Source organism: Cohnella thailandensis (assembly GCF_014212135.1).
GTDB classification, from domain to species: Bacteria; Bacillota; Bacilli; order Paenibacillales; family Paenibacillaceae; genus Cohnella; species Cohnella thailandensis.
Genome location: NZ_JACJVQ010000007.1, coordinates 1 through 57,671, shown reverse-complemented (window position 1 = coordinate 57,671; position 57,671 = coordinate 1). Strand labels below are relative to the sequence as shown.

The following is a 57,671-nucleotide window of genomic DNA, read 5'->3' as shown; positions in this document are numbered from 1 at the left end:
AATCGAACCATAAGGACATGATGATGGTAATCAAGAGCTGCACGCTGGTCCAGAAATAAACCTTCCAGCCCTTGGAGATGAACGCGAGCCGATAACAGATAAAAAACAGAACCACCAGGATAATGCCGGTAACGACCTGGGGAGTGTGGGAAGAGCGGAAAATAAAATAGAACGGCAGGATGCAGAAAACGAGCCAAACGTAAGGGTTAAGGCCCGTATTCCTCTGGAAAATGTGGTACCACTTGTTCAACTTCGTCCTCCTGCGGCGCTCCGACTTCCTTCTATCATAGCATATCGGCCTAGCCGGCTCGAGCGTCCTTGAAGCGAACGAATCGCCGGTTTCTCTCGTCCCACAACTTGAAGCGAAGCGATTCCAGGCTCGTGCGAAGGGTAATCGTCGTTGCCCTCTGAAGCGGAGGAGTCGCGTTATGCGCTTCTTCGAGACGATAGTTCGGCACCTTGGGGCTCAGGTGATGGACGTGATGGAAGCCGATATTGCCCGTCAACCACTGCAGCAGCTTCGGAAGCTTGTAATAGGAACTGCCTTCTACGGCCGCTTGGACGTAGCTCCACTCGTCCTCCTTCTCGAAATACGATTCCTCGAATTGATGCTGCACGTAGAACAGCCAGATGCCCATCGCGCCGGACAACCAGAAGATCGGGACTTGGACCAGAAGGAAAGCCTGCCAGCCGACGAGCCAGATCAGCAAGGCGTACAAGGCGGCGATCAAGAGATTGGTGACGTGCGTATTGATTCTTTCTTTGCGCTTCGCCCCGCGGCGATTGAACCGATAGAGCAGCAAGAAAACATAAACGGGACCAAGGCCGAACATGACGAGGGGATTGCGATAGATGCGGTATTGAAGCTTCTTCCGGAAGGAAGCGGCGTTGTATTCTTCTACGGTAAGAATCCAAATGTCCCCTATGCCTCGTTTGTCGAGATTGCTGCTCGTGGCGTGATGGACGGAATGGCTGTATTTCCACTGTTCGTAGGGAGTAAGGGTGATAGCCCCGGCGATGGTTCCGATGATTTTGTTCGCTTTGCGATTCTTGAAGAACGATTGATGGCAGCAGTCGTGGAAAATGATAAAGGTACGGATCACGAAGCCGGCGGCGATCGCTCCTAGCGCCAAGGAGAGAACGTAAGAGACGGACAGGCTCAAGTAGGAGCCGTACCAGAGCAAAACCAGCGGCACAAAGGAGGTAAACAGCTGCTTGACGCTTTTTTTCGGATCGATATTTTCAAATGGGGTAACGTCCTTCTTCAATTGCATTTGCTTCGTAATGCTCATCCTTCGGACCCTCCAATGGCAACATGGCTAGCGTTTATACCATTGTAGGCAATGGAAGCGGAGGGATGTAGTCATAAGTGTCATGTGGGGATATGACAAATGTCATGTCCATTCTCGGTTGAACTGCTTGCGGTAACGGAGCGGGGACACCCCCAGCTTGCGCTTGAAGCACGCCGAGAAATAGGGAGCGTACCGGAATCCGACCTCGTCGGCGATTCGTTCGATCGGCCATTCGGTGGAGACGAGAAGCCTCTTCGCCCGTTCCAAGCGGAATTCGAGCAAGTAATGGCTGGGCGTCGCTCCGTATTTCTTCTTCATGCTGCGAACGATATAGTTCGGGTGGAAATGCAACGCTTCCGCCAGCGTCTCGTTCGTGATGTCCTCCCGGTAATGGTGCTGGATGTAAGCGGCGGCCCTCTCGGCCAGGCGGTTGCCCGGCTTGCCGTTGTCTCCCGATCTTGCCTTCTCCAGCAAGGCGAGGAGCTGCGCGAGCAGACTCTGCTCCTCCCAGAAAGAATCGCCGACGGGCAGCTCCAAGAGCTGCCGCATCAGATCGAACGCGATGTCGGGAGCGGGAAGCGCGATCTGCTTGGGGACTCGAACCGCATGCGGGTTGGCGAAGGGGGAATTCACGACGCTTCCTTCCGCCCTTGGGAAGCGCGCTCCCTGCTGCCAGGCGGAATGCTCGAAGTGAACCCAATAGAACGTCGTCTGGGTCTCGCAGGGCTTGACCGAATAATGCTCGCCGTCCGGCATCAGCAATAAGGCGTCTCCTAGGCCAAGCGTCCATTCCCGGCCGTTCTCCCCGATATGCAGCTCGCCCTCGGCCACGATCAACAGATCGAACAGGCCGAGGTTTCTCCGGTTCGGATGGCGGTCGCCGGCTTGGAAGTCCGAACGGCCGGATTCCCAATAGTAGGGAAGGGGTGGCGTCTGCAGTTCGATGATGGTATCCTCGCTCAAGATTTTCTCACGTCCAACTGTGTTGTTTTTTATAGAAAAAAGTTCAATCCGTTTCTGTCCGGCCTTGCAGAAAAAGCATATACTCGAACGTGATGAGAGTCAATTTTTATCGTTTCGAGGGGGATTATTATGCGGAATACGCAGATTCATATTCAAGACGACTTCTGGAACGAATACTCGGAGCTCGTCCGCCGAACGGTTATCCCTTATCAATGGGAAGCCCTGAACGACCGGATCGAGGATGCCGAGCCGAGCCATTCCATCAAGAACTTCCGGATTGCCGCCGGCTTGGAGGAAGGGGAATTCGGCGGTTGGATTTTCCAGGATAGCGATCTCTACAAGTGGTTGGAGGCGGTCGCTTATTCGCTGCGCCGGCATCCGGATCCGGGCCTCGAGAAAATCGCCGACGAAGCGATCGACCTGATCGGGCAAGCTCAGCATGAGAACGGGTATCTGAATACCTACTTCACGATCCGGGAGCCCGGCAAGGAGTGGACGAATCTCTACGAAGCCCATGAGCTCTATTGCGCCGGCCATTTGTTCGAGGCGGCCGTGGCCTATTACCAAGCGACGGGCAAGCGCAAGCTGCTCGATATCTCCTGCCGTTTCGCCGACCTGATCGACAGCTTGTTCGGAACGAAGCCCGGGCAGATGAAGGCGTATTGCGGCCATCCGGAGGTCGAATTGGCGCTGATCAAGCTGTACTCGGTCACCGGGGAAGAGCGTTATCTGAACCTGAGCCTGTACTTCATCGACGAGCGCGGAAGCCGGCCGAATTATTATTTCGAGGAATGGGAACGCCGCGGCCGGACGAACATCTGGGCTCAGGGAGAACCTAATCTCGAGGTTTACCAGAGCCATCTTCCCGTACGGGAGCAGCCGGTCGCCGTCGGGCATTCCGTTCGGGCCGTCTACCTGTACACGGCGATGGCCGACCTCGCCAGGCTGACCGGGGACGCCAAGCTGCGCGAAGCCTGCGAGCGGCTATGGGCGAATACGACCGGCAAGCAGATGTACATTACCGGGGGAATCGGCGCGACGCACTTGGGAGAAGCGTTCACCTTCGATTACGATCTTCCCAACGACACCGTTTATGCGGAGACGTGCGCCTCGATCGGCTTGATTTTCTGGGCGCGGCGGATGCTGCAGCTGGAAGCGAAGAGCGAATACGCGGACGTGATGGAGCGGGCCCTGTACAACAACGTGCTCGGAAGCATGGCGAAGGACGGGAAGCACTTCTTCTACGTGAACCCGCTCGAGGTGTGGCCGGAGGCCAGCGCCAAAAATCCGGACAGGTTCCACGTCAAGCCGGTCCGGCAGAAGTGGTTCGGCTGCTCCTGCTGCCCGCCGAACGTCGCTCGCTTGATCGGATCGCTGAACGACTACATTTACGACGTTTCCGAGGACGGCCGGACGGTGTACGCCCATCTGTTCATCGGGAGCGAACTTTCGTTCGAGGCGGCCGGCCGGGCGGTCAAGCTAAGCCAGAAGTCGGAGCTTCCGTGGAACGGCCGGGTGGAATTCTCCGTAGCGGTTCCCGAATGCGGCGATGGGGTCTCGTTCGAGCTGGCCCTGCGGGTGCCGAATTGGTTCCAAGAGGGACGCCCGGCGCTGAAGGTGAACGGAGAGGCCGTGGATTACAGAGTGGAAAAAGGGTATGCGAAGGTAGAACGCCTCTGGGGAGACGGCGATACGGTCGAATGGCTTCTGCCGATCGAGACGAAGCTGATCGCCGCCCATCCTCGGATCCGCGCGGACGCGGGCAGAGCCGCGATTCAGCGTGGGCCGCTCGTCTACTGCGTGGAGGAGGCCGATAACGGCAAGCCGCTCTCCTCGCTCTCCTTGGCGGAGGAGCCGCGCTTGGCCGAACGGGCGGTCTCCGATCTTCTCGGAGGCTGCGTCGTTATCGAAGGGAACGGAGTCGTCGCCGAGAATTCCGGATGGGAAGAAGATCGTCCGTACCGTCCTTTGAACAAGCGGAGCAAAGAGGTTCGCTTCAAGGCGATTCCGTATTACTTGTGGGGCAACCGCGAGCCTGGCGAAATGAGCGTTTGGCTAAGGTATTGATTCGAGGGGGGAGACTCAAGAGATGCTGGATTTCTCCGCCGAACGCGGAATCGTTCCGCAATCGAAGGGATCCGCGCCGATCAAGTCGATGAGCCTGTAATTTGCGCAAAAACGAATGAAATTTGCGGACAAGAATTGGCCGGTCAGCGAAAGCTGATCGGCTATTTTGCGTTCATTTTTATGGGAAGGGCGAATGTGGCGAATGTTGAGAAGAAATAGGGCTCGCTAAGGCATTATTTGGAACGGCGACTATGAAAAATCACTGAAATATTCAAGCCTCGTGTAGATATTTGGCGCAAATATTTGTTTGGATAACACAAGGTAAAGGCTTTCAAATTCAATGGATTTCCCATGTTACATGGCGTGTAAACTTCGAAACCCCTCTGTATTATTGCGGTTTTTAAAGGACAAATATTTGGCGCAAACAAATCGATATTTTTACCCAAATATATTGACTTGTATTAGGGCGTGGGTTATTATCAGAACGTAATAAGTGTTTGCTCTGTGTTAAATGTAAATATTTGGACTGATTTGGCGCAAAATTCAGATGGAGAGTGCAGAAATGAACAAACTTAGAATGGCATTCATCGGCGTAGGAGATATGGGTTCGCATCATTGCATCGGCTTCGATCTGTTGCCGGAATGCGAAGTGAAATACATTTGCGACATGAATCGGGCGAACGTGGACCGTACGCTAGCTGAGCTTACGAACGGCAAACCCGAGATCGTGACCGATTATAAGGAGCTTCTACATAAAGACGACATCGACGCCGTCGTCGTCAGCGTTCCGAATTTTCTCCACCGGGAAGTGGCGGTCTCCTTCCTCGAGGCCGGCAAGCACGTGTTCCTCGAGAAGCCAGTCGCCCATACGATCGAGGATTGCGATGCGATCATCGCCGCGGCGGAAGCGAACGACCGCATTCTCCAGATCGGGCTCGTCTATCGCTACTCGAACGTTTATCGCCGAATGGCGGAGGAGCTGGAAAGAGGCCGTCTCGGCGAGGTGAAGCTGATGTGGTGCAAGGAGTTCCGCGATCCTTTTCCTCCGGCCGATTGGTTCTACGACAAGAACAAGTCCGGCGGCGCGCTGGTCGAGAAGGACTGCCACCACTTCGACATCTTCAACTGGATGATCGGCTCGAAGCCGGTAAGGGTATTCGCGACGGGCGGACAGCATGTCATGAAGCAGGGGCAGCCGAACGTGATTACGAACTCTTACAGCCACTATCCGGCGAAGCCGATCGAAGACGTCTCCATCGTAGACCACGCATGGGTGACGATCGAATACGAGAACGGCAGCAAGGCGAATTTGGGCTTGTGCATGTACCTGAAGCCTCGCAACTTAACGGGAGACGGCTTGGAGATCGGATTGATCGGCGAGAACGGCGCGCAGATGGTCGCGAAGAACGACAAGACGATCGACATCGTCGGAGGCGGCGACTTCACCCGGGATCATCTGGATATCGACGTGACTTCCGACTCGATCATGGGCGGGCATACCGGCGGGCAGACGCAGAGAATCGAATTCGTCCGCAGCGTTCGGGAAGGCACGAAGCCGTTCGCTTCCGCGCAAATCGGTCGGGATGCGCTTCTTATCGCGCTGGCGGCCGAGAAATCGATCGTGGAAGAACGTTATGTGTACCTGCATGAATTCTCCAAGTAAGGGGTGTCCGAATGAAGAACCGTCTGAGGAGATATGACACATCCGTATTCTTTCTGTTCATCGCCCCTTGGATCATCGGCTTTACGCTCTTTTTTCTCATTCCTTTCGGCACCTCCGTGTTCTACGCCTTCACCGACGCGCGGCTGCCGGGAGCCGTCGATTACGACTTCATAGGCTTCTCCAATTTCCAAGAGATGCTGAACAATCCGACCTTCGGCAAAAGCTTGCTGAACACGCTCTACTTCGTCGGAGTCGGCGTTCCGGTCGTGACGGCGGGCATGCTGCTGCTAGGGCTGCTTCTGAACATGAACGTCAAGGGGATCGCTCTTTATCGCACGTTCTATTATTTGCCCACGCTCGTGCCGATCGTGGCGACGGTCATTATCTGGAGGCTCGTCTTCAACTCGGAGTTCGGCATCCTGAACGCGGGTTTGTCCGTCTTCGGCATCGGCAAGACCGACTGGCTCGGGAGCGAGGGGCTGATCAAGCCCGTCATCATTCTGCTTCAAGTCTGGATATCGGGAAGCGGCGTGCTGATCTTCCTGGCCGCGCTGAAGAACGTGCCGAAGCATCTGTACGAAGCGGTTCGCATCGATGGGGCGAGTCGACTTAGAGCCTTCTTCACCATCACGCTGCCGATGATCAGCCCGTCGATCCTGTTCGTCGTGATCATCCAGACGATGTACAACTTCCAGATGTTCACGGAAGCGCTTCTTCTCACGAAGGGCGGGCCGAACTATGCCGCTTACACGTTCGTCTACAACATTTACAAGTCGGCCTTTACGGATTTGCAGTTCAGCATGGCCATGGCGCAATCGATCTTCTTGTTCGCAATCATCTCGCTCGTTACCTTCGTTCTGATGAAGCTGTCCAACCGTTTCGTCTATTACGAAGGAGAGAAATAAGGGGGAAAAGGCATGAGCGCATCTACGAAACGATTGTTCTCGCAAACGGGCAAATACGCGTTGCTGACAGTCGTCCTGGCTCTATTCGCCGGACCTCTGGCCTGGATGCTGTCGACGATGCTGAAGACGAAGGCGGAGACGTACAAAGCTCCTCCCTCGCTGCTTCCGGAATCCTTGAATTTCGAATCTTTTAACCGGCTCTTCGAGGTCCAGCCGTTGATGTGGAGATGGATCGGGAACTCGTTTATCATCTCGATCCTCGTGGTCATCGGGGTGATCCTCTCCAGCTCCATCGTCGCGTACGGCTTCTCCCGGTTCTCGAACAAATACAAAAACCGGCTGTTTCCGATCGTTCTGATGACGATGATGATCCCGCCTTCCGTCATGATGATTCCGTCCTACGTGCTGTTCACGAAGCTGCATTGGGTCGATACCTGGCTGCCGCTTATCGTGCCGGCCTGGCTGGGAGGCGCCTACTACATCTTCCTGTTCCGGCAATTCTTCATGTCGATTCCCCATGAGCTGGACGAAGCGACGTACCTGGACGGCGGCAATCGCTGGACGGTATTCTCCAGGGTCATCCTGCCGTTGTCGAAGCCGATCGTCATGACGACCGTTATTTTCGCCTTCGTGAACACTTGGCTCGATTTTCTCGGACCGTTCCTTTATATCAAAAACAACGAGATGTTCACGCTGAGCGTCGGCTTGCAGCTGTTGATCGGACAGACGAGCCAGGACTTTCCGGCGCTTGCCGCCGGCGCGTTCATCAGCATCGTTCCAATCGGCCTCCTGTTCCTGTTCGCGCAGCGCTACATTGTCGAGGGGGTGATGCTGACAGGTTCGAAGGGGTAACCGGCAAGGCGTACGAATGATCCAAATCTGACGTTTTCAAAAAATTCCAAAGGGGAACTGAACATGGAGACAAACAGAAAGCGATTGTTGAGTTTGTTTACGCTGACCTTATCGATGGGGATTGTCTTGGCGGGCTGCGGAGGCGGCAACAATAATTCGGGCGAAGCGTCGAGCCCGGCTCCTAGCGGAAGCGGCCAAGCCGCTCAAGCGGGCGGTTCCGACGAGAAGGCGACCATTACGTATTCCCAATGGGGAACGGCCGAAGAGCTGCAGAGAACCCAAGAGCTTCTGAACAAATTCATGGAAGCCAACCCGAACATTACGGTCAAGCTGGAAGGCAAGGATTGGGGAAGCTACTGGGACGGCCTGACCGCCAACGCCGCGGGCGGAACCCTTCCGGACGTCTTCAAGACCAGCTACGCCTACATCGATAAGTACGCCGAGCTGGGGATCTTTAAGGAGCTGGACGGCCCGCTCGCGGACAACGGCTTCGACTTGACCAATATTGACGAGAGCTTGCTCGGATTACATAAATACGACGGCAAACAAGTGTCTCTTCCGATCGACGCCAACGTCATCGTCTGGTACTACAACAAAGCGATCTTCTCCGATCCGGCCAAGAATCCGAAGGGAGCGCAGGTTCCTTCCCTGGAACCGACGTGGGACGAGATTCTCGACATCGCGACGAAGATGACGCTGGACAAGAACGGGAAGAATCCGGGAGAGGACGGCTTTGACGGCAATAACATCGTGCAATGGGGGATGTCGGTGTCCCCGGGATCCACGATGGATTGGTTCCTGGAGCCGGAGCTCTGGTCCAACGGCGCGAAGCTCGTCAACGACGACGATTCGCTCGCGCTGGACACGCCGGAGGCGCGCGAGGTGCTTAACTTCTTCATCGACGCGACCAAGAAGCAGATCAACACGACCCCGGCTCAAATCGAAGGTCTCGGCGGTCAAGTCAACCTGGCTCTCACGACCGGCAAGGTCGCGATGAACCCGGGCGGCAACTGGAACACGACGAACTTCAAGGAAGCGAACATCGATTACGGCACCACTTATCTGCCGAAATTCAAGGAAACCAAGACGGTCGTGCAGCCGGCGGGTATCGCCATCTCGAGCAACACCAAGCATGAAGCCGCCGCTTACAAGCTGCTCTCGTGGCTGGCCGGCCCGGAAGGCCAAACGGAACTGGCCAAGCAAGGATATTCGATTCCGGCCAACAAGGCGGCATCCGCGGCCTACCTCGAGACGGCGGGCGAAGAAAACAAGATCTTCCTTGACGCGCAGCAGTTCGGCATCATCTCGCCGTTCACGGCGAAGAAGACCGATCTGGTCTGGACGTATGGCGAGCAATCGCTTAAGAACCCGCTCGCGGGCGACGGGGACCTGGATGCGGCCATCAAGGACTTGCAATCGAAGCTGCAGTAATTCGGCATGATTCGATAAGGGGGAAGGAGCGTTCGATCGCTTCTTTCCCCTTTATTTGCTTATGTTAGGGGGCCTGATGTGACGGGGTTTATTGACTATTGCGGGATAGAACTATACAATAAATTTGGCGCAATCAATCGATAGTTGCCGCAATTTTGTTTGATTTCATTCGAAACGGGAATAGAGAGGAATGTCACATGGCTAAGTTGAAGGACATTGCGGAGCAGGTGGGGGTCTCGATCTCGACGGTATCGAGAGTCATGAAGAACGATTCGACCCGATCCGTGAGCGAAGAAACCCGCAAGAGAATATGGGAGACCGCGGAGAAGCTCGGCTACAAGGCGAGCCGTTCGGACAAGGGCGGAAGATCCGAATCCAAGGCTGCGGCCCATATCGGCTGCGTCGTTGCCATTCCTCAGAACAAATACAACAATCCTTATTTCTCCGTCATCCTGGAAGGCATCGAGAAGGAATTGGGGGAGATCGGCCTGCGGCTGGAGTTCGTCTACAGCATCGAGAATCAGGGAGACATCCAGCAGCTGCAATCGCTCGTGAAGGAGCATCGGATCGACGGCATGATCATCGTCGAACGGATCGACTCGGACGCGTATCAATGGATTAAATCGAACGTAAAGGTCGTCGTCGGCGTCGATCTGTCGGACAAGAGCATCCCGGTCGTCTGCTACGACCGCGAAGGCGCGGCCAAGGAAGCCGTGGCCCATCTCATCAAGCAAGGTCATAAGCGGATCGGATATATCGGGGGGCCGGAGCTAAGCGATCCGTTCCGGCAGGAGAAGCGGTTCCTCGGTTACCAGAGCGCGATGCGGGAAGCCGGGCTCGAGACGGACGACAACTGGATCATCGACGTGAAGTGGGACGTGTCTCTAAGCTACGAATTGACCAAGCAAGCGTTCGAGAAGGAGGGCTACGCGCCGACGGCGATCTTCGCGGCGAGCGACATGATGGCCATCGCGGCTATGCGCGCGGCGACGGAACGGGGCTTGCGGATTCCGGAGGACATCGCCATCGTAGGCGTCGACAACATCGAGATCTCGGAATTCACGTCGCCGCCTCTGACGACGATCCATGTCCCGAAGATCGAGATGGGAATGTACGCCGTCAAGCTTCTGCTAGACTATATGAATAACCGCTATGCCTTGCCGGTTCGCATGACGATCCCCTACCGGATGGTCTATCGCCGTTCCTCGGAATCGCAGGCGGCCGCAGCCGTCCGGCATTCTTGACCGAAGCGCGCGGAAGGAAGAGCGGCAAGCAAGAAGGGTTGGCCCCCGGGACATTCGATGTCTTGGGGACCAACCCTTCTTGCGTAGATTTTTATATTCTCACGCGGGCTTTGGCGGATCGCGCGTAATCGGACGGCGGCATGCCGGTCGACTTCTTGAAGTCCCGGGAGAAGTAGTGAATGCTGCCGTACCCGAGCATAGCGGCGATCTCCGTGAAATTGTACTGCTGCTCGCGGATGAGCGTCTTGGCTTCCTCGATCTTCAATTGCTTGAAATACTCCATCGGGCCGGTTCCGGCTTGCGCGTGGAAGATTTCCTTCAGCCTGCTCTTGCCGAGATGAAGCTCCCGGCACAGCCGGTCGATCGTAAGCGCCTCGGAGAGGTGCGAACGCATGAACGCGATAATCCGTTGAACCGTCTGCTGCTCCGCTTTCTCGGTCTGGAAGGAAGCGGGTTTGCGCGCGGCCAGTCCTTCGGAATTTTTCGCATCGTCCAGCTGCCTGATCAATTGAATCAAGAGAGTCTCCAGATAATTGCGCATCGCCTGTTCGCTCGCGAACGGCGCGTCATGCCGGCTGATCAGTTCATGCGAATGCGAGCTGTCGTAAGGCGGTTCGAAGGAGTGAAATCCTTCTTGGAGAAGCTGAGACAACAAATTCCGCTCTCTGGTGCCGAGCCCGAGGATCAGGTTCTCGAATCGGGCCATATACGGAGAGGTACATTCGAAGGAGAGGACGAATAGGTTGGGCGGCTTATGCTGCTGGCCGACCTGAACCGTGTGGAATTCGCCCGGCTTATGGAATATAATCGTGCCCTGCTCGAGCTGGTGCGTGCGGTCGTCCGCCCGGACCTCCACGGAGCCCTTGTCCACGTACAGCAGCTCCCAGAAATCGTGCTGCTCGCCTTCGAACACGTACCCCTTCGCGAATTCGAAGTAATGGAACGAGATCAGCTTGCGCACCGCGATCATCTCTTTGAGCGTATGGCGAGCGAAATCCATCGGCCGACCTCTTCCTTTCCGTGCATAGTCTTCCTCTTTGTTCGACTCGAGCGAAATAAACATGATAATTCATGTACAATTCCTCGAAACGGGTCGGATGGAACGAATAAACATGATATTTCACGTACATTTCCTCGATTTGTTCGACGCGAGCGAAATAAACATGATAATTCATGTACAATTCCTCATCCGTGTCAAAGAGTCCGAATTAAGCATGATTTTTCACGTACATTTCCTCATCGAAACGAATGAGAAATCTAGGGCTCTAGCTTATACGATCTGCTTCTACGATCCTCTATTTGCATTCTATTATAATTCCTTTTCGCCTTGTGCAAAAGGTCCGGCTGATTTGATAAAGTCGGCGTGCGGGAGGGCTTCTATAATAGGTATAGACAATCGTAAAAGGAGGCTGCCGCCACGATGAAAAAGGGAATCAACATTTGGTCTTTTCCGGCAGGAATGAGCATTGAGGAGAGCATCGCGCTCGCCAAGGACGCCGGATTCGACGGCATCGAGCTGTCGCTGAACGAGACGGGTCCGCTGGGGCTCGATAGCACGGCTGAAGAGGTTCGCAACATCCGCCGATATGCGGACGATACCGGAATCGAGCTCTCCAGCCTCGCGAGCGGCCTTTATTGGGATTACCCTCCGACCAGCGAGAATAAGGAAGTTCGCGCCAAGGCATTTGACGTTGCGCAGAAGCAGCTGGAGTTCGCCGCGGAGCTTGGCGTCGATACCGTCTTGATCGTTCCCGGCGCCGTAGGAGTCGACTTCATTCCGGATGCCCCCGTCGTGCCTTACGACCGCGCATACGACAACGCTTTGTCTTTCTTCTCGGATCTCGCGAAGATAGCGGAAGCGCATAAGGTCTCGATCGGCATCGAGAACGTATGGAACAAGTTCCTTCTGTCTCCGCTCGAGATGCGCGGATTCATCGATACGATCGGCTCCGACTACGTCGGGTCGTACTTCGACGTCGGCAACGTCGTGTATTCCGGCTATCCGGAGCACTGGATCTCTATCCTGAACAAGCGGATCAAGAAAGTTCACTTCAAGGATTATCGCCGGCAAGCGGGCGGGCTGCACGGATTCGTCGATCTGCTGGCGGGCGACGTCGATTATCCGGAAGTCGTACGCGCGCTGGAAGCGATCGGCTATGACGATTACGTTACGGCGGAGATGATTCCTCCTTATACTCACCATACGAAGCAAATCGTTTACAATACATCCGCGTCGATGGACGCGATTCTGGGAAGGACGGTACGCTAATGCTGAACATCGCGCTGATCGGTCTTGGATTCATGGGGAAGACCCATCTGGAAAACTATCTTCGCCTCGAGAGGGAAGGGGCGCCCGTTCGCGTCGTGGCGCTGTGCGACGTCGATGAGGCGAAGCTGAACGGCGAAGGGGGCGCCGGCAACATCGAGACGTCCTCGGAGCATGCGATCGATTACGGCCGTTTCCGCAAATACACGTCGGTACAAGAGATGCTAGATAACGAGAAGCTGGATATCGTCGATATCACGCTGCCGACCTTCCTCCATCGCGACGTGACCGTTCAATGCCTGAACGCGGGCGCGAACGTCCTGTGCGAGAAGCCGATGGCGATGAACGCCGCCGAATGCGACGAGATGATCGCGGCGGCGGAAGCGAACGGCAAGCAGCTCATGATCGGGCAGTGCCTGCGTTTCTGGCCGGCCTACGTCTATCTGCAAGAGCTCGTGACGAGCGGCAAGTTCGGCGCGGTGACGAGCGGGTATTTCTACCGCGGAGGCGGAACGCCTTCCTGGGGGCCGTGGGTGCTTCGCAAAGAGCAAGGCGGCGGCGCGCTTCTCGACATGCACGTTCACGACACGGACATGGTCAACTGGCTGTTCGGCAAGCCGCAAGCGGTATCCACGACCGGCCGTAACGTTATTGCAGGAAGCGGGTACGACATCGTCTCGACGAATTACCGGTATGAAGACGATAAGATCATTACTTCTCACGTCGACTGGACGCTGAACGGCGACTTCGGCTTCGAGATGGGCTACAAGGTCAACTTCGAGCGCGGCAACGTGCAGTTCGACGGCAGCAGCGTCAAGGTGAATCCGAACGGCGAGCCTGGCTTCCACGCCGAGCTTCCTGCCGATCAAGGCTATTATTATCAGCAGAAGGAGTTCACCGAAGCGATTGCGAAGGGGCAGGCGGTCGAAGCCGCCACTCCGGCCAGCACCAAGGCGAGCATCGAGATCGTGACGGCGGAGAGGGAATCGGCGGACCAACGCGGAGCGTGGGTCTTGGTACCGTAACGGTTGCCTTCATGACGGAACGATATACGCTGCCTTATCGTCCGGAGACGGAGGAATTGTCCGAGGAGGATTGGAGCCGTATCCCGCCGCTGGCGATCGACCGGCAACAATGGCTGTTCCCGGACCATCCTCCGAAGACGGAGGTTAGAGCTTACTATGATAACGCGTTTATTCGCCTGCGATTTCGGGTGTTCGAGGAGTCGCCGACCATCCGGCATTTGGCCGACCACGCTCCCGTCTACGAGGACAGCTGCGTCGAGTTTTTCCTGCAGCCGCTGCCGGGGGAAGACGCTCGTTATCTCAATTTCGAGCTGAATGCCGCGGGAGCCTTGCTCCTCGAGATAGGCGGGGAGGGGGAGAAACGGCGGAAAGTCGACGCGGACCGAGGCGAATTCGCGATCCGTTCCGCGGTCGGCTTGTCCGATCCTGCGAGCGGCCGAACGTATTGGGAGCTTGCGCTCCGAATTCCGTTCGCGTTCTTGCGCCGATGGTACCCGGATTTCCGTCCGGACCCGGATGTCGTCATGCGGGGGAATTTCTACAAGTGCGGAGACCGAACTCCGGTTCCGCACTATCTGAGCTGGAATCCGGTCTCTTCCGAACGGCCGAACTTTCACCTCCTCGATAACTTCGGGGAACTCGTTCTCTCCAGCGCCGGTAAGGAGGAAGGGGATTTAGGATCCCGCGACGTATGAAGTTGAACAGCATTAAAGTCAAGCTGGCGGCAGCGTTTATCCTGCTGATCTTGATTCCTCTGTCTCTGCTCGGCTATATGAGCGTCCACCAAGCCTCCTCGATGATCGAGCGGGATTCGGCGTCGTCGCGAGAGACGATCGTCGAGAATAAAGCGTTGACCTTGGAAGAAATGATGAGAACCGTAGAGAGCTTGTCGACGGAGATCTTCACGAATCTGGATGCCATTAACATCACATCGGGCGAGGGCTTCGTGAACGCCAACGATCGGGACGAAGCGAGGAACAGCTTCCAGCAAAGGGCGACGAGCACGACGACCGGATTCTCCTATGTGTCCCGGGTGGCGATCTTCGCCGAGGACGGGAAGATCCACGGAGATGCCGGCGTGGTGAACAAGTCGAGAGACTCCACGCCGTTCCGGGAGCGGACCTGGTATAAGACGGCTATGTCCGCGCCCGGCCAAGTATTCTGGCTGGGCGCGAACCCGGCCGACTTCAGCCAGACGGCGACGGAAGGCGAAGAGGTCATCAGCCTCGTGCGCACCATCAATAAGAAAGCGACCTTGACGCCGGTCGGCGTCATCAAGATCGACTTGGACATCGGCGAGCTGATCGAACGCGCCGGCTTAGCCGGTTCGGAGCTGGACTCCTATTCGTTGGTGGATGCCGAAGGTAGCAACGTGCTGGGGGCGCTGCTGCCAAGTCGCGAGGATTGGCGGCTGCCGGATGGCAGCCCTGCGAATTCGAGCGAAGGGGACGAGCCGACGGCCGACGCGGCGAGCATGATCTCGGATGTCGACGGGGAGAAGCGCGTCGTTGCCTACCGCCCTATCGAAGGGACGGAATGGACTTTGATTTCTTCCACGCCGTTGTCCGCTCTGACCAAGGAGCTGCAATCGATCAAGCGTCAGACCCTGCTGCAGATCGCGATCTTCGCCGTGATCGCCCTCGCTGCCGCCCTGCTATTCTCGCAGCGGATGACAGGAGCGATCGCGCGACTGTCGGGCGCGATGAAGAAGGTGGAGAACGGCGATTTGAACGTCCGCCTGTCCTCTTCCTCCAAGGACGAGATCGGCGCGCTGACGCAGAGCTTCAACGAGATGGCGGGACGCCTCGCGACCCTCGCGTCGGGCGTCGGCAAGTCCAACGACGTGCTGAACCGGACGGTCGCATCGATGATGACCAGCGCGGAATCGGTGCGCGCGTCCTGGGAAGAGACGACGAAGTCGGTGCATGAGATCGCCATCGGCGCGAACGAGCAATCCGAGTCGGTGCAGCGCGGCGCGGATATGACCGACGAATTGGCAGCCGCGATCGAACGCTCCGTCGGCCGGATCGGCCATGCCGCGGAATTGGCCGAGGTAGCGAACCGGTACGGCGAAGAAGGCAAGCAATCGATCGCCGAGCTGACCCGGATGGCCGAGCGCAGCACCGAATCCGTTCGGGAGGTCACGGAGCGTACGCGGAAGCTGGCCGAACAATCCAAGCAGATCGGGGAGATCGTGAAGCTGATCCGGGAGATTGCCGCGCGCACGAACATTCTGGCGATCAATGCTTCGATCGAAGCGGCTCGCGTAGGAGCTTCCGGCAAGGGATTCCTTGTCATCTCCGACGATGTCCGCGCGCTGGCCGACCAGGTCAAAGTGTCTTCCCAGCACATCGAAGGCATCGTGGAGGAATTGGCCGCGGATACGGATAAGGTCAGCCAGCATGCGGCTTCGCTGCTCGGGGACATTGAACGGCAGGATCGTCTTATCGGCCTTAACGCGGAGTCGTTCGATCGGCTGCTGGGCGCAATCGACACGATGCACGAGAGCATGCAGCAGCTGAGCCTCGACGCTTCCGCCATGAACGAAGGCAATCGCAGCATCGTCGACCAGATGCAGGGCATCTCTTCCGTCGCGGAGCAAACGGCGGCGGCTTGCGAGCAGGTCGCCTCGTCTGCGGAGGTGCAGAACGATGCCGTCCGTCATCTGTTCGACCGGATGGCGGACATCCGCGAGCAGATCGCCGTTCTGGGCGACAGCGTCAGCCGGTTCCGTTCCGGCGGCTCGGAATAGCCAGTCGAATTAACTCCTTAAGCCCGCGCTATCTTCGGATGGCGCGGGCTTTTTGCGGCGGCGGAATGCTTTAAACCCTGATAAATAAACTTTTAATCCTTGAAAAAGGTAGGTAATGGTACTTTATAATGAATGAAGATAAGAATGGAGTTGAAGCAGTTGCATCCATTCTTATTCTTTATTTGGCTGATTAACGATTTCGAGTCCGCCGAACCATGCGGGCAACAGAAAGTCATAAGAACAACGAATTGATCCAAATATAGCTTTAGAAGACCGCGAGGAGGCATACAGATTGGCAACCATTCATCCATACAAAGACAAGGAACCGGACATTCACGAAACGGCGTATTTGGCTAAGGGAAGCGTCGTGACGGGGGATGTCCGCATCGGCAGGGAGACTAGCATTTGGTACAACTCGGTAATCCGGGGCGACGTCGCCCCGACGATCATCGGCGAGAGAGTCAGCATCCAGGACAATTCGACGCTTCACCAGAGTCCCGGCAATCCGCTTATCATCGAAGACGACGTGACGGTCGGCCATAACGCCGTTCTGCACAGCTGCACCGTTCGCAAAGGCGCCTTGGTCGGGATGGGCGCCATCGTGCTGGACGGAGCGGAGATCGGCGAAGAGGCGATGATCGGAGCGGGAGCACTCGTTCCGCCGGGCAAAAAGATTCCGCCGCGCACGCTGGTCGTCGGTTCTCCGGCCAAGCCGATGCGCGAGCTTAACGAGAACGATCTCGCCGATATGCGGCGGATCCGTAGGGAATACGTGGAGAAAGGCCAATATTACAAGCGGCTGGAATCGTAAACCGCCGCGCCTCGCGCCCGCTAATGGGACGCGAGGTTTTTTCTTTTGCCCAAAACAGACAAAATACGTATGTTCGGAAGGATCGGAGGGAAATTTAACATCGGCACGCTTGGCGGACGGAGTAGAAGACATTATCGTCCGGACCAAGACTAATCCTTGCAGGGGAGTGTATGAAAATAGGCATCTTAAGCGGAAATCCCAAAAACGAGCCTTTGCATTATGGCGAAGCATACGATCTGTGGCAATTCTCCATGGCGGCGAAAGGCTGCGTGTCCGGCTACCGGGCGCTGAGCTTCCATGCCGGCGACAAAGAGTTGAAAGCCATCATCGGCGACGCCATTAACCAAGCCGAGCTTGAAGCTTCGGAATGCGACGAGATTCTGGTCCATAACGGAATCGCTCCGCCTCCCGGGCTTCCGGAGCGTCCCGAGGCGAAGCTGGAGGACATTCCGGTCGGAGCTCGATTCGCCGATCAGGAGATCGCTCCGATGCTTTCGGCCGATATGGCCGCCGGACTGGTGGTCTGCAGTCAGATCATGGCCAAGTGCATTCGCGAAGACGTCGGGGCCTTGTTCGCGAAGTACCATGCCACGAAAGCGGCACTCGGCTTGAAATCGCTTCGTCTCGCGAAAGAGAAGGGCTGGCTGATTCCGCCCCCGCTGCAGATCGTCCGACCCGAACTCGAAGAAGCGCGCAAGTAAACAGGCCGGAAACAACCGGTTATGCCGATTAGCGGGGGGAAGCGGATGAGAAAGAAAGCGGCGGCCTTTCTGGCCGCTATAACGTTATGCTGGACGCTGGGAAGCGCGGCGCCGGCATCCGCGTACGAAGGCGGGGCTTACCATTTCGGCTTCAAGAAGAGCAAGGGAGGGCAGCTTCCCTCCATCGCCGAAGAAGGGTTCATGCCGATCCTGAAGAAGCACGAAGCCATCTTTCTCGGGAATACGGCCGTCAAAGAGCTCTACCTCACCTTCGACAACGGGTACGAGAACGGCTATACCGGTCCGATTCTCGACGTCCTGAAGAAGAAGCAGGTGCCCGCCGTCTTCTTCGTCACGGGCCATTACGTCAAGACCGAGCCGCAATTGCTGAAGCGGATGGCCGACGAAGGGCACCTGATCGGCAATCACTCCTGGAGCCATCCCGACATGACGCAGGTGTCGTCCGCTCGGATCAAGGAGGAGCTGGATAAGGTCAACCAAGAGGTAGCCAAGCTGACGAACCAGTCGTCCATGAAGTTCGTTCGGCCGCCGCGCGGCATCTTTAACGACCGGGTGCTGGAGGTAAGCAAGCAGCTCGGCTATACGAACGTCTTCTGGTCGATCGCCTACCGGGATTGGGAGACGAATCTCCAGAGAGGCGCCAATTACGCTTATACGAACGTGATGAACCAATTGCACCCCGGCGCGGTCATATTGCTCCATTCGGTATCGCGCGATAACGCCCAAGCCTTGGAGAGGATCATCGACAGCGCCAGGGGCCTCGGTTACGAATTCAAGCGCTTGGACACCCTAGACGTGAAGGTTTACCTCTAAAGCTGCGGAGCAAGCTCTGCGGCTTTTTCACATTTTCGCCATTTGTAATCCTTGCCCATCCCCCATATAATTGGAATATCTCAGCAAAAGTAAACGGGTGTTCATTAATGCAAACGCTAAAGGAAGAAATCAAACACCGAATCCTATCCGCCGCGTTGGACGAATTCGATCTTCACGGCTATTCCCAATCCTCCATGAGGCGGATCGCCGCCGAGGCCGGAATCGCGACGGGCAATATCTACCGTTATTACGGCAACAAAGAGGAACTGTTCCAAGCCCTCATTCGGCCCACCTATCTTCAGTTTATGAATCTTATCCTGACGATTAAGGAAGAAGTGCGCGGGAATCTGTTCAAAGACGTTCCCGAGCAAATGGGGCTGGTCGACGCGACCTTCAACCGTCTGATCACTCTTCTCGAGGAGTCGCGCAAGGAGACCAAGATCCTGCTCACCCAGAGCCAAGGCTCCTCCTTCGAGCACGCCAAGCGGGAGCTCACCGACATTATCGTGCAAATCTTCGAGAGCGTCATTTTCCATGGCGAAGGGGACATCGGCCCTAACGAGAAGACGGCGGTTGCCATATTGGCGCTAACGATTGTCGAGGGGGTATGCATAACGTTGCAGAACGTTACGGAACGCGAGCAGATTCGTCACTCCTTCGTGGAATTGGCCGCGGTGTTTGCGGCGGGTCTTAAAGAGAAGGCGAAGGCGTAACCTCTTTTTTTGTTTGAATAATGAACATCCGTTTACTTATGGGAGACAAGTTGATATTGGAAAGGAAAGTGGAATCATTCATGGCGAAGCTTCTGTACCGAATCGGAAAATGGTGCGTTCGGCGCCCCCTGGCCGTCATACTTATATGGGTGCTGCTATTAGGCGGTGCCGCGGCCCTCGGCACGATCTTCAAAGGGCCGATCAGCAACGAAATGTCCATTCCGGGCACGAAAGGCCAAGACGCCCTGGATTTGTTGAACAAGGAGTTTCCTCAGGCGACGGGCGGAACGATACGGATTATTTTCGCCGCCGGGGAAGGGACTTTGGATGAAGCGTCGAATTCGCAAGCGATACAGAAGACGCTCGAAGAACTGCGCAAGGATCAAGCCGTCTTGAACGTTGCGGATCCTTTCCAGTCGGGAACTATTAGTCCGGACAAAACGATCGGATACGCCGACGTGATTTACAACGTGGCGGCAACGGAAGTCAGCGAGGATTCCAAGGAACACGTCCAGGAAGCGATCGGAATCTCGCGCGAAGCGGGAGTTCAAACCGAGCTGGGCGGAGACGTTCAGATGTCCGAGCTCGAGATTCTCGGCGTATCCGAATTGATCGGCATCGCGTTCGCGTTCCTTGTGCTGATCATTACCTTCAAATCCTTCCTAGCGGCCGGATTGCCTCTCGTTACGGCGTTGGTCGGCGTCGGTATCGGCATGATGCTCGTTTATTACAGCGCGAATTTCTTCTCGATTACGTCCACGGGCACCATTCTGGCGGTCATGCTGGGCATCGCGGTCGGAATCGACTACGCGCTGTTCATAATATCGAGGCATCGCCAGCAGATGGCGGAAGGCGTGGAAGCGAAGGAGTCGATCGCCCGCGCCAACGCCACGGCGGGCAGCGCGGTTATTTTCGCCGGATTGACCGTCATCATCGCGCTTGCGGGTCTCAGCATCGTCAACATTCCGTTCCTTACCGTCATGGGCCTTGCCGGAGCGTTTACCGTCCTCATCGCGGTCATCGTTGCCGTCACGCTGCTTCCGAGCATTCTCGGTTTGGCGGGAGCCAAGCTGGCGCCTAAAGCCAAGAAGCAGGCAAGCAGCCCGAAATCGGGCAAGAAACCGTTCGCGTACCAATGGGCGAAGTTCGCGTCCCGGTATCCGATTCCCGTCGTCATCGTCGTGGTCGCTTTGCTCGTTATCATTGCTTTGCCCGCCAGACATATGGAGCTCGGGCTTCCCGACAACGGGGCCAAACCGCTGGATTCCACGGAGCGCAAGGGCTACGATCTGCTGTCCCAAGGCTTCGGCCCGGGTTTTAACGGTCCTCTAGTCGTCGTGGTGAAGGGCAGCGGGTCCGGGGACATCGCCCAGGAGGCGGCCGCGGAGGCGGATAAAATCAAGCAGCTTCCGAACGTAGCCGTCGTCTCCCCGCCGATTCCGAACCAGACGGGGGACTTGGCCCTGCTCAGCGTCATTCCGCTGACGGGACCGAACGATAAAGAAACGAAGCAGCTCGTGCACGGCATCCGGGGCATCGACGAGAAGCTGATGGTAACCGGCACGACGGCTCTGAACATCGATATCTCGGAGAAGCTGAACGACGCTTTCCCGATCTTCGGAGCGGCCATCGTCGTCCTGGCGTTTATCCTGCTGACGCTGGTCTTCCGCTCGCTTCTCGTTCCGATCAAAGCCATCTTGGGCTTTGTTCTGTCGATTATCTCTACGCTCGGAGCGGTCGTCTTCATCTTCCAGGACGGCCATCTGGCGGACGTCTTCGACGTCTCGAACCCCGGCGTCATCCTCTGCTTCCTTCCGATTCTATTGACGGGCGTGCTGTTCGGACTCGCAATGGACTATGAAGTGTTCCTGGTCAGCCGAATGCGCGAGGAGTTTACCCACAAGGGACATGCCAAGAACGCGATCGTGGACGGAATGGGTCTCAGCGGCAGGGTCGTCACGGCGGCCGGTCTTATCATGATCTTCGTGTTCGGCAGCTTTATCTTCGTGGACGATCCGATGATCAAGGTCATGGGCTTCTCGCTGACCGCGGGCGTTCTGATCGACGCCTTCCTGGTTCGCATGACGCTCGTTCCGGCGATCATGGCCCTGCTGGGACGTTCCGCATGGTATCTGCCGAAGTGGCTGGGCCGAATTCTTCCTAACGTCGATATCGAAGGGGATTCGATCCGGAAGGAACTGGAGCAAGCCTGATTTAAGCCGCGAATATATTTATGATCGAAGCGATCTCTTCCTATAAGGGGGAGGTCGCTGTCGTTTATTGCAGGGTTTGCGGGAACATGCGCGAATATAGTTACGTATAGGCGCTATTCTAGCCAGACGTAAATTGAAGGAGGAACATAAATCATGCTGGATGCAATCGCAATGGATCAGCTCAAACAAACGCTAAGGAAGGGAATCGACAACAACGAGGTAGCCGGAGCGAACCTGATGGCGATCCTAGACGGACGCGAGCTGTTCTACCATGAGGACGGCTGGGCCGACCGGGAAGCGGGGCGTCCGATCTCCCGGGATACCATCTTTCGCTTGTACTCCATGACCAAGCCGATTACTGCAACCGCTATCATGATTCTGATGGAACGCGGAATCGTCGATCTGTTCGATCCGGTCGGCCGGTTTCTTCCCGGCTTCAAGAATCAGCTGGTAGAAGAGAACGGAAAATTGGTACCGGCTGTCAGGGAAGTCCATCTTCACGATCTGCTATCGATGACGTCGGGCTTGGTTTACGGCGGAGACAACTTAGCCGGCAAGGGTACGGAGGCGCTGCTGCAAGAGCTCGATCGAAGGCTTCTCGGCGAATCGCCGATGGGAACGCTTGAGGCGATGAACCGGCTGGGCGAGTGCCCATTGGCGTTTCAGCCGGGTTCGTCCTGGCAGTACGGAACCTCCGCCGACGTTCTTGGCGCGGTAGTCGAAGCGGCAACCGGAATGCGGTTCGGAGAGTTTCTGAGGCAAGAAATCTTCGAGCCGCTCGGGATGCGGGACACCGGGTTCTGGGTGCCCGATTCCAAGCAAGCGCGTCTGGCGAAGGCTTACGAAGATAACGGACAAGGCGGGCTCGCGCCTTACACGGGCAACAGGCTCGCCATCGTAAACCGGTTGGATCGCGATCCGGCGTTCGAGTCCGGCGGAGCCGGGCTGACCTCGACGATCGAGGATGCCGCCAGGTTCACGACCATGCTGCTGAAGGAAGGAACCCTGGACGGCGCTCGAATTCTTCGGCCCAGAACCGTCCGCTACTTAACTTCGGCGAACCTGACGGCATGGCAGCAGAACGCCTTCGCTTCCTGGCATACGTTCAGAGGCCATAGCTACGGCAACCAGATGCGCGTCATGACGGACAGCAGGCAAGCGGGCATTCTCGGAAGCGAGGGCGAGTACGGCTGGGACGGCTGGCTTGGATGTTATTTCTGCAATAGTCCTAAGGACGGCCTGACCTTCCTGTTCATGGTTCAGAAGAAGGATGCGGGAACGATGCCGCTTACCCGCAAGCTTCGCAATATCGTGTTCAGCGCCTTATAATTCGGCCGCCAAGGAGGAATGCCATGGAAGACTGGAGGAACCGCCCGGAAATACGGCCTATAGCCGATAGCCAGCATCCGTGCCAAGCTTATGGAAGCTCCGGAATTCCGCCGGCGTCATCCCCTCGGAACGCTTGAAGCAGGAAATAAAGTAGCTCGCCTGCGAGAAGCCCGTCTCGAGCGCGATTTCCTTGACGGATAGCGGAGTGGACACGAGAAGCCGCTTGGCTTGGATCAGGCGGGATTCCAGCACGAAGTCGGGGAACGACTTCCCGAACGTCCGGCCGAACTTGCGGCTGAAGTAATGCGCGCTGTATCCGGCGAGGGCGGCCGCTTGCTCGATGGAGAACGATTCGGCACTGTGGGTGCGGACGTAATTGGCGACGGCCCGGATCTTGTCCGCGGCCGGATCGATGGGAACGTTCAGCCGGTCGGACAGGGTCTGAAGCCGGGTCAGAAGCTCATACAACGTAGAGGCCATGCCGTATTCGTCCTCGACCCGGTACGTTCTCCCCAAGGCAAGCAGCCTGTCCGTCAAGTCGACGAACGGCTCCAGCTCCGTCAAAGCGAACAGCCAAGGCTCGCCGACCCCTTTGCCGTCGAGGAGCTCCTCCAGTCGCTCCCCGAAGAAGTGGACCCACCGAATGGACCAGGGATTCTCCGCATCCGAATAGTATCTCTGCCGCAGGCCGGGGCCGAAGAGGAATCCCTGTCCTTTCGTTAATTCATAACGTTTCCCTTCGGTCAGCAGATACCCCTTGCCTTCAATCACGATATGCAGATTATAGGAACGATCCAAATTGAGATCCGTCGTTCGAAATTCGCGGTTCACGCTATGATCGGGATAATCGCTGTAGCCCCCGATGAAGTCGGGGAAGCAGACATGCCTTGGAAAAAGAGGCTTGGGAAGAAAAATGTGCTCGCGCATGTTGGGGCTCCTTGGATGGGGGCTTTTTCAAGTCATTATACTAGAAATTTCATACCCAAAGGAGCTAACATGAATTCGCCGATTCCTTCAACCGAATTGATTAAAGAGATCGAATATTCCGAGATAGCCTACATGACGGACCGCATGACCGCCATCCAGAATCGGCCGGGGAATCCGGAAGGAATCGAGATACGGCGTTTCGGCAATGCGGTCGCATTTTACAGCAAGACAATGCCGTGGTCCTCGTTCAATACGGTCAAGGGCTTGACGAACCAAGATGCCGACCGATTGGAGGAAATTCTCGATTTCTATAAGAGCAGGGCTCGAAACGTTCATTTGGAGGTCGTTCCTTCCCGCGTCGACAAGACGTTCTTGAAGCGTATGGCCGAGTTAGACTTATATTCGTCGGGTTTTCATTGTTCCTTGATTACGGAACCGAAGACGGCTACGAACGCGAGCGACGGCATCCGGATTCAAGAGCTGAACGAAGATCAGTTCGACCTGTACGCGACCATACACTGCAGAGGCACCGGACTGTCGGATGACGGTATTCCCCATGTCGCCCGGAATAATAAGGTTCTCTATGGCCGTCCGGGTTGGAAGTTCTATCTGGCATTCCTTAACGATTCCCCGGCAGCCGTAGGCGTCATGCATATCCGCAACCGGACTGCCTCCTTAACGTTCGCGGCTACGCTGCCCGAATTCAGAAACCAAGGCTTGCATCGCCAGCTCTTGAACAGAAGGATAGCGGATGCTTTACATAACGATTGCAAGTTGGTTGTCGCCCAATGCTCGTTCCTGTCCCCAAGCCATCGAAACATGGAGCATGCCGGAATGAAGCTGGGTTACCTTCGAACATCTTGGACGGAGAAATAAACGTCAAAGAAACGCGAATCAAATCTATGGATGATCCCGGGTTTAGATCCGAATAGCCGAAAGCTATCATGTATATCAAATATTTTTATGAAATAAATAATGCCGATAGACTATGCTATAATTGAAACGTTAAAGTTGTGTGATGGGGTTGCTCCTTGGCTTGCGGTTGCGATAAAGCAGGAGCGCCTATTTCTTCTGCAAATCTCAGGTTAAGGACGGTAAATATGAGCACTAAACAAATGCATTCAGACGTAATTTTGATCGGTGCCGGAATTATGAGCGCGACCTTGGGTACCTTATTGAAGGAACTGGTGCCCGATTGGAAAATCACTTTGTTCGAGAGACGCGCGGTAGCGGGGGAAGAAAGCTCCAACGAATGGAACAACGCGGGAACGGGACACTCCGCGCTGTGCGAGCTCAACTACACCTCCGAGAAGCCGGACGGCTCCATCGATATTAAGAAAGCGGTCAAGGTAAACGAGGAATTCCAGGTTTCCAAGCAGTTCTGGTCGTACCTGGTGAACAGCAAGCTGATCAAGAATCCGCGCGACTTTATCGTGCCGGTGCCTCATATGAGCTTCGTCCAAGGAGAGAAGGACGTCAACTTCCTGAGGAAGCGTTACGAGGCGCTGTCGAACAATCCGCTGTTCGAAGGGATGGAATATTCCGAGGATCCGGAGAAGCTGAAGGAATGGATTCCGCTGATGATGAAGGACCGGAAGTCCGGCGGACCGATCGCGGCGACTAGAAGCGAAGCCGGAACGGACGTCAATTTCGGCTCCCTGACCCGCATCCTGCTGAGCCACCTGAAGAGCAAGAAAGTCGATATCCAATTCAAGCGCCAGGTCGACGACATCAAGCGCACCGCGGACGGCAATTGGGAGATGAAGATTCGCAACGCCGAGAGCGGAGCCGTCGAACGCCATACGGCGAAGTTCGTCTTTATCGGCGGCGGCGGCGGCAGCCTCCATCTGCTGCAGAAATCCGGAATTCCGGAGGGCAAGGGAGTCGGCGGCTTCCCGGTCAGCGGCCTGTTCATGGTGTGCAAGAATCCGGAGGTCGTCGCTCAGCACCATGCGAAGGTATACGGCCAAGCGCCGGTCGGAGCGCCTCCGATGTCGGTTCCGCATCTGGACTCCCGGTTTATCGAGAACAAGGAATCGCTGCTGTTCGGACCGTTCGCCGGCTTCTCTCCGAAGTTCCTGAAGTTCGGCTCGATGTTCGATCTGATCACTTCCGTCAAGCCGCATAACCTGTTCACGATGCTGGCGGCAGGCGTCAAGAACGCTTCGCTCACGACGTATCTGATCAAGCAAGTCATGCTTTCCAAGGAGAAGCGCATGGAAGCGCTGCGCGAGTTCGTTCCGAACGCGAAGAGCGAGGATTGGGAGCTGCTCGTAGCGGGACAACGCGTGCAGATCATTAAGGATACCGAAGCCGGCGGCAAGGGGACGCTGCAATTCGGCACGGAAGTCATCAGCGCGGCCGACGGTTCGATCGCGGCCTTGCTGGGCGCTTCTCCGGGGGCTTCCACCGCCGTATCCGTCATGCTTGAAGTCATCGAGAAGTGTTTCCCGCAGCACATCAAGGCGTGGGAGCCGAAGCTTCGCGACATGATTCCGTCCTACGGTTTATCGTTGATGAAGAACCCGGATCTTATTCAAGAGCTCAACGAGACGACGAACAAAGCGCTCGGCTTGGGCGGTCAACCGAAGCTGCAGGAAGCGGGCCGCACGGTGTCTTAACACGGAATAGCCGCGTTCTCCTGCAACTTCTCCCGACTGATAGAGGCTGTCGCATAGGTGAATCTATGCGGCAGCCTCTTCGTCGTTTTACCCTACCAGTTAATTATTTATTTATAAAGAATGAGTAAAGCCTGCAACCTAATTCATCCCAACCGAGTATTTATGGTGATACGGTTTCTGTTTAACTTCCCACATTCTTATATTTTTTGTATTATAATACTCATTTGTACGATCAAATTCCAAAGGAGCTAGGAAGCTTATGAGGGTCATTATGATGGAGAAGAACAGGGACGGAAGCCTTATTCCGATCGACGAGAGAGAATGGTCCCTGGAGATGCTGGAGTCCCTTCACCACGTCAATTATTGCGTGATTAACGGCCATGAATATCAGACTTTGGAAGGGAGATTAAACGTCGACAAGGGCCAAATCGAGCTTCTCGTCGTCAAGATGCAGAACGAAGGCTGATAAACAGGGGAAAGAGGGAATGAGCATGCACCCGGATAAGCCGGATAATCTATTAATCAATCGTTTGTTTACGAAAGACGGCGTTCCTCTTCGGATCCTGTCCACCTCGCTGGGAATCGCCTTGCTCGCGAATGCGGCGTTTCTACCGGGGGCCGTCAGTGCCGAAACGGCGTCACCGTCCGCTTCCTCGGGAGCGACGGGCCCTAAGCTGGTGGAATGGTCGAACGAAGCCGTGAAGAAGTATTACGATCCGGCCGTCGACTGGAATCTTCCGCTGCCTTCGGACGAGGAGCTCGACCAGCCCGAACCGCCGCAGGAGCCGACGGTCGTTACCGGAGCCGCTTCGGGAGGGACGACAACCATCGTGAATACGTACTCTTCCGGTTTCGGATGGGACGATCTGCTGTTATATCATCTTTTGTTTAACGGGGGCGGCTCCTATTCTTCGTCTTCATGGTCGAGCGGCCACCGTTCCTACAACTACGGCAGCAGCACGCCTTATAAACCGAAGACGTACTCGAGCGGAACGTTCCAGAACAAACCGGTCGTCGGCTCGACGGTAACGCCGAAGACCTCCAACTCCTCGGGCTCCATTACGAGGCGTTCGACCTCTTCCCAGCCGGGAGGCATCGGCGGCAAATCCAGCAGCCTCGGTTCGTCAAGCTCGTCTTCCGGCAGCTCTTCGAGCTCCGCGTCTTCGGGATCCTCCAAATCCTCCATTTCTTCCAAGTCCTCGAGCTCTTCCAAATCGTCGGGAGGCTTCGGGGGATGACGAACGTCTTCCAAGTGATCGGTCATCCGGACTCCGATCGTGCGCATAAAGTGGAGCAATTGAAGGAGCTGGGCTTCTCCTGGGCCGACCTGGAGGAGGAAGCCTATTGGCTCGACCAGATCGTCGGCATGCGCCGGGACACCTTCGAGGAGCTTCAACAAGCTTCGGAGAGACTATGGCTCATCATGGACAAAACGGTCCGATACGTATGGGGCAAACGGGACTTATACGAATTGCTCGGCGTTCCGGCTATCCTATGGGATCTTCTCGACCTGCTTCCCCTCCCGCCGGAGGGCGTCATCAGCCGTTATGCCCGGTTCGACTTCGCGATCTCGAACGAGGGAACGATCAAGATGCTCGAGCTGAACGCGGATACGCCGACCGGCTATGTGGAAGCCTCCATCGCGACGCCATGGCTCTGCCGATTGGCGGGGATAACGAGCGTCAACGAATCGATGAAGGATCGGGTCGCGGAGGCTTGGGCGGAGGAACGGCCGGATACGGTCGCTTGCGTAAGCTACGGCTCTCACCTTGAGGATTCCGGAACGATCGAAGCTCTGGCCGCCCACAGCGGTTTGCAAGTCAAGCTGGAGGATTGCCTCGAGCTGTGGGTGGATGAAGGAGTACTTAAGAACGGACGATCGGAGCCGATTCATCGGATGTTCGCCCTTTACCCGAAGGAATGGATGGCCATCGACGACGGGGGAGAAGCGCTGGCTTACGCGATCGAGATAGGGAACCTGCAGTTGTTCAACTCCATCCACAGCATCCTTCTGCAGTCCAAGGGCTTGGCGGCCGCCGCGTGGGGCTTATACGAATTGGGGCTGCTTTATGACGCGGAAGAGAGAGAGGCTATCCAACGCTATCTTCTTCCTACCTATAATAAACCCGTGCTTGACGGCAGCTTCGTCTCGAAGTCCATGTTCGGCCGCGAGGGAGGATCCGTCCGGATGTTCGACGAGGACGGCAACTTGGAGATCGAAGACACGGACGGATACGATACGAGCGAGTTCTTCCCGGTCGTTTATCAGAAGCGGGCGGATTTGGCGCGGATCGAGACCGCAGCCGGCAATCTTCATCTTCTGACAGGCGTGTTCGTTATCAATGGGAAGCCTTGCGGCCTGTTAGGGCGGGCCTCCGGAGGGCCGATTACAGGCAATACGAGCCATTTTATCCCGATTGGAGTGGTGTAGCGCCATGAAACGAATTCTTTCAATAATACTAAGCGGAATCGCTTTAAGCTTGCTCCTGAGTTCCTGCGGATACGATCAAAGCCAATCGGTCTTTACGACCTCGTCGGAACCGATGTCCAACGTATCGTCGCCGGGATCCGAAGCGGCATCCAACGTTCGCGTGCCTTGGGACTATCGAATCGTTCAAGGCACCGTCGGGGATCTCGTGGGCAGCGACATGACGATCCTTCCGGACAATGTTCTGCTTCCGAACGACAACAACTTCGCTACCGGCGACGCCGTATGGACGCTGCAGTTCATGGACGCGCAGATCACGACGGACGCCAAGGAACGAAGCCAGATCAGCCTGTCTTCCTGGATTACGCTCAAATCCTACAAGGACGAACAAAGCGCCAAGAAAGACATCGCCGAATTGAAGGAATCGATTACGACGGAAGTCGACTTGGTCGGAGTCTACAAGACGGAGAACGAGGGTCAAACCCGCCAGTTCGCCGTCATTACGATGCCGTCCGGCAATGCGGTCAAGCAGCCTGTCAGCGCGGAGAAATACGCGGCCTTGAAGAGCGCGAAGAAAGCGAACGTGAATATCGAACAAGTGCACGACTTTGAAAATTACGATACGGTGTATGCCAAATTCCGGGGGTGGGCCAAGTGACAGAATTCGTTAATATCGTCGTAAGCGTAGCGGTCATCATCGTGCTGCAAATGGCGGGCATGTTGATTTTCAGTCTCATGACTCCGTTTAACGATTTGGAAGAGTTGAAGAAGGGTAATTCTGCCGTAGGCATCGCCTTCGGCGGGAAATTCCTGTCCACGGCGGTCATTCTGGGCGTGTCCGCATATACCAACACGTCGATCTGGCACATGATGCTATGGTTCGCCATCGGCTACGTGATTCTGATTGCGACGTACTGGATCTTCGAGCTGCTGACTCCGGGACTTCGGATCTCCGAGCACCTTCGGAAAGGCAACACGGCCGTGGCCGTTCTGCTGTTCTGCGTCTTCCTCGGAACGAGCTTTGCCGTCAGCAGCCTAATCATTTAAAGCACGGGAGGGAAGGCAATGCCGTTTTTTCTTCGCACGGTGATGAAGGCGCTGCAGGCGAGAAACAAGACCGTAACGCTCGTAGTGTTCGCCTTCATTCTCGTCGGCGCAACCGTTGCCTTCCTGCTGGAGCCGTCTACCTTCGGGAATTGGTTTAACGCCCTGTACTGGGTTCTGACGACGATGGCCACGGTAGGATACGGCGATTACTACGCGACCAGCTTCGCCGGCAAGCTGTTCACGATGTTCCTCTACTTATTCGGCATCGGACTCCTCAGCATGGTCATCGGCAAAATCATAGACGGGATCTCCTCGTTATCCAAGCAGAGGGAGGCTGGGCAGTTGAGTTTCTACGGCAGCGACCATATCGTCATCATTAATTGGAGCAAAAAGGCGCAGTATGCGATCGACGAGATTCTCTCCTTCGATTCGTTCCTGCCGATCGTCGTCATCGACGAGATGGACAGGCATCCGGTGTCTAACCGCTCCGAGGTGCATTTCATAAGCGGCGACCCCACGCTGGAGGATACCCTCGAGAAGGCGAAGATCAAAGAAGCCAGGGCGGCCATCATCTTCGCGGATGCGAGGATCGACGAGCCGGCTCTCGTGGACGGCAAGACGCTGCTCATCGCTTCGAGCATCGAGAGGCTGCACCCGAATATTCACACGACCGCCGAGATCACGCAGGATAAGAACATCAAGAATTTCCGCCATGCCCAAGTCAACGAGTTCGTCCTCTCCCATGACGCCGTTTCCCGTCTGGCCGTGAGATCGGCGCTGAGGCACGGCAGCTCGGAGATCATTCACCAATTGATCAGCAAGGATATCGGGGACGACATTTACGAGATTCCCGTCAAGAGCGAATGGAGAACGTACCGGGACGCTTTCCTCGGCGTGTTGGAGTACGGAGCGACCTTGATCTCCGACCGCGGGGACCTCGGCATCAACCGCAAACTGAACGATTCTATTCCGCCGGACGCGAGGCTGTACGTGGTAGCGGACCAAGCTACGTATGAATTGCTGAGCAAGTGACCGAGGATACGCTGCGCTCCGGAAACGACATTCGATTCAAGAGTGAATCGTTTCCGGGGTTTCTTCATGAGCAGAGGAAGGAAGATCAATCTTGTCCAGGAGAAGCGGAAGCAAATTCAAAATCGCCGTCGGGATACTAGGCGTATGCTTGTTGGCGGGGGCGGCATTTCTTTATAGACAACCGCTCGTCGATAATGTCGTTGCTTTTCAACAAGAGCTATCCCAATGGCACACCCTATACAAAGAAAATGAAAAATGGAAAAAGGTACTTAAAAACGCGGCCATAGACAATATGAAAAGCGTGCAATTGCAATTCCAAAATAAACAGCTGGAGAAAGCTTACGAAGTCATGCAACAGCTGCCGGGGACCAATACCTATTCGATGGCGAACATTATCCGCTTAACGCCTGCCCGAACGGGGATCGAGATTGACCTGGGCAAGCTGGATGGGATCCAAAAGAACGACCCCGTCCTTTCCCTGGAGCAAAATTTCGTGGGGATCGTCTCGGAAATAACCGATCGTACATCGATCATACAATTAATCAACACGACGGAATTTTTGACCAATCAGGGGATATCGGTAACGGTTCGGGGCAGAGAAACGACCATGGGCATCCTCGAATACGATCTCTCCGCAAACTCTCCGATCGTAGATAAAATCCCGGAAGATCAGATCATTCAAGCAGGCGATGTCATCGAGACCATCGGCGGAGATCTATCCAAATATCCCGCAGGCTTGCGGATCGGAACGGTGTCGGAAGTATCGGCCGGAAGCTTGGGAATATCCGTTCAGGCCGCATTGACGATTCCGGAATTTCCGAAGCCGAACGAATCCATGGTTATTATCGTACATTCCTCTTCCATTCCATGAGTACGCTCCCGAAGCGCACTTTTTTTCTTTTATTTCACCCCTTTCGCGTTCGTTTCGTCATCATTCAAAATAAATATACGGAAAGGTTCTTCCACGATTTCCGTTTTGTTGTATAATCAATCTGATTCAAATAGAAAAGTAAGGATCGGCAGACGTATTCGGACAAGGAATCTTCTTCCGATTACTTATTAAGCAAGGGTATGTAAGCGCTGTCTTTTTAGACGGCGGCCATCGTTCGAGGGGGGGCCGTATGAAAAGAATCCCGATGAAGCTGCAATTGGCGCTCATCCTGTTCTTCGTCATGGCGATTCCGATCGCGATTTTAACCTGGTATAGCGGGACGCAGATCCTGCGGAATTCGGAGAGCGCCATCGCGGAATCTTCGCTTGCGGGAATGAACGCGAACCGCAGGCTGAACGAGAACGCTCTGAACAACCTGGCACAGGATGCCGTGCGACTCGGCTCGACGAACATTTTCGACCGCATCCGCAGCTTCGAGACCTATGCCGAGCTTAATTCGAACTACAATTACGTAAGCAGCGCCTTGTCCGTCATGAAGGAGCTCGTCAACCTGAATCATCGGGTGGACGGAGTGGCCTCCTCCTATTTCCTGCTCGATGGCGCGGATTACGTCGTTTCGACCGACAAAGGAATCACCACTTTGGATCGTTACGAGGATGTCGGCTGGATGGAGGAAGCGCTGGAAGAACGAAGGGGAATCAGCGGCGTCTGGTATCCGCGCAAGCTTCGCTCCGGCACCGCCGTCGTCTCCTATGTTTTTCCCCTTAATCGCCTGTCCACCACGACCCGCGGGACGATCGTCGTGAACCTTCGCGAGAGGCAAATCGGAAGCTATTTGCAGTCGTCGGAGCAAGGAGAGCAAGGCTACATGCTGCTGGACTCGGACGGCACCGTTATCTCTCATAACGACAAGAGCCTGCTCTTGACGGATGGAACCGTTCTGCCTTATATGAAGCAAGTGCTGGGCACTTCCTCAAGGGAAGGCTATGCGTTCCGAGAGCAAAGCGGCAAGCGGCTGCTCTATACGTGGTCGCGTTCCCCTCTGTTCGATTGGTGGAACGTCCAGATCTATTCCGTCGACGAGCTGATGACCAAGACGTACAGCCTGCAGCGCAGCATCATCTTGATAACCGCCATCATTATTCTCGCGGGCACCTTGTTGGCCGTGTGGCTCGCGACGTGGTTCTCCAAGCCGATCCGGGAGCTTGTCCGGACGTTGCGCTCCCGAGGCAATCTCGGGGTGACGAACAAGAATGAGCTGGTCTTCCTCGACTCCGCTTTCAAGCGGATGCAGGAGGAAGAGGAAGGGCTTCATCGGTTGCTTAAAGAGCGGGAGCGGGATACCCGCAATCTCGCGGCTCATCATCTGCTCAGGGGCGAAGTGACGGAGCAGGTCGCCATGACGTTCCCTGCTCCTTATTACATGGTGGTCGTCGTCTCTATCGACCGCTATAGAAGATATGTGAGCAAGAACAACCCCGAAACCCGCAGCTACCATCGTTACTTGCTTACGACCCAATGCGAGAGCCTGTTCCCGGAAGGGATGCAGGCGAGATGCGTCTACCAAGGAGAGGGAACGTTTGCCATCGTCGTCAATTACGGCCAAGAGGAACAGGACAAAGGACTTGACGGAGTGAAGGAGGCTCTTGTCCGGATCCGCGACGGCGTGCTGGAGCTTCTCGGCCATTCGGTGACGATAGGCGCCAGCAGCCCGGCCGATTCGAGCTCGCAGGTGTCGGAACGATTGGCGGAAGCGACCGAGACGATCAAGCGCCGGATGATTCAGGGCAGCGGCTGCATCTTCTTCTGGGAGCCGGAGCCCGAGCGCAGCAAAAAATACACGTATCCCGCCAATAGCGAGAGAAGAATCGTCAACTTCCTGGAGTCCGGGGATATCGGAAGCATCCTTCGGGAGCTGGAGATCATCCGCGAAGAGATATATTCCGCCGATTCCATCTCTTACGACAATATCCTATTCATTTATAACCAGCTGGTCGGCGTCACGATCAAGCACCTGCGGGAGAACAACATCAGCACGGCCCGCATCTTCGCGGGGAGAGGCAATATTTATTCGGCCATCGCTTCGATCGATACGCTAGACGAGCTGGAGAAGTATCTAAGGGAGTTCTTCGCCGAGATCGTGCAATATCTCGCTCGCAATCCGAGCGAGGCGAGCCCGGTCAACCACGGAGAGAGAATCATCCGGTACCTGGAAGAGAACTACGTCCGGGACATCGTCTTCGAAGACATGGCGAAGGAGATCGGCATCAGCTATTCGTATATGCGCAAGATCGTTTACGATCTGACGGGCAAGAGCTTGATCGATTATACGAATATGCTGAGGATCGAGAAGGCGAAGCAGCTGCTGACGGAATCGGAGCTTACGATCACTCAGATTGCGTCCGAGGTCGGCTACTTCAACGTTCAGAGCTTCAACCGGTTTTTCCGCAAATTCGAGGGCATGCCGCCAAGCAGCTACAAGGCATCGAGAGCCCGCTCGTCCTAGAAGGCTTGCCGAAGCTGTCATAAAGCCATTTTGGGCTTATGACAGCTTCATTTTTGCTTCTGCCTATCAAAAATGATTATGGACGATTAACGAATACGCGAATCGAAAAGCAAATGTCAAAAGTGAGCGTCATGATCAATACTCACGATTTACGAATCGGAAAAGTAAGCGGTATCATGAGACCAACCTCGCCGATATGCGAAGGCATCGCAAGGCGGAGGAAGTCATCCTGCGAGGAGGTGAGAGTGTGAAGGGTGAAAGCGCTTCGGTTTCGGCTTCACAAAATGTAATCGCTTTAAATCCTAAAAGTAGGAAAAACAAGGGGATGGCTTATTATCTCCGACGAGATTGGCAGCTCTATTTGCTTGTATCCGTCCCTCTCTTGTTCGTTCTTCTATTTAAGTACGGTCCGATGGGCGGGCTTGTGCTGGCATTCAAGGACTACAAGATCGCGAGGGGATTCTGGGGAAGCGAATGGGTCGGCTTCGAGGTGTTCCAGCAGATCTTCGACAGACCCGACTTCATGCGGGCGGTGCGCAACACGCTGCTTCTGAACAGCCTGGACCTCGTCTTCAGCTTTACGATGCCGATCGTGCTCGCGCTGCTGTTGAACGAAGTTCGAAGCGCGAAGTTCAAGAAGGTGAACCAGACGCTGCTGTATCTGCCGCACTTCCTGTCCTGGGTCATTATCGGCGCTATCATGTATCAACTGCTAAGCGAGGGCAACGGGGTCGTCAACAACGTTATCGAGAGCTTTGGCGGCAATCGGATCCCGTTCCTGCAGGACGACTCCAATTGGCTCATCAGCTACTTGGCCATCGGAGTCTGGCAGAGCATGGGTTGGGGAACGATTCTCTATTTGGCTTCGATCAGCAGCATCAACCCGGAGATGTACGAAGCGGCTACCGTCGATGGCGCGGGCAGATGGAGAAAGGCCTGGAACGTGACGCTTCCTTCGATTCGCGTGACCATCGTGACGCTGCTCATCTTGAGCTTGGGAAGAATCATGGAAGGCTCGTTCGAGCGGGTATACGCGTTGCAGAACAAGGCGACGACCGAGTTCACGACGACGATTCCCGTGCTCGTCTACCGCTGGGGGATCGAGAGCGGAGACTTCAGCCGCGGGGCGGCGCTCGGGCTGTTCCAGTCCGTGATCGGACTCGTGCTCGTATTGGCCGCGAACCGAATCGCCAAGAAACTCGGCGATGACGGCGTGTTTTAGGAGGAGGGGAACCATGAAAGCATCCGCCGGCACATTGGCCGCACCGCGCAGAAGGCGTTTTGATTCCTGGGATGTGCTGATTCACCTCTCTCTGATCATCGCCTCGCTGGCTTGTCTGCTGCCGTTTCTGCACGTCGTATCCAAATCGTTCAGCGAAGACGCTTACGTTATCGCGAACAAGGTCGTTCTCTGGCCGGAAGGCTTCACCATCGAAGCTTATAAGAAGATCTTCGCCGATGCGAGCATCCTGCGTTCTCTATACGTATCGGTCGTCGTCACGGTGCTGTTCACCATTCTCGGAATGATCCTAACGATTTTCGCCGCATATCCGCTTTCTCGCAAGACGTTCAAAGGACGTACCGTTCTGACCTTCATCTTCCTGTTCACCATGTACTTCCAGGGGGGCATCATTCCCGATTACATGCTGATTAACAACTTAGGCATGCTGGAAACGATGTGGTCCCTCGTGTTGCCGCTCGCCTTCAGCGCGTTTAATCTGCTCATTATGAAATCCGCTTTGAGCAGTTCGATTCCCGACAGCCTGGAGGAATCCGCGCGGATCGACGGAGCGGGACACTTCCGGATTCTGTGGAGCATCGTCCTGCCGCTGTCGAAGCCGATTCTCGCGACATTGGCTCTCTTCTTCGCGGTAGGAAGGTGGAATGCCTACCAGGACGCTTTGTTCTACATCAAGCAGAATGTCGACATGCGTCCGCTGCAGCTTAAACTGTACTATCTGGTCGTAGCCGCCAGCGAGAGCTTCCAACTCGAAGCGACGAACGTTCAGCTCAGCAATCCCGAGGTTCTGAAGGCGTCCTGCGTCGTATTCGCAACCGTTCCGATCTTGCTCATCTATCCGTTCATTCAGAAGTATTTCGTTCAAGGCGCCATGCTGGGCGCCGTCAAGGAATAACCATGAATCCGAAAATTCCAAAATTGGGGGAAAAACAATGAGCAAAAAGAGAATCGTCTCCGGCGCGCTGGCCGTGGCTCTTGGACTTACCGCGCTAACCGCATGCTCGAACAACAATAACAATTCCAACGCGAGCCCTAGCGCGTCGTCTCCGTCGCCGAGCGGCTCGGCGAGCGCCTCTCCATCCGCAAGCGCATCCGGAGGAAAGTATCCCGATTATTCGAACGGCTTCCCGGAGAAGGTCACGCTCGAGATTCCGGTGTACGAGCGCGCGTTCGAAGGCTGGAACGTCTCCGACAACTTCTATACCCGCTGGGTTCAGAAGGAATTCGGCGACAAGTACAACATCGAGGTCAAGTACACGCCGATCACCCGTACGGCCGAAGTGCAGGACTATGAGCAGCTGCTCGCTTCGCACAAAGCTCCGGATATTATTTTCCACTACGACATGCCGCAAGCGCTCGCCTACTACGGCGAGGACGTCATGCAGGAACTGGATTACGACGAGATCGCCAACTATGCTCCGACCTACTGGAATAACATGAAATCCACGATCGAGCAATACGGAAGCGTCGACGGCAAGAAGGTGTTCTTCTTCGCCGAGCGTCCGGTCGCCGACAACAACACGACGCTGATCCGCAAGGATTGGGTCGAGAAGGTCGGCATGAAGGTAGAGGATCTGACCTCGCTAGAGAAGACGAACGAGATGCTGGTGAAGTGGAAGGAAGCCGGCCTCGGTACGCTCGGCGGGGCGCTCCTTCAGAACAACTACAACTTTACCTATGCGTTCCGCGACTGGCCGGTCGACGAGAAGGAACGGGCTCTGTACTCCGACCTTGCCGCGGCCGAACTGACCTGGAAGCCGGCGGAAGACTATCTGCGCAACCTGAACTATCAGTACAACAACGGCCTGATCGACAAGGAATTCTATCTGCGGAATGACGAAGGCAAGATCAAGGCGGAATTCGTCGCGGGCAAGACCGGAACCTTCAATACTTACCTGACGAGCAACACGGACGTGTTCGCCGCTACGCTGGCGAACGATCCGAAAGCCGAATTCGGCATCCTTCCTCCGGGCGCTCTCGTTCCGGAAGGCAAGGTTCCGCAAGGCCGCGCTTACTGGCCGTTCGGTCTGATCATGGGCATCAATTACGAGTCGACTCCCGAAGAGCGCGCCGCCGTCTGGATGTACCTCGAATGGCTGAGCCAGCCGGCGAACCTGTTCTACTTCCAGAACGGCGTCGAAGGACAGAACTACACGCTGGATTCCGAAGGCATTCCGGTCAAGGTGGCCGACTATGCCGGCGAATCCAAGCTGTCCAACAACAACAACAAGGACTACTGGGCTCTCGTTTCCGAGATGGCGGAATTCGACACTCCGGAGAAGACGCGCAAGGCGTACCTCCGCAACTGGGCGCCTCCGGGCTACGAGAACCTCGCCGAACAGATGGTCAAGTATTACGAGGAGACGGCCCAATACCGCACCCCGGATGCCCTGTTCACCGTTATCCTCGAGAAGGTTCCGGAGTACAAGGCCGATCTGAACGCCCTGTTCCAAGAGCTGTACGTCAAGATCGCTCTCGCGAAGGAAGCCGACTTCGATAAGGTTTACGAAGAAGCCAAGAAGACGTACCTCGATGCCGGCTACCAAGAGATTCTCGACGAGAAGCAGAAGGCGATCGACGCGGGCCAATACAAATAAGAATTCGAAATTAACGTTCCAAGGCCCCTGCGGTTAGCGGGGGCTTTGGATATGGAGGAATGGAGAACATGAAGATTCAAGCGGACGCGGCAGCCTTGAAGAAGACGATCGACCGGGTCGCGAGCTATACGTTCGGAATGGACCTGACGTGGGATTGGCCGGGCGGAGTCGCCTACTACGGCGTCAGCCGGGCGTTCGAAGCGACGGGAGAGCAAGCTTACTTGAACCGGATGGCCGATTGGGTGGAAGAGTATCTCGAAGCGGGCTTGCCGGGCTGGACGGTCAACACCTGCGCCATGGGGCACATGCTGCTCACTCTCTATGAACAGACGAACGATCGGAAATACCTGGACATCATCATGAGCAAGATCGATTATTTGGAAAATAAAGCGCTGCGATTCGGGGACCGGGTGCTTCAGCACACGGTGTCGTCCAAGAACGATTTCCCGGAGCAGGCTTGGGCGGACACGCTGTTCATGGCGGCGTATTTCATGCTCAAGGTCGGCGTCAAGCTCGGCGAGAAACGGCTGATCGAGGATGCGCTGCATCAATTTTACTGGCACATCAACTACCTGCAGGACGAGAACTCCGGATTATGGTATCACGGATACAACAACATCCAGAAGAACCATATGTCCGGCATCTATTGGGCTCGAGCCAACGCCTGGGCGGCATACACGATGTCCCGCGCGTCGAGAGTGACGCCGGAAGGCTATCTGTATCCTCCGATGATGCATATCTGGAGCTCGTTGCGCGATCAATTGGCCGCCATCAAGAAGCTGCAGAAGGAAGACGGCCTGTGGGGCACCGTGCTCGATTACCCGGAGGCATACGGCGAGGTATCCGCGACGGCGGGCATCGCGGCGGCGATGATCATGCAGCGCAATCCGCTTCACGCCAAGTACGTCAACAAGGCGTTAAGCGGCGTCCTGAACAACGTTGCCGATAACGGGCGGGTGCTGAACGTATCGGGCGGAACCGCCGTGATGAAGGATATCGAAGGCTATCTGGGCATCGATCGCAAGTGGGCTCAAGGCTGGGGCCAAGGGCTTGCGCTCGCATTGCTCTCGGCAGCTCTGGAGGTCGTCGAGTCGAACGAGAAGAAGGAGGCTTCGGAGAAGGAACCGAACGGCGAGAAAGCGGGGACATCATTGAAGTCCGGGAATTCCGGGGAAGCGCCGGCCGCTCAAGAGTGACGGAACCGAAGGGAAGGGACGAGAGTGGAAGCTTACTTGTTCGTGCATTTCAAGGAGAAAGAATCGCCGGACGGCGAGCAGGTGTACTTCGCGGTCAGCACGGATGGCATGCACTGGGAAAAGGTGAACCGCGGAGAGCCCGTCCTTTGGAGCGAGATCGGGGAACGCGGCGTACGCGATCATACGATCGCAAGGCTGGCGGACGGCAGATTCGTGATCGTCTCCACCGATTTAAGCTTGGCCCGCAACTTCCGAACGAAGTACGAAGGAAGCTGGGACAACGTGGCCCGTTACGGGAGCAGATGCTTATCCTTATGGGAATCGGAAGATCTGATCCGCTGGTCCGAGCAGCGGCTGATCGAGCTGGGAGACGAGAACTTCGGCTGCCTCTGGGCTCCGGACATTCTGCGCGACGAGGGGGCGGGCGACTACGTACTTCATTGGTCATCCCGGCACGCGTCCAACGACTTCGGGAATATGGCGATTTACTTTGCCCGAACGAAGGATTTCCGCCGTTTCTCCGAACCGCAGCTTCTGTGCCGCAAGGACGACAGCTCGATCATCGATTCCGCGATCTATCGAGAGGACGGGAAGTACTACCGATTCCTTAAGAAGTACAGGAACCCCGAAGCCATCATCCTGGAAAAAGGGGCGACCCTGCGCGGTCCTTACGAGAGAATCGAAGCGTTCGACGAGGAGATGGCCAAGCTGGGCAGCTCCGCCTATGAAGCTCCTACCGCCTTTAAGCTGAAGGACGGAAGATGGTGCCTGATGCTCGACTTTTTCGGCGTTAAGGGAGAAGGACAGGGATATGTTCCGTTTATCGCGGATGAGATCGATTCGGGACGGTTCATTCGTTCGGACGACAGCTTTTCCTTCCCGTATCGGTTTAAGCACGGAACCGTGCTGTCCATTACGCTGGAGGAGTACGAGAGAGTAAAGCAGTGGAAGTAGAAAGTCCCTTTGTGCAAGTCGAATGGGGGAGGAGAAGAGGCGAGTCTAGGGGAACGATGGCAGGAATTCGGCTCGTTTTCCTATCGATTGATGTAAGCGATTCCATAGAGAGGGGGGATGCCGTTCAAGGCTATCGCAACAACGCAGTCTATTTTCAGGGAGAAAGAGAGGAGATCGGGTTGATAAGGAAAATCAGAAAAACGGCAGCCAAGGCATTAAGCGCCATCCTGTTATTATCGTTAGTGCTTCCCGCGGTCCCGGAAGCCGCTTCGACCGCTCGGGCGGCAGAGCCGGTGGAGAAAAAGTTCGACTTCGGCACGGGAGCAAGTCCGGTGATGGAAGGCTTTATCGGCGTCGGACCTAACGATCTTTATGCCGCCGAACGCGGTTATGGCCTGGATCAAGCGATCAATTCCCGCCTCCGTTCGGGAGGAACGGATCTGACGAACGACTTCGTGCTGGCGACATCGTTCAGCTTCATGGTCGATCTGCCTAACGGCAATTACGACGTCACTCTGTATTCCGGCGATCTGTTGACGGGAACTTCGACGACCCGGCTCAACGTGACGCTGGAGGGGACTGCGGCCGGGACGATCCAAGCCCGTCAATCCGTCGGCGAAGGAACCTTCCGGACGACGGTCGCGGACGGTCAGCTTACCGTCGGGCTTAGCGGCGCGAACGGCGGCGGCGCTTATTTGAACGGAATTATCGTGAAGGAGGCCGTATCGGCTCCCCCGGAAGCTCCGGCTTCGCTAACGGTGACCGGAGTCGCGGCGGCGCCTCCGTCCGTCTCGCTGCAATGGGGCAGCGTCACGGATGCCGTCTATTACAATCTCTACCGCTCGGACGATGAAGGGGCCGGCTTCGCGCAGCTTGCCCAAGCAACGGGCACGGCTTATACCGATACGGCCGTTGTTCTGGGCGGACGGTATGCCTATCAAGTAACGGCGGTGAATGCGAACGGCCTGGAATCGGCTGCAAGCGTCTCTGCTGCGGCGGAGGTTCCGAATTCCGGAGAGCCGCCGGAGGATGCGGATCCGCTGCCCTCCGAGCTTCCGCTGAAGCTGGATTTCGGTCCGGGCGAGGTGGCGGACGGATACTTCGGGATTAAATCTCCCGTAGCCTATTCGCCGGAGCTGCGATACGGATTCGCGAATCCGTCCCTGGTCTTCTCCGGGAACAGCGGTTCGGCGGATGCCGTGAAAGCCGACTATCTGATGCCGGTCGGGACGAACTTCAACGTCGACCTGCCTAACGGAGATTACGCGGTTACGGTAACCGCGGGCGACGCCGGCGGCTCCTCCGAAACGGCCGTGTCCGTCGAAGGAATGACCGCCGCCAAGATCGCGCTCACCTCGAAGCCTGCCGGCGAGTATCTGGAGCAGACGTTCGAGGTCGCGCTGGTGGACGGGCAGCTTACCTTCACGTTCTCGGGCACGGCCCCTAAGATCAACGGATTGGTGATCTCGAAGCTGCCGGAACGCTCGGCCGGAGAGACGCCGACGGTTTATATCGCCGGGGATTCCACCGTCCAGACCTACGATCCCTATTGGAAGCCGCAGGCCGGATGGGGACAGATGATTTCCCGTTACTTCTCCAGCGACATTGCCTTCAGCAACCAGTCGATCGGAGGCCGAAGCTCGAAGTCCTTCCTGCTGGAAGGCCGCTTGGATACGATCCTGCGATCGATCAAGCCGAACGATTATTTCCTGATCCAATTCGGCCATAACGACGCGACGATCAGCATTCCGGAACGCTATGCGTCTCCGGCCGACTTCAAGGGTTACCTGAAGACCTATATCGAAGGAGCCCGTCAACGCGGCGCCACTCCGATCCTCGTGACGCCGGTTGGCCGGCGGGACTATAACGCGGACACGGGCTTGTTCAACGTGAGCTTCCCGGAGTACGTGGCCGCGATGAAGGAGCTCGCCGCGGAGCTGAACGTGCCGCTTGTCGATCTAAGCACGCTCAGCCGGGAGTACTACAATACGATCGGACCGGAAGGGACGCTGGCCGTGTTCCTGCATGTTCCCGCCGGCGTTTACGGAGCCTTCCCGAGCGGCTCCGAGGACAATACGCACTTCCAGGAATACGGCGCCATTCAGATCGCCCGGTTGCTGTCGGGCGGCATTCGGCAGCTCGACCTTCCGCTGGCGTCCTATGTAACGGACACGGAACCTCCGGCAGAGGTGCCGGCGAAGCCGACGGGCCTTACGGCCAGCAGCGTGAGCAACGCGGGGGCCGTCCTGAACTGGAACGCCGTGGAAGGAGCGGATATCTACAAGATTTACCGCAAGCCGACTTCCGCTTCGGATTATACGCTGATCGGTTCGGCTACCGTGCCGACGATCACGATCCAGGGAATGACGGAAGGACAGTCCTACGACGTCGTCGTCACCGCGGTGAACGGCAAGGGCGAGTCGGAGCATTCGGAGCCGATCGTTATCCGCACGAAGCAAGCGACGCTGAAGTTCGACTTCGGTCTCGCGGGATCGCCCGTCATGGAGGGCTATTCGGAAGTCAATCTTTCGACGGTATATACGCCGGAACGCGGCTACGGCATCGTCGACCCGGCCGGGATGATCGGACGCGATCGGGCGACCGGGACGGACCTGCTGCGCGATTGGCTCGGCTATTTCAACGTCGGATGGAAATTCAACGTCGACGTTCCGAACGGCCTTTATTCGGTGAAGCTCTATGTGGGCGATTACTTGGGCAGCGCCAGGACAACCGTTGCCATCGAGGACGTCGATTACGGCACCGTATCCGCGGGCAGCCGCACGATCGCCGAGAAGATCATTCCGCAAACGTGGGTGTCGGACGGTCAAATGAGCTTCTCGTTCGGCGGCGCAACCGCCATCGTGAACGGGCTGGAGATCACGCCGATCCTGATGGCGCCTTCCGCGCTCAAGGCGGACGGGATCGATACCGATCCCGATCATCCGTCCGTATCGCTATCGTGGCAAGGGGTTGACGATGCGGCGAAATATAACGTTTACCGCGGCGTAAGCGGCTCGGCCGCGTTCGAGTTGATCGGGAGCCCGGCAACGAACGCTTACGTCGACCATACGGTAGACGTCGGAATGGAGTACGTCTATCAAGTAACGACCGTAGACGTCGCGGCGGCGGAGACGGGACCTTCGAATACCCTTGAGGTTTCCCTGGTCGATCCGAACGTGCCGATACCGGTGCCTCCCGTCAACCTAAGAACGGAAGAAGTGAACAAGAACGATCTGACGATCGGCTGGGACGCGAGCGAAGGAGCGAGGGCGTACCGCGTTTACCGTTCGACCAGCGAGAACGGAAGCTACGAGCCGATCGGCAGATCGGCGACGACCGGCTTCACCGATACGACCGTTCTGACGACGATTCCATATTATTACAAGGTAGCGGCGGTCAGCGCGGGAGGCGTCTCCGAGCTGTCCGAAGTCCTGACGACTCCGGCGGTTACGGTGCTTTACCGTCAGGCGGAATATTTGGACCGCGCGCTGGTCGCCGTGAAGCAGGAAGGCGGCGTCTACGTCGGCTGGAGGATGCTCGGCACCGATCCGTCCGACATCTCCTTCAACCTGTACCGGGACGGCTCGAAGGTAAACGCCGATCCGATCGACGGAGCGACCAACCTGTTCGACGCGTCCGGCACGGATTCCTCGATTTACGTGCTGAAGACCGTCGACGCGAGCGGCAAGGAACGGACGGCCTCGAAGGAGACGGCCGTATGGCAGAACGACTACTTGGCCGTGCCGATTCAGAAGCCGACGGGCGGCATTACGCCAGCCGGCGAGGCCTATACTTACAGCGCAAGCGACTCGAGCGTCGGGGATCTGGACGGCGACGAAGTCTACGAGCTGATCGTCAAGTGGGATCCGTCCAACGCGCACGATAACTCGCAGGCCGGCTATACCGGCAACGTCTATATCGACGCTTATAAGCTGGACGGCACGAGGCTGTGGCGAATCGACCTCGGCAAGAACATCCGCGCGGGAGCCCATTACACCCAATTCATGGTGTACGATCTGGACGGCGACGGGAAGGCGGAGGTCGCGTTCAAGACGGCGGACGGCACGATCGACGGAACGGGAGCGGCCATCGGCATTGCCTCCGCCGACCACCGCAACAGCAGCGGCTACATTCTGCAAGGGCCGGAATACTTGACCGTGTTCGACGGCCTAACCGGCCGGGCGCTGACGACGACCGTTTACGACCCGCCGCGGGGAACCGTCTCGGATTGGGGAGACGCCTACGGCAACCGGGTCGACCGCTTCCTGGCCGCGGTCGCTTATCTGGACGGCGAACATCCGAGCTTGATCGTAAGTCGCGGCTATTATACGAGAACGGTCATCGTCGCTTACGATTACAGGAACGGCGAACTCGTCAAGCGTTGGAAGTTCGATTCGAACGACAAGGAGTACGGGGCTGCGTATACGGGCCAAGGGGATCACAACCTGTCCATCGGCGACGTCGATCGCGACGGCAAGGACGAAATCACGTTCGGAGCCATGGCCATCGACGATAACGGCAAGCCGCTCTACAACACGGGACTCGGGCACGGTGACGCTCAGCATCTGGGCGACCTCGATCCGAGCCGGCCGGGACTTGAGTTTTTCAACGTTCATGAGCATGCCGATTCGCCCTATGGGATGGACTTCCGCGACGCGGAGACGGGCGAAGTGCTCTGGGGCGTCTACACCGGCATCGACACCGGCCGCGGAATGTCCGCCGACATCGATCCGAACTACTTGGGCGAAGAGGTATGGGCCGCCACGATCACGAACGAGCAGCACGTTCCGATCACCGGACTGTACAGCGCGAAGGGCGAGCTGATCAGCACGGCCATTCCGGCGTCGACGAACTTCGGCATCTGGTGGGATGGGGATCTAAGCCGCGAGCTGCTCGACTCCAACCATATCGACAAGTGGGATTACGCGAACCGGACGACCAACCGCCTGTTTACGGCGGAAGGAGCTCTCTCGAACAACGGCACGAAAGCGACGCCGAACCTGCAAGCGGATCTCTTCGGCGACTGGCGAGAAGAAGCCGTATGGAGAAGCGAGGACAGCTCCGAGCTGCGGATCTACACGACGACCGACCCGACCGAGACGCGTCTGCGCACGCTGATGCACGACCCGATTTACCGTCTCGGCGTCGCTTGGCAGAACGTCGCCTACAATCAGCCGCCGCATACGAGCTTCTATCTCGGAACCGGCATGGAGGAGCCGCCAGCGCCCAAGATTCAAGTGGTCGGCGCGCCCGCGGAAGATCGGGAGGCGCCGACGACGACGGCCGTTCCGACCGGGGACCTGCAGAACGGCACGTACCGTTCGGCCGTGCAGGTTGCTTTCGAAGCGACCGATGAAGGCTCCGGAGTCGCGGCGACTTATTACCGGATCGATAACGGGGACATCGTATCCGGAAAACAAGCGACTATCGAAACGGAAGGAGATCATACGGTTCAGTTTTGGAGCGTAGACCGCGAAGGGAATGAAGAAGCGCCCCGAACGCTCTCCTTTACGATCGATCTGACGCCGCCGACGGATCAGGCGACCGCCGCTCCCGGCAAGCCGGTCCTGTCGGACGACAACGGCCATGACACGGGACTCCGGGACGGATCGTACGCGGTGACGATGAACCTGTGGTGGGGCAATAACGGCACGAAGTTTAAGCTCTACGAGAACGGAACGCTCATCAACACCGTGAACCTGGAGGATGGCTCGCCGTCCGCCCAAACCGTGAAGACGGATATCGGCGGCAAGAAGAACGGCACCTACGTTTATACGTGCGAGCTGTCCAATGCGTTCGGACGGGCGGAATGCGCGCCTCTTACCGTAGTCGTTACGGACGCTTCGCCGGGGCAAGCCGTTCTGTCGCACGACAACTGGGACGGGGACGGCAGCTTCAAGATTGCCATGAATTTGTGGTGGGGAACGAACGCAACGGAGTATGCTTTGTACGAGAACGGGGTGCTCGTGGATACGCAAGCGTTGACGGCCAACACGCCGAACGCTCAATCGGCCGTAACGGCATTTACCGGGAAGGCGAAGGGGACTTACGAGTATCAAGCCGTGCTCCGCAACGAAGCCGGCGAGACGAAGACGGCGAAGATAAAAGTAACGGTTCGATCGTAATTATTGGCAAGAGAGGGCGTCTCCGTAGAGGCGCCCTCTTAGTCTATCGAGAAAGTAATGTGACTTCCATGCCCAGGTGGCGCTAACGGACACTCGCGACTCTTAAACACCGATTTATAGACCGTTTGAAAGGTAACGGACATACAGTCCGTTAGCCTACGGAAACGGCCTTAAAAAAGGTGTTTTTGCCCATCTAAGGGTTTCCTATGTCCATTAAAAATTTTAAAAGGCTACCTCGACGTTCTAACGGACTGTATGTCCGAAAGAACAACGGTTAACCTGCTGAAGACTGGCAGGTTCTCAAGAATTATACCATCGCGGATTTGCGGAAAACGCTGGATCCCTAAGGCAGCAGCCTCGCAATGTCTACTCCATTCTTACATAGCAGCGATCCTTGTGCCGTTCGACGACGACCGGCGCTTCGAAGAATTCGCTCATCGTCGCCGAGTTCATGACCTCCGAAGTCGCTCCCTGGCGGAATGCCTCGCCTCGCCTTAGCAGCAACGTGCGAGCGAATGCCGGCAGGATCTCCTCGGTATGATGCGTCACGTAGATGACGGTCGGCATGTTCTCCTGCCGGGTCAGATCGTCGATGCTGGCCAGCAGCCGCTCCCGCGAGAACAGATCCAGCCCGTTGCACGGTTCATCCAGAATAAGAAGCTTCGGATCGGCCATCAGGGCTCTGGCGATGAGCAGCTTCTGCTTTTCGCCTTGGGAGCATGTCCGGTATTCCCGGTCCCACAGGTGCGGGCAGCCAAGCGCCGCCATAAGCGTCTCCGCTTTGAGGAAATCCTCGGGCGTCGGATTCTCGTACAATCCGATAGAGGCGAATTTGCCGCTGATGACGACGTATTGCGCGCGGTCGGCGCCGTACAGCTTCTCTTGAAGGGACGAGCTGACCCATCCGATCGACTGCCGCAGCTCCCGTAGATCGACTTCCCCGAAACGTTGGCCCAGAACGGTCACGTTTCCTTTGGTCGGCCAATAATAGCCATTGACGATGTTAAGCAACGTCGTTTTGCCCGAGCCGTTCAAGCCGAGCAGCGCCCAGTGCTCATGGCGGCGGATCCGCCAATGAATATCGTTAAGCAGCGTAAGCTCGCCGCGCCTCCAGGTTACTCCTTCAAGCCGGATTATATCCTCTATTTCCTCCACAAGCCGCTCTCCTTTTCCAAGACGAATATCGCGTTTTCTTCTATCATAAGCAAGCCCGCAACGGCTGTCGTCGCGAAAATTGCGGCATCGGGCCGCAACTTTTGCTATACTCAGGGCACATAGACGAAATGATAGGTGGCCGCGATGAAGATCAGAATCGATACGCCGCGAATGTCGCTTTGGAGAATCGAAGAGGAGCACGATACGCCCCCTCACATTCACGAGAGAGAGTTCCAAATCACGGTGCCCGTCCACGGATCCTGCCTCTTCGTCGGGAAGCATCGTTCTTACGAGCTCGAATGCGGAGAAGGCTACGTGCAATACCCGGAGGAGCCGCATGAGCTTCACGTGTCCGATCGGGCGGGAGTCATCGTGCTGCAAGTGGACCGGGGCGGGTTCGACGAATTCAATCGGCAGCAGCCCCTGGAGCTGGACATCCGGCAGCGGATCGATCCGGTCGAGCTGAGCAGCCGTTTCCGCCAGTGGGCGTCAACCCTTCTGCTGCAAGATTCGGCGGATCCCATGGCCGTGCAAGAGACGGAGACGCAGGTGCTTCATTTCCTGTCGCGCGTGCTAAGGGGCAACCAGACGAACAAGCGGGATGCCGCCGTCGCCAGCGTGTCCACGTCCGACAGGCACATGGCCCTGGCGCTGGATTATATGCACGAACATTTTACGGAAAAGCTCGGCATCGACACTCTGGCTGCGATCGCGCTGCAGAGCCGGTTTCATTTTATCCGGTCGTTTAAGGCCATCCTCGGCATGACCCCTTATCAATACCTGCTCTCGCTCCGGATAGAAGAGGCCAAAGCCCGGTTAAGCCGCAGAGACGCCACGGTCACGGAGATCAGCCATAGCCTGGGGTTCGGAAGCGCCAGCCAATTCTACCGGGTATTCGTCAAGAGCGTCGGGACGACGCCGGAGCAATATCGGAGCGGGCTGCGGATATAACCGGAGCAGCAGCAAAGACACAAGAACAGGAGAGTTTACATGCAATTAAGCGAATTTTGCGAAGGCATTCAATTGAATGACATGGCCCGCCGACAGCTCGAAGCCTATGTCATGGAGGAAAGCGATTACTTAGAACATAAGCGGCACTTTCTGGCGGATCGCCATTCTTTTTTCGAACGCGTCACGGGCGAAGAAGGCTACAGGCAAAGGCTTCTTTATTTGTTCGCGAGGTTTGCCGTGGATGCTTATGAGGAGTATCGGGTGCGGGGAATCCCCGAAGACGTTTATTTCGATACGTTCTCGGATATTCGGATTTGGTCCGAGGTTTGTCGCCGGGATTACGGAGTATACGGCATCGAGGAATACGGCTGGCTGCAGGAGCATGTCCGGCTCCGTTTGTTTCGGCTTGGCCGGTTGCAATTCCAGCCTTATGCCTTCGAATCCGATATGAAGGTAAACGGATTGCTGATCGAGAAAAATCAGGTCGTGCTGAACGTACATATTCCGGAAGGGGAGCCCTTGACTCCGGAGGAGGTCGATCGCTCCTTCCGCTTGGCCCGAACCTTCTTCAGAGGTATCCCTCCGATTTTTACTTGCCGTTCGTGGCTGTTATATCCCGGACTAGCGAATATTTTGAGCCTCGAATCGAATATCTTGCGATTTCAGCGGCTGTTTAGTATTTACGAAGTCGACGAAACCTCAAGGGAAGCGGAGCAGCGCATTTTTATTCGAACCGCATCCGATCCCTCCGAATACGGGGAGCAGACAAGCCTGCAGCGCGCCGCCAAAGCGTATTTGCTTGCCGGCGGCAAGCTCGGCAGAGGCTGCGGCGTCTATATCCCCGATTCGGAGTAGGATAAGCCTAATCGCTTGAACACAGCTCCGGGACGTCCTTCCGGACAACGGCGAGCCATTGATCGGCGATAAGCTGATGGCCGGCCGCGGTAGGATGGACGCCGTCCCAGATCCAATAGCTCGCCTCGGCCCGCTCGGACGCTCGATCGAATACTTCCTGCAACGGCACGAAGATGGCACCGTACTGCAAGGCCAGCTCCCGCACTTTCGCCTGATAATCGGCGATAGCCGTTCGCCATTCCTCCCAGCGCTCCGCCGGACCGCCGACTTTCAGAAGAAAAGGCTCGCAGAGAACCAGCCGAGCGTTAGGGAGCACTTCCCTCGTCTCATCCAGCAGATGGCGGTACGTTCGTTCGAACCGGTCGGTAACGCCTCCCGGCTGGCCGTGCATGCGGAACCAAACGTCGTTGACGCCGGCGAGGATGCTGATGAGATCCGGACGAACGGCGAACGCGTCCTCGTTCCAGCGGGCATACAGGTCGGAGAGGCGATTGCCGCTGATTCCGCGATTGACGAAATGAAGGCCCCTTTCGGCCAAGTCGGCCCCCAAGCGGGTCGCGACCAAAAAAGGGTAGCTATGGCCCAGAATATGGTTAAGGTCCTCGCTCCGGCCCCTGCCGCCGTCCGTGATGGAGTCGCCTTGGAATAGAACGGTATAACGGGTTGCGCTCATGTTCGAACTCTCCTTTGCCATTGTCGTAGGTTATATGGTTTCGCTGCTCTCCTGAAGCCGGCTTTTGTACTCGAGAGGGCTGGAACCGGTCCTGTCCTTGAATACCTTGGAGAAATAATGCTGATCCCCGAAGCACAGAACCTCCGCGATCTCCTTGATCAGCATCTCCGGCTTCGCCTCCATCAGGCGGCGGGCTTCGGCGATCTTCAAGTCGGTGTAGAAGTTCACGAACGTCTGGCCGCCGTGCCGTTTGACGATGCGGCTGATGTAGGACGGGCTGACGTGGAACCGGTCCACGAGGTCCTGTATCGCGACGTTCGAGTACAGGTTCGTTCTCAGGTATTGGTCGATCTGATGGAACAGCTCCTGTCCGCTCTTGCGGCGGCTGGACCGGATAGCTTCGAGCCATTCCTCCGCGAAGGCCAGCAGCTCGGAGCGGAACGTCTCGTAATCCGCAAGCTCGAGAAGCCTCTCCGCTCGGCCCGGAAGCTCCGCCGTCGCGAGAGAGCCGACGCTTTCGAGCACGGAGACAAAGGAGGCTGCGAGGCGCCGGACGAATCTCCGCAGCTCCTCCAAGCGCAGCCCGGTTGTCTTCCACTTGGCCAATTGCTCCGACAGCAAGAGGAGGAACCGATCCTTCTCCGACTGCTGGATAAGAGCTGCGTAACCATCTTCCAACCGGTCGATCTCCTCGTAAGAAGGTTCGGAGAACGGAAGAGGTTGAGTGAGCTCGAACGCAAGCGGGCGGAAAACGAGCATTCTATCATCCAACAGCCGCGACGCTTCCCGAATCTTCTCCGGCAGGGCGTTCCAAGCCGCCGTTTGGAGACCGGCGGCAAACGAAACGGACCAGCCCTTCTCCTGCAAGCTCTCTCGCCAATCCTCCAGAAGGCTTGCGGTCGAATCCGCCTCGCTTCTCGGCCAATCGTCGCCGCCCAAGATCAGAACGCCGTCGCCGGAAGCCGTCTGCAGAACGATGGCCGATGGGGGAAGAGACAGCGCCGATCGAATCGGCTCCGGAGCAAGCGCGTTCATCCCGGAGAACGGCTGCCGCCGAACGAGAAGAAACCGGCTGGCGGCCTTGACCGCTTCCGGATCCCGCTCGAGCGCTTTCCAGCCGCTCTCGGAGACCAGGTCGCGAAACAAGGAAGCCGGAGTGGGCTGAGCGGCACGAAGCCGTTCGAGCACGTTCGAGAGGACCTCGGTCAGCTGGCTTTTCTCCACGGGCTTAAGCAGATAATCGCTAACTTGCAGGTTCAGCGCTTTGCGCGTGTATTCGAAATCGCTGTAGCTGCTGATCAGGATCGCCTTCAGTTCCGGCTGCAGCTTTTTGGCCTCCGCGATCAGAGTCAGACCGTCCATCTTCGGCATGCGAATATCCGTAAGCAGGATATCGAAGGATTGGGAGCGGAAGCGCTCCAAGGCTTCTTCGCCGTTGACGGCCGTCGCCGCGACCCGGATCGGAAGCCCCGACGTCTCCAGCAGCATGGTCAAATTCCTCAGAATAGGCTTGCTATCCTCGGCAATGAGCACGTCATACATGATTGTGAGCCCCCTTTCTCCTCAGTAGAAATCCCGTTTAAGAGAAGCGATGATCTGCACGGTCGTGCCGCCGTCCTCATTGGTGAAGATATTGAAGAAGACGCGGTTGCGGTACATCAGCTTCAGCCGGTTCACCGTGTTGATGACGCCCATGCTGCCGATTCCGAGCGACTCGCTCTTCATCTCTTGAACGCCGTGATCGGACTGCTCGATTTTCTCCATCATGCGCCGGATCTCTTCCGAGTTCATCCCTTTGCCGTTGTCGCCGATCTCGATCGCCCAGAGCCCGTTGTACAGCTTGACCGCGATCTTGATTCGCCAAGGCGGATCCGTGCTGTCGAAGGCGTGCTCGATCGCGTTCTCGACGAAGGGCTGAATGACGAGGCGGGGAAGCTGGATCGCGTCGGCCGAAGGATCGAGCTCGATGCTCCACTCGAGGTCGTCTTCGTAATTCCGTTCGACCAGCGACAAGTATCGCTTCGTATGCTCGATCTCCTCGAGCATGCTCACATGCTGATAAGGCGAAGAGACGATGTAGCGCAGACTCTCGGACAGCTGCTTGCACATGGCGGATACCGCATCGTTCTTGCCTTCCTGGGAGGCAATGCTGATCAGGTACAGCGAATTGTGGATAAAATGGGGCGCGATTTGCGCCTGCAGAGCGGAATTCCGCGCCATTACCTCTTCGTGAACGGCCAGCTTCTCCCTCTCGATGGAATTCTGTAGCCGTTCCAGCATCTCCCCGAACGCCTCGTTCAGCAGCTGCAGCTCGTTGTTATGCAGCCGCCGGTCGGCCTGCAAATTCAGGTTGCTGTAGTTCATGCGCGTGATCTGGCTTCGCAGGCGGCGGATCGGCAGCACGAAGTTTCGGGCGGAGACGTAGACGTATACCAATGAGAAGAGCGCCAGCGAGACGATCATCAGGATCGAGAGGTTGCGGACCGAGTTGACGGAGCCGAACGCCGAGGCTTTGGAGGCGACGACAACCGACGTCCAGTCGTTGTTCTCCGATGTCCGGTAAGCGACGTAATGGCGGCGGGAGCTGTCGGTAAAGAATCCGCTTCCGGACCACTCGCGATTCAGCTCGTCCTTCGGGTATTCCTCGTCGGCTTCGGAGGACGCCAGCACGACCGTTCCGTCCGTATCGAGAATATAGACGTCCGACCCGACAACGCCGTCCGCCAGCTTCCGAAGAAAGGCGCTGTCGAGCATAATGTACAGGTACCCGTAGATTTTGCCGTCCTTATCGTTAATCGACCGAATAAAAGCCATCTCGCCATGCGGATCTTTATAAAGAAAATAATGGCTGTCGTTTAGCGGAGCGGCATATTTCGGATTCGAGATGATCGGGCCCAGATCGGACGGAGCGCCCATTCCGAGATAAGAGACGAGCTCCCGGCCTTCCAGATCGTACACGATCATATCCCGGATGTCCATGGTCGGCCCGAGCGCCCGGAACATGTAATCCTTGAGCAGGCGGTCTTTTGTTAGCTTATTATAAGCGGGCGGATTCTCCGGATCCAACAGGGCAAGCAGGTCCTTGTTGGCGAGAAGTCTCTGGGACAGCTGATTCTGAAGGTCCAGGTAGCCGTCCAGCTGCTCCGATACCTTCGCCGCGGACAGCTGCGTTTCTTCGACGGTTTTCTCCCACAGCGGCTTGAAGACGAAGGTGTTCACGTAGAGAAGGAATATGCCCAGCATGAGCAGCAGCAGCGGCAAGAACGTCCAGATCAGCTTGGACTGCAGGCTCGTTCTCAGGCGGAATCGACGCAATAGGCTGGCCAACGGCAGCGACCTCCCGATCTTTCGGTTCAGAATATTACACATGAAGAGTAAACCACAAACATGTACCTCGGTCAGGCCGAATTTTATAATCGATATTGTAATCGCATTCAAGCATTGTGACAACTACTAAGTCAATGGGGGAAGTTGGAATGAAACAGACAACCAAACGCGTATCCGCCGTTCTGGCAGCCTCGGCGCTTGCCGTCTCTCTGACCGCATGCGGCAATTCCGGAGACGATTCGTCGAACGCAAGCTCCGGTTCGGGCGGGAAGGTGACGATCGAGCTCGCCATTTCGAAAGCTTCTCAGGATTCCGCCTTCGTCGACCAGGACCTGCTGGACCAATTCGAGAAAGAAACGAATATCAAAGTCAATCTTCAATTGCTGCCGTCCGAACAGATCACGACGGTGCTCCAGACGAAGCTGGCCGTCGGAGAGACTCCGGACATCGTGCAGTACAACCTGGCCAGCGCCGTGACCGACTTGAACCTCGAGCGGAACTTCGAGATTCTCGACGACGAGCCTTGGGTCGGCCGCGTGGTCAACAAGAACGTGCTGTCCGCGCACGGGCACGTTTACGGCTTCCACGTCAGCCAAGACACCGGCATGCAAGGCGTCGTGTACAACAAGGATATCTTCAACGAGCTTGGCCTGTCCGTTCCTAAGAACTACGAAGAGTTCATCGCCGCCAGCCAGAAAATCAAGGATGCGGGCATTACGCCGATCTTCATGCCGTTCAAGGATGCTTGGGCGACCAATATCTGGACGTCCGCCGCGCTGGCCGATTACGCGAGCAAGAACGACCCGACCCTGTTCGAGGATTTGAACACGAACAAGAAGAAGTGGAACGAGATTCCGGAGCTGGAGACGCTCATCGATCAGCAATACCAGCTGTACAAGCAAGGCCTGACGAACGCCGACGTCCTCAGCGACAGCTACGACATGGCCGTGGGCAAATTCCTTAACAAGGAAGTCGCGATGATGTTCATGGGCGACTGGCTGATCCAAGACGTCGAGACCAAGGATCCTAATGTCCACCTGGGTCTGTTCCCGGTTCCGTACACGGACAACGTGCTGATGGGAGCCAGCCCGCTGGGCGGCCAGCTGTTCATTCCGAAGCAAGCGAAGCATCTCGCCGAAGCGAAGAAGTTCCTTGAATTCCTTGGGTCCAAGGACGTAGCGCAGCAGATCGTGACCGAGCAGAAATACGTCTCCAACTTCAGCGACGTCACGACTCCGGAGCTGCCGGAATACAAGCAGGAGATCGTCGACAACTACATCACCCCGCAGAAGACCGTCACGACGATGGAAGGCTACCTGCAGGTCGACATGAGCGAGATGTACCGCAGCTTCCAGGACGTATACGCGGGAGGCAAGTCGGCGAAGGAAGCGCTGGACGCCTGGAATACGAAGTTCCAGCAGCTGATGAAGGACAAGGGAGTCGAAGGCTTCTAAGAAAAAAAGGCGGACACGGACAGAATCGGCCGCGCGCCGGTTCTGTCCCCTCCGTTACGGAGAGTGAATCATGAAGATATACAAGAGGCTTTATTCCTACTATATGATTTGGCCGGCGCTGCTCATCTACTGCATCTTCTTCGTTCTGCCGACGATTATCGGCCTCTTCTACTCCTTCACGGACTGGCGGCTGGACCGAACGGAGATTCACTGGAACGGCTGGACGAACTTCAAGACGATCTTCTCGGACAGCACGCTGCTGCTGGCGCTCAAGAACACGTTGATCTTCGCGGTCGTCACCGTCATCGGGAAGAACGTGATCGGGATCGCGCTTGCCGTCGCTTTAAATATGAAGCTGAAGTCCCGCAACTGGCTGAGGGCGATTTTCTATTCTCCCTCCATCCTGAGCATCATGGTCATCAGCATCGTATTTACACCGATGCTCCGATCCGACGGATCCATCAACAAGATCCTCGAGTGGTTCGGCCTGGGCTCGCTGTCCCAAGCCTGGCTGACCGATCCGGCCATCGTCATTCTGACGATCTCCTTCGTCTCGATCTGGCAGACGGCCGGATTCCAGATGGCGATCTACCTCGCCGGCCTCCAGTCGATCTCGAAGGAGTATTATGAAGCGGCTACGATCGACGGGGCGGGCAGTTGGAAGAGCTTCTTGAACATCACGCTGCCGCTGCTTCTGCCGGCGATAAACATCAACGTCATGCTGACCTTGATCGGCGGATTGAAAGTATTCTCCGAGGTGTTCGTGCTCACCGGGGGAGGACCGGGCAATGCTTCGCAGGTCGTCGGAACGATCATCCTGCGCTCGTTCGGCGAAGGCAGCTGGGGGCTCGGCACCGCCGTCAACACGCTGCTGTTCGTGGCCGTCACGATCATCTCGATTCCGCTGCTGATGTTCATGCGCCGCAAGGAGGTCTCCGAATAATGAATCTGCTCGCAAGAAAGTCCTGGCGCAACTATCTCGTCGAATTGATCATGATCCTCGCCTCTCTGCTTGTCCTGCTTCCGATTCTCGTCATGCTTCTCGGGTCGTTCAAGACAAGCGCGGAGGTGTTGGATTTCTCGCTCTCGCTTCCGAAAGAATGGATGTTCAGCAACTACAAGCTCGTCTACGAGGAAGGCGATCTGCTGAGAGCGTTCCTGAACGGCATTCTCATTACCGGAATTTCGTCCGTCGTCAACATCGTGACGACGTCGGCGGCGTCGTTCGTGCTGGTAAGAAGGGAATCGCGCTTGTCCAACTTCCTGTACCTTTTCTTCTTCATGGGCCTGATCGCGCCGATGTCCACGATCACGACGATTCGCGTCGTCCAGTGGATGGGCTTCTACGGAAGCGTAACGAGCGTCATCTTGATTTATGCCGCCTTGAATACCGCGTTTAGCGTATTCCTGTACAACGGCTTCATCAAGTCGATCCCGAAGGTGCTCGACGAGGTCGCATTCCTCGAGGGCGCGGGCATGTTCAGCGTTTTCTTCCGGATTATCATTCCGCTTATCGTACCCGTGAACGCTACCGTCGCGATTATGGTGTTCATGTCGGTCTGGAACGACATCACGATTCCGCTGTACTTCCTCACCGACAGCTCCGATTGGACGATGCCGCTGTCGGTATACAACTTCTACGGCAAGTTCAGCCGGGATTGGAACCTGATCTTCGCGGATCTGGTGCTGACGTCGCTGCCCGTCTTCATTCTTTATTTGTTCGCGCAGAAATACATCGTCGGCGGTCTCACGGCCGGCGCGGTCAAAGGATAAGGCGCACGCAGCCGAAAGCCTTTATAATAGAAGGAAAAACCTCCAAGGAGCAAGAAAATGGCCAAACAAAGCGACACGATCAACACGGCGGCGATTCCGGTGTCCAAGCTGGAGGAAGACAGCTACGATTGGTGGGAGAGACACGAGCAGGTGCTGGGCATGCAGGCCGGGATCGACCCGGAGATCGTCATGATCGGGGATTCGATTACCCACTTCTGGGGCGGAGAGCCGAAGCCGCCGCATCTGCACGGATCGGGCGAAGTATGGAACTCGTTGTTCTCTTCTTACCGGGTGCTTAATATGGGCTTCGGTTGGGATCGCACGCAGAACGTGCTCTGGAGGCTCGATCACGGACAGCTGGACGGTCTGAATCCTAAGCTCGTCGTCATTCTGATCGGCACGAACAACACGAGCGAGACGGAGAACGCGAGAGCCAACACGGCCGAGGAGATCGCGGAAGGACTGGCGGCCATCTGCGACCGGGTGGAAGCCAAAGCCCCGAACGCGAGAATCGTCGTGATGGCGGTCTTCCCGCGGGAGAAGGAACCGGATCACCCTCGCCGGCTCCTGATTCAAGAGATCAACGCCAGGTATGCGAAGCTGGCGGAGGAGCGCGGCTACGCCTTCGTCGACATCGGACCCGAGCTGCTGGAAGCGGACGGAACGCTGTCGCCGGAGACGACGCCGGATTATTGCCATCTGACGGACCGCGGGTACCGGAAGTGGGCGGAGGCTCTGAAGCCTTATCTGGCGGAGGTTGCGAATTAGCGGCATAAAGCAATTTCAAAATAACGCAAATCCAAAAGGGGCTGTCCCAAAAGTAAGTTCTAAGCTCGCTTTGAGAACAGTTCGCTTAA

The 57,671-nt window shown here is 56.5% G+C and carries 47 protein-coding genes (1 of these 47 running past the window's edge); 38 read left to right on the top strand and 9 right to left on the bottom strand.

The genetic code is table 11. The annotated features are described in order from the left end of the window. The 3 genes from H7B67_RS10260 to H7B67_RS10250 all read right to left on the bottom strand — a co-directional run. Positions 1-250, bottom strand: partial view of a sensor histidine kinase gene (locus tag H7B67_RS10260; protein WP_185119736.1) — the start only. The gene continues 890 nt to the left of window position 1, outside the view; only the first 250 of its 1,140 coding nucleotides appear in the window; the start codon lies at positions 248-250; its stop codon lies off the left edge, out of view. A 49-nt stretch (positions 251-299) separates the two neighbouring features. Continuing rightward, positions 300-1,292: a Delta(5) desaturase DesA gene (desA, locus tag H7B67_RS10255; RefSeq protein ID WP_185119735.1), complete on the bottom strand. Its 993-nt coding sequence runs from the start codon at positions 1,290-1,292 to the stop codon at positions 300-302. A 102-nt stretch (positions 1,293-1,394) separates the two neighbouring features. Continuing rightward, entirely contained in the window at positions 1,395-2,255 is an 861-nt protein-coding gene (locus tag H7B67_RS10250; RefSeq protein ID WP_185119734.1) for an AraC family transcriptional regulator, read from the bottom strand. Between the two features lie 129 nt (positions 2,256-2,384). Between H7B67_RS10250 and H7B67_RS10245 the strand changes: the two genes are divergently transcribed. From H7B67_RS10245 to H7B67_RS10220, 6 genes are all read left to right on the top strand, one after another. Then, positions 2,385-4,322, top strand: a complete 1,938-nt coding sequence (locus H7B67_RS10245; protein ID WP_185119733.1) for a glycoside hydrolase family 127 protein — start codon at positions 2,385-2,387, stop codon at positions 4,320-4,322. 562 nt (positions 4,323-4,884) lie between these two features. Beyond that, positions 4,885-5,985, top strand: coding sequence for a Gfo/Idh/MocA family protein (locus tag H7B67_RS10240; RefSeq protein ID WP_185119732.1), 1,101 nt, complete (start codon positions 4,885-4,887; stop codon positions 5,983-5,985). A gap of 11 nt (positions 5,986-5,996) precedes the next feature. Then, complete coding sequence (locus H7B67_RS10235) at positions 5,997-6,890, top strand: carbohydrate ABC transporter permease (protein WP_185119731.1); 894 nt, start codon at positions 5,997-5,999, stop codon at positions 6,888-6,890. Between the two features lie 12 nt (positions 6,891-6,902). Continuing rightward, positions 6,903-7,742, top strand: coding sequence for a carbohydrate ABC transporter permease (locus H7B67_RS10230; protein ID WP_185119730.1), 840 nt, complete (start codon positions 6,903-6,905; stop codon positions 7,740-7,742). Between the two features lie 63 nt (positions 7,743-7,805). Then, entirely contained in the window at positions 7,806-9,173 is a 1,368-nt protein-coding gene (locus H7B67_RS10225) for an ABC transporter substrate-binding protein (protein WP_185119729.1), read from the top strand. Between the two features lie 197 nt (positions 9,174-9,370). Then, a complete protein-coding gene (locus H7B67_RS10220) occupies positions 9,371-10,417 on the top strand; it encodes a LacI family DNA-binding transcriptional regulator (protein WP_185119728.1) in 1,047 nt (348 codons plus the stop codon). Between the two features lie 91 nt (positions 10,418-10,508). Here H7B67_RS10220 and H7B67_RS10215 read toward each other — a convergent pair whose 3' ends face one another. After that, complete coding sequence (locus H7B67_RS10215; RefSeq protein ID WP_185119727.1) at positions 10,509-11,417, bottom strand: AraC family transcriptional regulator; 909 nt, start codon at positions 11,415-11,417, stop codon at positions 10,509-10,511. A gap of 420 nt (positions 11,418-11,837) precedes the next feature. Here H7B67_RS10215 and H7B67_RS10210 point away from each other — a divergent pair, with 420 nt between their 5' ends. The 10 genes from H7B67_RS10210 to H7B67_RS10165 all read left to right on the top strand — a co-directional run bounded on the left by H7B67_RS10210 (position 11,838) and on the right by H7B67_RS10165 (position 23,061). Further along, a complete protein-coding gene (locus H7B67_RS10210) occupies positions 11,838-12,686 on the top strand; it encodes a sugar phosphate isomerase/epimerase family protein (protein ID WP_185119726.1) in 849 nt (282 codons plus the stop codon). Further along, a complete protein-coding gene (locus tag H7B67_RS10205) occupies positions 12,686-13,708 on the top strand; it encodes a Gfo/Idh/MocA family protein (RefSeq protein WP_185119725.1) in 1,023 nt (340 codons plus the stop codon). Before H7B67_RS10210 ends, H7B67_RS10205 begins: the two co-directional genes overlap by 1 nt. After that, entirely contained in the window at positions 13,690-14,403 is a 714-nt protein-coding gene (locus H7B67_RS10200; RefSeq protein WP_185119724.1) for a carbohydrate-binding family 9-like protein, read from the top strand. Before H7B67_RS10205 ends, H7B67_RS10200 begins: the two co-directional genes overlap by 19 nt. Further along, positions 14,400-16,460 (top strand): methyl-accepting chemotaxis protein, encoded by a 2,061-nt coding sequence (locus H7B67_RS10195; RefSeq protein WP_185119723.1) that lies wholly within the window; start codon positions 14,400-14,402, stop codon positions 16,458-16,460. Before H7B67_RS10200 ends, H7B67_RS10195 begins: the two co-directional genes overlap by 4 nt. 292 nt (positions 16,461-16,752) lie before the next feature. Further along, on the top strand, positions 16,753-17,271 hold the full coding sequence (locus H7B67_RS10190; protein ID WP_185119722.1) for a gamma carbonic anhydrase: 519 nt from the start codon (positions 16,753-16,755) through the stop codon (positions 17,269-17,271). 176 nt (positions 17,272-17,447) lie between these two features. After that, positions 17,448-17,972 (top strand): DUF3231 family protein, encoded by a 525-nt coding sequence (locus H7B67_RS10185; protein ID WP_185119959.1) that lies wholly within the window; start codon positions 17,448-17,450, stop codon positions 17,970-17,972. Positions 17,973-18,017: 45 nt separating this feature from the next. Beyond that, positions 18,018-18,806, top strand: coding sequence for a delta-lactam-biosynthetic de-N-acetylase (pdaA, locus tag H7B67_RS10180; protein WP_185119721.1), 789 nt, complete (start codon positions 18,018-18,020; stop codon positions 18,804-18,806). A gap of 107 nt (positions 18,807-18,913) precedes the next feature. Then, on the top strand, positions 18,914-19,519 hold the full coding sequence (locus tag H7B67_RS10175) for a TetR/AcrR family transcriptional regulator (protein WP_185119720.1): 606 nt from the start codon (positions 18,914-18,916) through the stop codon (positions 19,517-19,519). An 80-nt stretch (positions 19,520-19,599) separates the two neighbouring features. Beyond that, complete coding sequence (locus H7B67_RS10170) at positions 19,600-21,732, top strand: MMPL family transporter (RefSeq protein ID WP_185119719.1); 2,133 nt, start codon at positions 19,600-19,602, stop codon at positions 21,730-21,732. Positions 21,733-21,885: 153 nt separating this feature from the next. After that, positions 21,886-23,061, top strand: a complete 1,176-nt coding sequence (locus H7B67_RS10165; protein ID WP_185119718.1) for a serine hydrolase domain-containing protein — start codon at positions 21,886-21,888, stop codon at positions 23,059-23,061. A gap of 57 nt (positions 23,062-23,118) precedes the next feature. On the opposite strand, the gene H7B67_RS10160 is transcribed toward H7B67_RS10165, so the two are convergent. Further along, complete coding sequence (locus tag H7B67_RS10160; protein WP_185119717.1) at positions 23,119-23,988, bottom strand: helix-turn-helix transcriptional regulator; 870 nt, start codon at positions 23,986-23,988, stop codon at positions 23,119-23,121. Positions 23,989-24,057: 69 nt separating this feature from the next. On the opposite strand from H7B67_RS10160, the gene H7B67_RS10155 reads away from it, so the two are divergent. The 16 genes from H7B67_RS10155 (at position 24,058) to H7B67_RS31090 (ending at position 46,626) form a co-directional block, all read left to right on the top strand. Further along, positions 24,058-24,864, top strand: coding sequence for a GNAT family N-acetyltransferase (locus H7B67_RS10155; protein ID WP_185119716.1), 807 nt, complete (start codon positions 24,058-24,060; stop codon positions 24,862-24,864). Positions 24,865-25,052: 188 nt separating this feature from the next. Next, the gene (locus H7B67_RS10150; RefSeq protein ID WP_342592415.1) at positions 25,053-26,609 is read left to right on the top strand and encodes a malate:quinone oxidoreductase; all 1,557 of its coding nucleotides are present in this window, start codon (positions 25,053-25,055) and stop codon (positions 26,607-26,609) included. A 259-nt stretch (positions 26,610-26,868) separates the two neighbouring features. Next, complete coding sequence (locus H7B67_RS10145) at positions 26,869-27,075, top strand: hypothetical protein (RefSeq protein ID WP_185119714.1); 207 nt, start codon at positions 26,869-26,871, stop codon at positions 27,073-27,075. Between the two features lie 19 nt (positions 27,076-27,094). Next, positions 27,095-27,847 carry a hypothetical protein gene (locus H7B67_RS10140; protein ID WP_245363276.1) on the top strand — a complete coding sequence of 251 codons (753 nt, stop codon included), beginning with the start codon at positions 27,095-27,097 and terminating at the stop codon, positions 27,845-27,847. Continuing rightward, entirely contained in the window at positions 27,844-29,040 is a 1,197-nt protein-coding gene (locus tag H7B67_RS10135) for a glutathionylspermidine synthase family protein (protein WP_185119713.1), read from the top strand. Before H7B67_RS10140 ends, H7B67_RS10135 begins: the two co-directional genes overlap by 4 nt. A gap of 4 nt (positions 29,041-29,044) precedes the next feature. Next, the gene (locus H7B67_RS10130) at positions 29,045-29,695 is read left to right on the top strand and encodes a hypothetical protein (protein ID WP_185119712.1); all 651 of its coding nucleotides are present in this window, start codon (positions 29,045-29,047) and stop codon (positions 29,693-29,695) included. Further along, complete coding sequence (locus H7B67_RS10125) at positions 29,692-30,084, top strand: DUF350 domain-containing protein (RefSeq protein WP_185119711.1); 393 nt, start codon at positions 29,692-29,694, stop codon at positions 30,082-30,084. The genes H7B67_RS10130 and H7B67_RS10125 overlap by 4 nt, the downstream gene beginning before the upstream one ends. An 18-nt stretch (positions 30,085-30,102) precedes the next feature. Next, on the top strand, positions 30,103-31,116 hold the full coding sequence (locus tag H7B67_RS10120; protein ID WP_185119710.1) for a potassium channel family protein: 1,014 nt from the start codon (positions 30,103-30,105) through the stop codon (positions 31,114-31,116). Positions 31,117-31,408: 292 nt separating this feature from the next. Beyond that, positions 31,409-31,987, top strand: a complete 579-nt coding sequence (gene mreC, locus H7B67_RS10115; RefSeq protein ID WP_185119709.1) for a rod shape-determining protein MreC — start codon at positions 31,409-31,411, stop codon at positions 31,985-31,987. A gap of 250 nt (positions 31,988-32,237) precedes the next feature. Next, entirely contained in the window at positions 32,238-34,514 is a 2,277-nt protein-coding gene (locus H7B67_RS10110; protein ID WP_185119708.1) for a helix-turn-helix domain-containing protein, read from the top strand. A gap of 196 nt (positions 34,515-34,710) precedes the next feature. Further along, positions 34,711-35,736, top strand: coding sequence for an ABC transporter permease (locus tag H7B67_RS10105; RefSeq protein ID WP_185119707.1), 1,026 nt, complete (start codon positions 34,711-34,713; stop codon positions 35,734-35,736). A 13-nt stretch (positions 35,737-35,749) separates the two neighbouring features. After that, complete coding sequence (locus tag H7B67_RS10100; RefSeq protein ID WP_185119706.1) at positions 35,750-36,649, top strand: carbohydrate ABC transporter permease; 900 nt, start codon at positions 35,750-35,752, stop codon at positions 36,647-36,649. Positions 36,650-36,686: 37 nt separating this feature from the next. After that, positions 36,687-38,351: a type 2 periplasmic-binding domain-containing protein gene (locus H7B67_RS10095; protein ID WP_185119705.1), complete on the top strand. Its 1,665-nt coding sequence runs from the start codon at positions 36,687-36,689 to the stop codon at positions 38,349-38,351. 68 nt (positions 38,352-38,419) lie between these two features. Further along, entirely contained in the window at positions 38,420-39,547 is a 1,128-nt protein-coding gene (locus H7B67_RS10090) for a glycoside hydrolase family 88/105 protein (RefSeq protein WP_185119704.1), read from the top strand. A 24-nt stretch (positions 39,548-39,571) separates the two neighbouring features. Next, positions 39,572-40,501, top strand: coding sequence for a glycoside hydrolase family protein (locus H7B67_RS10085; protein ID WP_185119703.1), 930 nt, complete (start codon positions 39,572-39,574; stop codon positions 40,499-40,501). 179 nt (positions 40,502-40,680) lie between these two features. Continuing rightward, positions 40,681-46,626, top strand: a complete 5,946-nt coding sequence (locus H7B67_RS31090; RefSeq protein ID WP_281067801.1) for a rhamnogalacturonan lyase family protein — start codon at positions 40,681-40,683, stop codon at positions 46,624-46,626. A 366-nt stretch (positions 46,627-46,992) separates the two neighbouring features. Here the strand turns inward: H7B67_RS31090 and H7B67_RS10075 are convergent, their stop codons facing one another. Further along, positions 46,993-47,772 (bottom strand): ATP-binding cassette domain-containing protein, encoded by a 780-nt coding sequence (locus tag H7B67_RS10075; protein WP_185119957.1) that lies wholly within the window; start codon positions 47,770-47,772, stop codon positions 46,993-46,995. Positions 47,773-47,925: 153 nt separating this feature from the next. Here H7B67_RS10075 and H7B67_RS10070 point away from each other — a divergent pair, with 153 nt between their 5' ends. Further along, the gene (locus H7B67_RS10070) at positions 47,926-48,732 is read left to right on the top strand and encodes an AraC family transcriptional regulator (protein WP_185119701.1); all 807 of its coding nucleotides are present in this window, start codon (positions 47,926-47,928) and stop codon (positions 48,730-48,732) included. A gap of 39 nt (positions 48,733-48,771) precedes the next feature. Next, positions 48,772-49,587, top strand: a complete 816-nt coding sequence (locus tag H7B67_RS10065; RefSeq protein ID WP_185119700.1) for an acyltransferase domain-containing protein — start codon at positions 48,772-48,774, stop codon at positions 49,585-49,587. Positions 49,588-49,594: 7 nt separating this feature from the next. On the opposite strand, the gene H7B67_RS10060 is transcribed toward H7B67_RS10065, so the two are convergent. Genes H7B67_RS10060 through H7B67_RS10050 form a run of 3 tightly spaced genes read right to left on the bottom strand, consistent with a single transcriptional unit; the run spans position 49,595 to position 53,587 of the window. Further along, entirely contained in the window at positions 49,595-50,260 is a 666-nt protein-coding gene (locus tag H7B67_RS10060) for an SGNH/GDSL hydrolase family protein (RefSeq protein ID WP_185119699.1), read from the bottom strand. 30 nt (positions 50,261-50,290) lie between these two features. Further along, positions 50,291-51,802, bottom strand: coding sequence for a response regulator (locus H7B67_RS10055; RefSeq protein ID WP_185119698.1), 1,512 nt, complete (start codon positions 51,800-51,802; stop codon positions 50,291-50,293). A 21-nt stretch (positions 51,803-51,823) separates the two neighbouring features. Next, on the bottom strand, positions 51,824-53,587 hold the full coding sequence (locus H7B67_RS10050; RefSeq protein WP_245363280.1) for a cache domain-containing sensor histidine kinase: 1,764 nt from the start codon (positions 53,585-53,587) through the stop codon (positions 51,824-51,826). 149 nt (positions 53,588-53,736) lie between these two features. On the opposite strand from H7B67_RS10050, the gene H7B67_RS10045 reads away from it, so the two are divergent. The 4 genes from H7B67_RS10045 (at position 53,737) to H7B67_RS10030 (ending at position 57,582) form a co-directional block, all read left to right on the top strand. Further along, positions 53,737-55,041 carry an ABC transporter substrate-binding protein gene (locus H7B67_RS10045; protein ID WP_185119696.1) on the top strand — a complete coding sequence of 435 codons (1,305 nt, stop codon included), beginning with the start codon at positions 53,737-53,739 and terminating at the stop codon, positions 55,039-55,041. 70 nt (positions 55,042-55,111) lie between these two features. Further along, positions 55,112-55,984, top strand: coding sequence for a carbohydrate ABC transporter permease (locus H7B67_RS10040; RefSeq protein ID WP_185119695.1), 873 nt, complete (start codon positions 55,112-55,114; stop codon positions 55,982-55,984). Further along, on the top strand, positions 55,984-56,814 hold the full coding sequence (locus H7B67_RS10035; protein ID WP_185119694.1) for a carbohydrate ABC transporter permease: 831 nt from the start codon (positions 55,984-55,986) through the stop codon (positions 56,812-56,814). The genes H7B67_RS10040 and H7B67_RS10035 overlap by 1 nt, the downstream gene beginning before the upstream one ends. Before the next feature lie 57 nt (positions 56,815-56,871). Next, a complete protein-coding gene (locus H7B67_RS10030; RefSeq protein ID WP_185119693.1) occupies positions 56,872-57,582 on the top strand; it encodes a GDSL-type esterase/lipase family protein in 711 nt (236 codons plus the stop codon). The last annotated feature ends 89 nt before the right edge of the window (positions 57,583-57,671 follow it).

Bases quoted from the DNA above. Each gene is read 5' to 3' on its own strand.
- H7B67_RS10235 (WP_185119731.1), top strand. From the start codon at position 5,997: ATGAAGAACCGTCTGAGGAGATATGACACATCCGTATTCTTTCTGTTC.
- H7B67_RS10220 (WP_185119728.1), top strand. From the start codon at position 9,371: ATGGCTAAGTTGAAGGACATTGCGGAGCAGGTGGGGGTCTCGATCTCG.
- desA (WP_185119735.1), bottom strand. From the start codon at position 1,292: ATGAGCATTACGAAGCAAATGCAATTGAAGAAGGACGTTACCCCATTT.
- H7B67_RS10215 (WP_185119727.1), bottom strand. From the start codon at position 11,417: ATGGATTTCGCTCGCCATACGCTCAAAGAGATGATCGCGGTGCGCAAG.
- H7B67_RS10030 (WP_185119693.1), top strand. From the start codon at position 56,872: ATGGCCAAACAAAGCGACACGATCAACACGGCGGCGATTCCGGTGTCC.
- H7B67_RS10170 (WP_185119719.1), top strand. From the start codon at position 19,600: ATGGCGAAGCTTCTGTACCGAATCGGAAAATGGTGCGTTCGGCGCCCC.
- H7B67_RS10090 (WP_185119704.1), top strand. From the start codon at position 38,420: ATGAAGATTCAAGCGGACGCGGCAGCCTTGAAGAAGACGATCGACCGG.
- H7B67_RS10100 (WP_185119706.1), top strand. From the start codon at position 35,750: ATGAAAGCATCCGCCGGCACATTGGCCGCACCGCGCAGAAGGCGTTTT.
- H7B67_RS10210 (WP_185119726.1), top strand. From the start codon at position 11,838: ATGAAAAAGGGAATCAACATTTGGTCTTTTCCGGCAGGAATGAGCATT.
- H7B67_RS10195 (WP_185119723.1), top strand. From the start codon at position 14,400: ATGAAGTTGAACAGCATTAAAGTCAAGCTGGCGGCAGCGTTTATCCTG.
- H7B67_RS10225 (WP_185119729.1), top strand. From the start codon at position 7,806: ATGGAGACAAACAGAAAGCGATTGTTGAGTTTGTTTACGCTGACCTTA.
- H7B67_RS10140 (WP_245363276.1), top strand. From the start codon at position 27,095: ATGAGCATGCACCCGGATAAGCCGGATAATCTATTAATCAATCGTTTG.
- H7B67_RS10060 (WP_185119699.1), bottom strand. From the start codon at position 50,260: ATGAGCGCAACCCGTTATACCGTTCTATTCCAAGGCGACTCCATCACG.
- H7B67_RS10045 (WP_185119696.1), top strand. From the start codon at position 53,737: ATGAAACAGACAACCAAACGCGTATCCGCCGTTCTGGCAGCCTCGGCG.
- H7B67_RS10230 (WP_185119730.1), top strand. From the start codon at position 6,903: ATGAGCGCATCTACGAAACGATTGTTCTCGCAAACGGGCAAATACGCG.
- pdaA (WP_185119721.1), top strand. From the start codon at position 18,018: ATGAGAAAGAAAGCGGCGGCCTTTCTGGCCGCTATAACGTTATGCTGG.
- H7B67_RS10070 (WP_185119701.1), top strand. From the start codon at position 47,926: ATGAAGATCAGAATCGATACGCCGCGAATGTCGCTTTGGAGAATCGAA.
- H7B67_RS10040 (WP_185119695.1), top strand. From the start codon at position 55,112: ATGAAGATATACAAGAGGCTTTATTCCTACTATATGATTTGGCCGGCG.
- H7B67_RS10240 (WP_185119732.1), top strand. From the start codon at position 4,885: ATGAACAAACTTAGAATGGCATTCATCGGCGTAGGAGATATGGGTTCG.
- H7B67_RS10165 (WP_185119718.1), top strand. From the start codon at position 21,886: ATGCTGGATGCAATCGCAATGGATCAGCTCAAACAAACGCTAAGGAAG.
- mreC (WP_185119709.1), top strand. From the start codon at position 31,409: ATGAAAAGCGTGCAATTGCAATTCCAAAATAAACAGCTGGAGAAAGCT.
- H7B67_RS10120 (WP_185119710.1), top strand. From the start codon at position 30,103: ATGCCGTTTTTTCTTCGCACGGTGATGAAGGCGCTGCAGGCGAGAAAC.
- H7B67_RS10205 (WP_185119725.1), top strand. From the start codon at position 12,686: ATGCTGAACATCGCGCTGATCGGTCTTGGATTCATGGGGAAGACCCAT.
- H7B67_RS10175 (WP_185119720.1), top strand. From the start codon at position 18,914: ATGCAAACGCTAAAGGAAGAAATCAAACACCGAATCCTATCCGCCGCG.
- H7B67_RS10145 (WP_185119714.1), top strand. From the start codon at position 26,869: ATGAGGGTCATTATGATGGAGAAGAACAGGGACGGAAGCCTTATTCCG.
- H7B67_RS10065 (WP_185119700.1), top strand. From the start codon at position 48,772: ATGCAATTAAGCGAATTTTGCGAAGGCATTCAATTGAATGACATGGCC.
- H7B67_RS10160 (WP_185119717.1), bottom strand. From the start codon at position 23,988: ATGCGCGAGCACATTTTTCTTCCCAAGCCTCTTTTTCCAAGGCATGTC.
- H7B67_RS10110 (WP_185119708.1), top strand. From the start codon at position 32,238: ATGAAAAGAATCCCGATGAAGCTGCAATTGGCGCTCATCCTGTTCTTC.
- H7B67_RS10155 (WP_185119716.1), top strand. From the start codon at position 24,058: ATGAATTCGCCGATTCCTTCAACCGAATTGATTAAAGAGATCGAATAT.
- H7B67_RS10105 (WP_185119707.1), top strand. From the start codon at position 34,711: ATGCGAAGGCATCGCAAGGCGGAGGAAGTCATCCTGCGAGGAGGTGAG.
- H7B67_RS10055 (WP_185119698.1), bottom strand. From the start codon at position 51,802: ATGTATGACGTGCTCATTGCCGAGGATAGCAAGCCTATTCTGAGGAAT.
- H7B67_RS10095 (WP_185119705.1), top strand. From the start codon at position 36,687: ATGAGCAAAAAGAGAATCGTCTCCGGCGCGCTGGCCGTGGCTCTTGGA.
- H7B67_RS10245 (WP_185119733.1), top strand. From the start codon at position 2,385: ATGCGGAATACGCAGATTCATATTCAAGACGACTTCTGGAACGAATAC.
- H7B67_RS10035 (WP_185119694.1), top strand. From the start codon at position 55,984: ATGAATCTGCTCGCAAGAAAGTCCTGGCGCAACTATCTCGTCGAATTG.
- H7B67_RS10130 (WP_185119712.1), top strand. From the start codon at position 29,045: ATGAAACGAATTCTTTCAATAATACTAAGCGGAATCGCTTTAAGCTTG.
- H7B67_RS10135 (WP_185119713.1), top strand. From the start codon at position 27,844: ATGACGAACGTCTTCCAAGTGATCGGTCATCCGGACTCCGATCGTGCG.